This is a genomic window from Streptomyces monticola (assembly GCF_042665355.1).
GTDB classification, from domain to species: Bacteria; Actinomycetota; Actinomycetes; order Streptomycetales; family Streptomycetaceae; genus Streptomyces; species Streptomyces monticola.
Window position 1 is genome coordinate 1 of sequence record NZ_JBHTCF010000020.1, and the last position, 56524, is coordinate 56524.

Here is a 56524-nt window from a genome sequence, read left to right on the forward strand (position 1 = left end):
AATTTATCTCCCTCAAGCGAATCGGCTCTTACTGGCATCGCAAAGAGCAGGTCCGAGTGCGCGGCGCGGGCCGCTGCGGAGTCAAGGCAGGATCCAGCAGCCAGCCGCCCGTGAGATCAGACAGGAGGTCCTCGCTGGCGCGTGCGATCAGACAGCTGGAGTCGAGGTGATACCGCAGGACCTCCACGACAGTGGCGGCCCGGTCGTATGGAAGAGCAGTGTCATCCGGCGGGCCGATGGCAGTAAGCGGCTCGGTTCGTTGGTGAGGGGGCAACAGGTGTGGTGGGTTCGGTGGGAGGGTTTCTTGTAGGTGTGTGTGGTGTTGATGGGCCTGGTCTGCTGCTGCGAAGGGGCGGGGCGGCTTCGGCTGCCGGACGCGCGCAGGGGCGGTGGTGTGCATCGGGGCTGGGGGCAGGTGGCCGAGGGTGCTTGCGCTCGCGTCGGCGGGCCGGGCGCTGTGGTCCAAGCGGATCTGCGGGCGGTCGGCTGGTCGTGGGAACTCCGGCCGGTGGAGCGATTCGGCCGTTTCTTCGGGCAAGTCCTCGGCTTCTGTGGCGCGGGCATGGGTCAGCTGGGCGAGCGTGTCTGTGCCCGATCGGCGTCCGCTTGCAGCCGTGCCACTTCTTCCCGGGCGTCCAGCGGTTCCTCGCGTGAGCGACGTTTCGGGGGGGCTAGTCATGTGGGTCGAGCGGCTTATCTCTGTCGTGAACTGGGAGCCCTTGCACCTCGATCTGCCATGGAGCGACATCGAGGAGGGGTTGGGGACGACGCTCTCCGAGGATTACAAGAAGCTCTCAGAAGCATTCGGGAACGGCGAGTTCTCGGAGTTCCTGCAAGTGCTTTCCGTGGACAGCGTGGGCCATTTCGACCTGGCGCGCACCTGGCGGAATCATCTGGACGCGACTCCCCAGGAAGGCCCCGACCCCGTATTCGAGCCATATGAGATCTACCGGCCCGGCCGGCGTGGTCTTATCTCTTGGGGGTACGGCGAGAACGACCCGGCCGAATGGTCCATTGTCACGCGTGGCGCACGTTACCCATGGCACCAAGTGGACATGTGCACCTCCGAGTTCGTCTACCGCCTGCTGACAGACCGGGATTTCGAGCCGTTCTCGATTGCCCGGCTGTTTCCGGAGCCTGACTTCTACCCGATCGACCCGGTGGCGTAAGGGGGCGCGCCATGGTCTTCTCGTCGCCGGTGCGCCACGTGCGATCAGGTCTCCGCGGCGTGCTGCGCCATGTCCGCCCGCTCGCCCGTGAACTCGGCATCAACCACCAGTGAACTCCGTACAACCAGCTCCGCCCTTCGACGGTCACACCAGGTAACCGCAGCAGCCCGTCGACCGAGTGGGGGTCTTCGTGCCGCACAGCCGCCGCGTCCTGACGTACGCCATCGCAGCCGCCGCGGCGGTCATCGCCGGGGGCGTGCTCCCCTCCGGCGCCACCGCCATCGCTGCCGCGCCCCGGAGCGCCACGAGTGACTTCAACGGCGACGGTTTCGCGGATGTTGCCGTCGGTGTCCCGGAGGGGACCGTCGGCGGCCGGGCCAAAGCCGGGTATGTGAACGTCGTCTGGGGCGGTCCGAAGGGCGTCGGCGCCCACGGCAGCATCCGTGTCACCCAGGCCACGGCCGAGGTGCCCGGCACCCCGGAGGCGGGCGACCGCTTCGGTGCGTCCGTGACGCTGACCGACCTCAACGGTGACGGCATCGCGGAGCTGCTCGCCGGTGCCCCAGGCGAGGATGTCACCGACCGCGGTACGGACGCGGGCATGGTCACCGTCGTCGGCGGCGCGAAGGGCGGTCCTGGGCCGGGGGCGACGGTGCTGACCGGGCCTTCGCCGTCGGCGGCGTACGGGAAATCGGTCGCGGCGGACTACCTCACCGGCGGCGACAACCAGGCGATCGTGATCGGCGGCATGGACAAGGTCGTCGCCCGGGTCATCCACGGCGAGGACAGCATGATCACCACCGTTGTCGCCGCTCCCATGGGCGGTCGCGCCCCCGTCCTGGCCACCGGCGACTTCGACAGCGACGGCCGCGCCGACCTGGCCGTGGCGTACTGGACCGCAGGCGACCCCAACACGCAGTCCCACGTGCGTCTTTGGAAGTGGGACGCGGAGCGGTTGGAGATGGCGAACTTCTGGAACACGTCCAACGCCGGTGTCAGTGCCCTGGCCTCCGGCGACTTCGACGGCGACGGTCGCAATGACCTGGCGCTCGGCGAGTGCCGTGAGATCGCGGACGAGAACATCGACGACCCCTGCGGCCCCGAGCAGTTCGCCAAGGGCGGCGGTATCCACGTCCACTACGCAAGCGCTACGGGTGGATCGTTCGGCAGCCGCTCCCAGACCCTCAACCAGGACACGGCGGGCGTCCCCGGAGTGGCCGAGGACGGTGACCGCTTCGGCGCCGCCCTCGCCGTCGCCGACGTCAACCGTGACGGCCGCGACGACCTGATCGCCGGCGCCCCGGGTGAGGCCATCGGAAGCGAAGCGGGAGCGGGCGCCGCCTGGCTCCTGCACGGCGGCGCCCGAGGCCTGCTCGACGCGGGCGGCGCTGCCGCGTCCGTCGCCTGGAACCAGGACACAGTCGGCATCCCGGGTGTCGCCGAGGCAGGCGACACCTTCGGCGCGGCCCTCGCCACGGGCGACTACAACACCGACGGCCGACCGGATGTCACGGTCGGGTCCCCGGGCGAGAACGCCTCCCTGGGCGCGGTATGGCTCCTCCCCCGCGGCACGGCCGCCGGCTCAACGGCCTTCTCACCCCGAACACTTGACCTTCCGTATCTGTCCACGGCCCACAAGTACGGCAAGCCACTGAACAGCCACTGAGCGCCCGCCCGGTGAGCCGGCCCGGCAGCTCGGCCGCCGGGCCGATCCGCCCGGTGCTGGGCGCGGACGGCGCATTGCGCGGTGAGTCATCCGTGGTGTCGAAGAGCCGCACACCCCCGTAGGCGGCAAGCGCGACCATCAGCACCGCCAAGGCGATGCCCGCGCCGAGGGAGAGCCGCCCGGCGGGCGTGTTGTTGATGGTCAGCGGGCCGAGCGCGATCTGGCTGCGTGTCACCTTGCTGCCGGTCAGGACCACGCTGCCGGTGTGCTGCTGCGAGGACGTCTGCAGGAGCATCGCGAGCCGCCCGGCGAACTCGGCATCGCCGTCGATCTCTTCGGCGAGGGCGGCCTGCGCGGCTCTGCCGGCCTCGGGATCATCTGGTGCGCCGGCCAGCTCGTCCAAGGCTGCCCGCCCGCGGTCGGAACGGCTGAGCCGGCCTCGTACGAGATCCGACGCCGCCGTATTCGCGGCGCCCGACGCCGCGGCGGACAGAGCTTGCGCAGCCATCGCCGCCAGGTCGGGTGCATCCATGCCGGCCCCCCATGCCATCCCAGTCTCGCCATTATGGTCATGCCCGTGTCAGCACGGGCGCTTTCGGGAGTGCGGGTTTGGGCTTTCCGGAGTGCGGGTTCGGGCCTTCTTCGGGCTTTCGGGGAGTGCAGGTTCGGGGCGCCTGCCGGCTAGCTCGGACGGGCTACGGCCTCGATGTGGGCGAGGTGGGCGGCGAGGATCTCTTCGAACGCGGCGCGGCGATCCGCTCCCAGGGGGCGGACGTCGCGGGCGAAGTGGGCCAGGGCGGGGAAGCGTTCGGGGTCGGCGCCGAGTACCGCGACGCGGAACAGCTCCATGCCCTGTTCGTACTCTTCCGGGGTGATGGTGCTGACTCCGGCCTCGGAGGCGATCAGTGCGACGATGAGGACCGCGAGCCGGTGGTAGTGCGCCGGGATCTCCTCATCGGGCAGCCCCGACGCGCGCAGGGCCTGCAGCACCTCTTCCATGACCAGCCGGGAACCGGCGCCGCCTGACGCGTACCGCCCCCAGATCGCGGCGAGTTGGGGCTGCCGGCCGAACGTTTCTCTCACGCGCAGGGCCAGGGCCGTGATGCGCTGCTTCCAGTCGCCCTCGGCGCGGTAGCCGTCCATGGAGGCCACGAGGACCCGGTCGGCGACCGCACGCAGCAGCTCCGTCTTGCTGCGGAAGTGCCGGTAGAGGCTGGAGGAATCGGTCCCGAGGGTCGCGGCGAGCTTGCGCACACTGAACGACTCCGCGTCGCTCGTGCGCAGCAACTCCGCTGCGGCATCCAGGATTTCCTCGGTCGACCAACGCCTGCGACCTGCCATTTCGCCCCTCTCGTCGGGCTCATTCTAACTTATGCACTCACTGTTGCACGCACCGCGTGCATAATGAGGACATGAACGTGCCGAGCGACCCGGCAGCAGGCGGGCCGATGTGTCACGGCGCCCTGCCACCCGGCCCGGGTGACAGGTATGAAGCTCCCCCTGAGGCAACACGAAAGGACGCATTTCGTGAGCAACTCACTGGATCCCGCGGTGCTCGACGCCGCCATCGACAACGTCCACCGCGCCGGGATGCCGGGCCTGTTCGCCGAGGTGCGGGACGGCGACCAGGTCTGGCGCGGCGCCGCCGGGGTCGCCGATGTCGCCACAGGCCGCCCCGTCACCGCCGACATGCGGCACCGCGTCGGCAGCATCACCAAGACCTTCACCGCCGCAGCGGTTCTGCAGCGGGTCGAGAGCGGCCAGATCGGGCTCGACACACCGATCGGCCACTACCTTCCGAAGCTGGTTCCCGGAGAGCGCGGTGACGCGATCACGGTCCGGATGCTCATCAACCACACCAGCGGCCTCGCCGAGTACCTCCCGTACGCCTACTCCTCCCTCAAGGCGTTCCCCGCCCTCGCCGACACCGGCCCCCAGAGCCTGGACGACAACCGGTTCACGCGGTTCCACGCCGGCGAACTGATCGAGATGGGCGTCACCGCACCCGCCGTCGGCGCCCCCGGCGCCACCCCGGGCGTGTACTCCAACACCAACTACCTGCTCCTCGGCCAGCTCCTGGAACAGGTGACCGGCACCACGGCCGAGCAGTACATCACCCGGAACATCATCGAGCGCGCCGGGCTCCGGGACACCGAACTCCCCGCCGGGCCATACGTCGACGGGCCACACTCGCGGCTCTACGAGGCGTGGTTCGGCATGCGCGAACCACCGCGCGACTACAGCGTCTACGACATGTCATGGGTGAGCCCGGCGGCCTCGCTGATATCGACCGTCACGGACCTCAACAGCTTCTACCGCATGCTGCTGGCCGGGGAGATCGTCAGCCCGTCGTCGCTGGCGCAGATGCAACGCACCGGCCCGGTCATCTCCCAATGGGGAAAGACCATCGACTACGGCCTCGGCCTGTACTCGATGGAGGGGCCCGGCCAGGGCGTCTTCTGGGGGCATGGCGGCACGGTCTGGGGTGGTGGGGCGCTGGCCATGACCCGTGCCGACGGCAAGCGACAGATGGCGGTCGCGGTGAATCTGCAGAGGTGGAACAGGCTCGACTCTTCCGGTAATCCGCAACCCCATCCCATCGACGACGCGCTTGCGGATCTCTACCGCGTGGCGATGTACGGCTGACCACGCCGGACACCGCCCCGGCCCAGGCCGACGACATGTCGCAGCGGCAGCTCGCCTCACTCGGCGCAGTCCTGCGCCGCGCCCTGGCCGAGTAGGGCCTGCCCAAGCCCTGCCGGAGCCGATACCCGTACCCCACAGCCCACCGGACACCCTTCGCAGCAGAATGGATGACTCGCTATGACCGCTGCAGCACCGATCGACCTCTTCGCCGCCTTCGTTCACCTGGACCACAGTGGTCAAGTACGCGCCGAGCAACCCGTGTTCAACTCCGAACGGGACGGCTGGCAGTTGATGACCTTCCATGTGGAGACCGATGCCGACGTCCACGGCGACCACTGGGAAGTCCACCCCACCGCAGACGAACTCGTGTGCTGCCTTGCCGGCGGGATACGTCTCTGCTTCCGCCCGGAGGAGGCGGAGGAGACGGAGGAGGAGATCAGGCTGGCGGCCGGAACGGCGGCCATCGTCCCGCGTGGGCGATGGCACCGCATCGCGCTGGACGCCCCCAGCGACATCATGTCCGTCACCCTGCCGCGCGGCAGCCGCCTGGAAGGGCGGCCCGAAGCCGCTCCACGGGCGTCCGCGCCCCGCCCCCACCGCACCGGCTCGGCATCCCGAGTGACGACAAGCTGAGCCGGTGGCGCACCGGCCCCGGGCCCGGGTATGCGCCCGGTGCCCGGGGCGGGTGCGCGTGATCGGCGGCTCAGGCCTTGTCGTAGTACCAGTCGCTGCAGTCGTACGCGCCGCTGTAATTGTGCTGGCACGCCTTGTACCGCACCGGCGTGCCCTCGGCGATCTCGTAGTTGACGACCACTGGAGGCGCGTTGTAGCCCTTCGCGTTGATGACGTCGTCGTACACGACCCAGACGCCGTTCCTCTTGATGTCGAACAGGCCTACGGTGCCGACCCCGTTGGAGGCGTAGTCGTGCACGGTGAAGATCTCGCCGTAGGACTTGAACTCGACGTTGGCCTCGCAGCCCGGGTTGCAGACCCCGCCGTCGGCCGTCGCGGACGGCGCGCCGAGCAGCAGGCTCGCGCCGAGCGCCCCCGTCATGCCGAGCGTGGTGAGGATTCCCTTGACTCGCACGGTGAACTCCTTGTTCCGTACGCGGAGGTACGTGTCAGGGGCCCCTGTCGGCAGCCGTCCCCCGTTCGCAGCTTGCCACGCGGACAACGTACGGGCCCCGTCCCGCGTACACATCAGGGCTGTCCCTGAAGTGCCGGAACCGGCGTCACCGGACCCCGCACAACCCAGGTCGGCCGGGGCCTCACCTAGCCCAAGCCCTCGCCGCCCCACACCCCGAGGGCCACAGGGTTCTGACGGCATATCACGTATCTCTCCGCTGAGCGACGTTCTGGTCACCGCCCCGGCTGGGGGCAGGACGCGTACGCCGACACGGGCCCACGACGCTCCGCGGTGTTGCTGAAGCTCGTCGTCGTTTCCGGCACCGAGCCCACCTGGCCGTTGCCGGAATGCCCTTCGTCATCCAATCGAGTCGTTGGCAGCGAAACCGGCTGTTTCGGCTTCTTCGGCAGCGAACCCAGTCGTGCGGGGTGAGCACGCCGCCGACGGCTTCGGCTGGTCAAAGGGCGTGGGGCACCGGCGAGTTCGGTGAGATGGGACAGCCGGCCCCGTATGGCGCGCCGGGGTGGGCCAGGCGTGGGGCGCGCCCGCCGCGGGCCGTTGGCGACATTCGTACAAGACCGGCAGCCGCCACCGCCCGCACCATCGCCCCATGAAGGACCACGACACACAGCACGCGCAGCCGATGCATGTGGACCGCGACGGACCGCGCCACGCGCCGCCGCTGCTGCTCATCCACGGATCTGGAGCCTCGGGTGCCACCTGGGGACCGGTGCTCCCTGCCCTCGCCTCCCATCATCATGTCGTCCGGATAGACCTCCCGGGCTGCGGCCAGTCCCCGCCCGTCACGTCCTACGACGTTCCGGCGCAGGCGGGCCGGATTGCGGCGCTGCTCGACGAACTCGGGCTGCGCGCCGTCACCGCGGCCGGCCACTCCAGCGGCGGATACGTCGCCACCGCGCTCGCGGAGCAGCGCCCCGACCTGGTGGGTTCGCTGGCGATGATCAGCACCGGCCCGCACCTCGACGCGCTCCTGCCGCAGCCGGCCATCCTCCGCGCATTGCTGGCACCGCCTTTCGGGCCGCTGCTGTGGTGGCGGCGTTCGGATGCGATGATCCGCAAAGGCATCGGCGCCACGCTCGCCGGCCCTGCGCCCATCCCGCCCGGCATGGTCGCCGACCTGCGGAGCACCAGGTACCGCGCGTTCCGCAAGGCGCTGCGCGAGAACACCGCGTACCTCGCCGAGCAGTCCGTGCCCGAGCGGCTCTGCGCCCTCGGGCTCCCGGTGCTCGTGGTCTTCGGCGCTTCCGATCCCCGGTGGGATCCAGCGTCGGCGCGCCGGTACGACGTCGTGCCGGACGTGCGGGTCGAGATGCTGCCGGGCGTCGGGCACGTGCCCATGCTGGAAGCGCCTGAGCTGGTGGGCCGGCTACTGCTCGACTTCGCAGCCCTGCGCACCGGAACCCCGCCGACGGGCCCGGCCTAGACTGACGTCGTGTCGTCGCAGGACGTGCCACCCATGTGGTCGGGCGTTGACATCGCAGTGCCGGTGCCTTCGGACCGGCTGCCGGGCATCAGCATGGCCGGATTCCGCCAGCGTGTCCCCGCGCCCGTCGACATCGCGATGGTCGCGCATCCGTCCGTCACCTTGCTCATCGATCTGAGCGGCGATGACGGCCTGGTCTACGACACGCAGGGCCGGTCCGGACACGGCAGTGTCGTGATCGGCATGGCCCCCGGGGAGCTGCGGGTGACCGGCCTGGTGGGCGAGTGCCTGCAGATCCGGCTGCAGCCGGGGGTGGCAGCCGCGGTGCTCGGCTCGTCGGCCGGGGTCAGCGGGAGCGTGGAGTCCTTGGCAGCCGTCTGGGGCCGCGACGCGGGGCGCATCGAGGAGCGGCTGCGTACAGCCAGGTCGTGGGACGAGCGGTTCGCGATGGCGGCGGACGTCGTGCGTCGTCGGATCGGGGACGGGCTGCAGGTCGATCCGGAGGCCGCCCACATCTGGAGGCGGACAGTCGCCAGCGGTGGCCGGGTGCGTGTCGACGGCCTGGCGGACGAGGTCGGCTGGAGCCGCAAGCGCCTGTGGGCGCGTTTCCGGGCGCAGCTCGGCGTCACCCCCAAGCGGGCCGCCCAGCTGGTGCGGTTCGACCATGCGGCCCATCTGCTCGCGGCGGGTCTCCCTCCCGCCGATGTCGCGGCCGAGAGCGGATACGTCGACCAGCCCCATCTGCACCGCGACGTAAAGGCGTTCACGGGGCTTACGCCGACTGCCGTCGCCGCCGCGCCGTGGCTGGCGATCGACGACGTCGCGTGGCCGGACTCCTGGCGGGCGGGGAGACCCGTGAGAAGTGGCGCACCCAGTTCCGGCGAACGCTGAGCCGCCCGGGCCTTAAGCCTCGCCGCGCTCCCGACCGCCGGTAAACGAACCGAGCCCGACGGCGATCCCTGGCGCTCGGCTCGGCCGACGTCTCGCCGTCGGCCCGCCGCCGCCCCTGTCACTCCCCGCCACCACCTCCTCCGCCCCGCAGCCGCGCGCCGCTGCACACCGCCTGCCCGTGCGCCCCGAACGCCGTGGCCCGCTGCTGGTGTTCACCCCTGACGGCCAGGGCTCATCGGGCCTCTCCCCCGTCGGAGCCGAGCCTCACCCGCACGACCGGTTCCTTGCCGAGAGGCACGCGTACCGACTTCTTCCACGGCAGGGCGACCGCGCTCTCGGTTGTGGCGGTGCCCTGCGCGTTGCGTGCGAGATACGTGATGTCTGCCTTGCCCGTGCCGGTCACCTCGTAGGTGACGCCTGCGGTCGGCAGGGGCCGCTCTCCGGCGGAGTCGTCGCTGACGAAGACATAAGCGAGGGCGGTGCAGCCGAGGAGCAGGAGGGCGCCGAGAACGGCCGTGAGGGATCTCTTGGTCATGGAACGTCGACTCCTCGCCTGAATGAACATCGTGAATGCAATTGCATAGTCCGTACGGAGTGGGGCGGGCATAGCGGCGGTAAAGCCCCTCGGATATACACCACTTGAATCGCCCCGCGCCATCGCATGGATGAAGCGGACCTTTCGCCCGGTGACGGCTCGGCGATCCCTCCCAGCCTGCCTGATATGCCGTCAAGAACCCCTTATAGGAAGGCCGTTGACGCGGCAACGCCAGGCCCTCTAGAAAGCCAGCTCCACTGTCCGCGCACTGCCCTCGAATTCGGGGAGCAGTGCTCAGCGCTGCCTTCTTTCGAAGTTCGAGACGTGTGCGGAACGGCTCCGAAAAGGGCAAGGAAGTAGTTGGCGCGGTGAGAATTGGTAATCGCAGGCTGCTTGTCGGCCTCGCCGTCTCCGCGGTACTGGGCACGGCGCTGCCCCAAGCCGCCTTCGCTGCACCCGACCCCGTACCGGAACGGAAAAAGAAGGAGAGACAGACCCTTCAGGCCGGCCTTTCGGAGAGCCCCCCGAAGGACCCCCCGAAGGACCCCCCGAAGCGGCGCTACCCGCAGAACTCGCCGCGCTTGCACGTCACTTACGGTGCAGGCGGCACCGTACTCGAGGCTCCCCGGATCGTGCACAGCACGGGCCCGGAGCTGTCCTGGCCCGAAGCGAAACCAGAAGCGAAACCGGAATCGAAATCCGCAGCGAAGTCCGGCGGCAAGGCCGGGAACAAGGTGGTCGCCTACCAGGTGCACCGCTCCAGCCGGGCGGACTTCAAGCCGACGACAGCAACTCTCGTCGCCACTCTCGGCAAGGACACGACGCGCTTCAAGGACACCACCGCCGAGCCGACACCGGCCCGCAACGCCGCGGAGATCGGCCGTCACTACTCCTACCGCGTCCTGGCGCAGACCAAGGGCGGCCGGCTGCTGGGCTCGCCCGCGCTCCGCGTCGGTGTGCCCAAGTCGGGTCACACCTTGCGCGTCGTGAAGGCGGACAGCGCGGACGCGGCGCGGGTCTCCGGCGTGAGCGGTACCGCGCTGACGTTCAGAGGGAATAGATAAGGAGGTTGACCACGAAGGCAGGCTTTCTGCCGTACCGGTCCGCTAATCTGCCCAGGAGTATCGAGCCCAGGGCCTGCCCCAGAAACGCGGATGACAGGGAAGCCTCCAGAGCGAATCCGCCGAGGTGGAAATGTTGTTGCAGGGTCTTGGCCAAGGTGGCGCCCAGGAAAATTTCGTAGGCGTCGAAGAGCAGTCCGAGGCCGATGATTCCGACGACCGTGCGGTGGGTGGCCGATATGCCTTGCCCGTCAGGTCTTCCGGCGCCGGTGCCGGCGGAACGAGTCTGCGGGACGCGCGGCGGGGCCTCCGGGACGGCGAGCCGGCCTCCGGGATCGACGAGCCGTCCTCCTCCGCCTTACGCAGCGAGGGCGGCATGGAGATCGCCGGGGTTCAGGGCCAGCCATTGCTGCAGCGCGCTCTCGCCTGCGGGCAGGATGCGCAGAATGCGGGTGCTGGGCTTGCGTTCGACCCATTCCTGCTCGAGGAAGCGGGTCAGCAGGGCGGCGCCCACGGCCCCGGAGAGGTGGTGGCACTGTTCGGTCCAGTCGACGCAGTAGCGCACCAAGGGGCGTTCGGTGCGCGGGCGTTCGACACCGATGGCGGCCAGCATGCGCCAGCCCTGCGGGGTGATGGCGTACGAGAGGTCGCGGCCGCAGGCCGAGAGGCGGTCCTGTGTGGCCTGTTCGGGGTGGTGGTGGCCGTCGCCGCCGACGACCGCCCCCTTGGCGATCAGCTGACGCATGACCAGAACCCCGAGGTGGCCCGCGAGATGGTCGTAGCAGGTACGCGCTACGCGCATGGCGCGGGCCCGTGAGCCGGAGCGCAGCGAGTTCGCCTTGAAGGGCGGCGCGAGTTGGGCGAGCGATTCGATGGCGCGGGCCACGTCGGCCGAGGCGAGGCTGTAGTAGCGGTGCCGTCCCTCCTTGCGGACCTGCAGCATTCCGCCGTCCACGAGGTGGCTGAGATGAGCGCTCATCGTCGACTGCGCGACGCCCGCCTCGGAGGCGAGCATCGACATGGGCAGGGCCCGGTGGTCGAGCAGCGACAGCAGAATTCTGGCCCGTGTCCTGTCTCCTATGAGCGCGGCTGGATCAACGAAATTTGCTTCCCCTGCGAAATCTCGCACAATTCCCCTTCACAGAGCTGAGGTCAGCAATTGGCGCCTATGCCCGTAGGCCTTGATGATCTTGGTTGCAACGTTAGCCAGAGATCGTTGTAACCTGCAAGTAACATAGCTAAACTTGGTCGCCGCTTTGCGTCCGCCTGACGCCCTCCGGGCCAACGTAAATCGTTTCCCAAGGCGTCCCAAGGCCGGGGAATTTCGGTACGGAGCGAGGCCCGAACGGCCGTGGCGGCGCCGGGAAATGACGCGGCCGCGGGCCGGTGCCCGGAGCACGCTTCGCCCCTCGGCGAAGTTTTCCCGTCCTACGGTGAAGGCGTTCGACCGCGCCCCGGCCGCCGACCAGGCCGCACGGGCGCACAGCACATCTGGCTTGGAGGAAATGTCATGGGGCGCAGCGTCATCACACGGGGCAAACTGGCCGGCTACCGGTACTCGCCCGGCGTCGTCGTGTCCGATACGGCCTATCTGGCCGGTCACTTCGGCGTGGACGGTGACGGCCGGCTGGTCTCCGAGGACGTCGCGGCGCAGGGACGCCGGGCCCTGGAAAACCTCGGGGCCACCCTGGACGCCGCGGGCATGGGCCTCGGCGACGTGGTGAGCATGCGGGTCTGGCTCGTGACGTACGACGAGATGCCGCAGTTCGACGCGGTGTACGGGGAGTTCTTCCCCCAGGACCCGCCGGCCCGCACCGCCTTCATGGTCGACCGGCTCCCTCTCGGCGCCCGGGTCGAACTCGACGCGATAGCCGTCCGCGGCTCGGCGAGGGTGGACATACGACTCTCGTGACGGGCGCAGTTCCGGGCGGGGACGGCCGGGGAGCGGTGCCGGGCGACGAGCGTCCGGGAGCAGTTCCGGGCTGCGAGGGCCCGGGAGCGGTGCCGGGCCGTGACGGCCCCGGAGGGCGCTACTCGCCGGCCCAGCTCGCCTGCGTCGCCGAGCTCATCGGGGACCGCTCCCGGGCGAAGATGCTGCTCACGCTCGCCGACGGCCGGGCCCTGCCCGCCGGGCTGCTCGCCACCGCGAGCGGCATCTCCGCGTCCACGGCCAGCGCCCACCTGGCGAAGCTGGTCGCGGGCGGTCTGCTGCGGGTCGAGTCGCACGGCCGGCACCGCTACTACCGGCTCGCCTCCGCCGAGACCGCCCAGTCCCTGGAGGTCCTCGCGGCCCTGTCCCGGCGGTCCCTGCCCGCCAACCGCCGGGAGCAACGGATGCGCAACCTCGCCTGGGCCAGGACCTGTTACGACCATCTCGCGGGCAAGCTCGGTGTCGCCGTGATGCGGGCCCTGCTCGACCAGGGCGCACTCAGCGGCGGGGACGGCCGGTTCCGGCCGGAGGCGGCCCTCCACGACCGCCTTTCGGCGCCGGGCAGGGACGTGACGTACGCGCTGACCGCCGACGGGGCACGGCTGCTCGCCGAGCGGATCGGCCTGGAACCGGCCCCTGGGCGGCGCCCCTTGATCCGCTACTGCGTGGACTGGAGTGAGCAGGAGCATCACCTCGCCGGGGCCCTGGGGGCCGGGCTCCTCGACCGGTTCTTCGCGCTCGGCTGGATCCGGCGCCCGCACGGCGACCGTGCGGTGCGGCTGACACGGCGCGGTGAACACGAACTGCCCAGCGCCCTGAACGTACGCCTGCCGCGCCGTGACTGATGCCGATGGGCGGTGTCGACGCCGCGAGCGCACGGATCCCGGCCGTGCGGCGGGCGCGGGCCCCGGAATCTCGGCGTCCCGGCCCCCGGCATCCCGGCCCCCGGCATCCCGGCATCCCGGCAGGCAAGGCGGGCCGGAGCGAGACCAACAGACAAGCAAGAGAGGACAATTCATGGTCCAGGACCCATCGGCGGAGGTCTCCGCTCCGAGCGCCTCGGCCACACCGCCTGCCCCGGCCCGGGGCGGCAGCGGCGGGAAACTCCCGCTGATCGCCCTGTGCATGGGCTTCTTCATGGTCATGCTGGACGCCACGATCGTCACGGTCGCCCTGCCGCCCATCGCACAGGACTTCCATGCCGGCGGCGACCTCGCCGGCGTGCAGTGGGTCGCCGACGGCTACACCGTGATCTTCGCCGGGCTGCTGCTCTCCGCGGGTTCCATCGGCGACCGCCTGGGCAGCAAGACGGCGTTCCAGATCGGCCTGGCCCTGTTCGTGGTCAGCTCGGCGGGGTGCGGGCTCGCCCCGTCGCTGTGGTTCCTGATCGTCATGCGTCTGCTGCAGGGACTGGCCGCGGCCCTGGTGGTGCCCACCTCGCTCGCCCTGATCCACGCCTCGTACCCGGACAAGCGCGAGCGGGCGCGCGCCATCGGCGTCTGGGGCGGCATCGGCGGCATCGCCGCGGCATCGGGCCCCGTGCTCGGCGGTCTGCTGGTGGCCGGCTTCGGCTGGCGGTCGGTGTTCTACGTCAACCTGCCCTTCGGGCTCCTGGGCCTGGTCATGACGGTCCGGTATGTCATGGGGCCGCGGCGGCCCCGGTCCTCGGGCCTCGACCTGCCCGCCCAGATCCTCGGCGTGCTCGCCCTCGGCTCGATCGCGTACGCCCTCATCGAGGGCGGTCACTTGGGCTGGACCGCGCCGCCCGCGCTGGCGGCGTTCGCTCTCTTCGCGGTGTGCGCGACGGCGTTCCTGCTCGTGGAGCGCCGTACGGCGGACCCGATGCTGCCGCTCGGCCTCTTCCGCGACCGCACCTTCTCCGGCGCGACCCTGGTGGGTCTGTTCCTCAACATCGGCTTCTACGGCCAGCTGTTCGTGGTCACCTTCTACTTCCAGCAGTACCGCCACTACGCCGTGCTGTGGGCCGGGCTCGCCATCCTGCCGCAGACCGCCATGGCCGCCGTGGCGTCGACGCTCGGCGGCCGGATGACCGCACGGACCGGACCACGGCGGCCCATGGTGCTCGGCCTCGCCGTGGGGGCGGTGGGCTTCGTGGCTCTCCTGGTGGCGGGACGTGAGACGCCGTATGCCGCGTTGATCCTGCCGTTGGCGGCCATCGGGTTCGGCACCGCGTTCACCATGCCTGCCGCGGTGGCCGCCGTCGTCGAATCGGCCCCCGCCGAACACGCGGGCATCGCCTCCGGGGTACTCAACGCGTCCCGTCAGGTGGGCAGCGCCCTGGGGGTCGCCCTGCTGGGCGCCCTGGTGGCGGGGGCGGCCGACTTCCGGACCGGTATGCGCACCGGAACGCTGATCAGCGCGGCCTGCTTCGCCGCGGGTGTCGCCGTCACCCTGTGGGGCGTGGAACGGACGCGGCGGGCATGACATGACGCACGGATGCCGCACCCGGCCGTACCCGGCCGTACCGCCGCACCGCCACCCCCGGCTTCACGGCCGGGGGCGGCGGTGCGGCATGCCGGCCGGGACGGGGCCGACGCCGGTCGGAACAGGGCCGGTCCGGTGCGGGCCGGTGCGGGCCGGTGGGGTCTGACGCATTCCGGTGCAGTCCGACGCAGTCCGACGCGGTCCGGTGCGGTCCGGTGCGGTCCACGCACCGGATGACGCGGTTCAGGACCGGCCGCGTCCCAGCGCCCGGTCGACCAGAGCTCCGGCCACTCCCACGTACCCGCGCGGATCGAGGAGTTCGGCCAGGACCTCGGAGGAGAGCGCCGCGCTCACCTCGGCGTCCGCCGCGACGGCCCGGGAGAACGGAACGTCGCGCTCGGCCGCCGCGGCCGCGATACGGCCCACGCACCGCTTGGCCCGGGACTTGCCCAGGGCGGCGGTGAGACGTACGGCGAGGCGTTCGGCGACGATCTGGCCGTCCGTGGCCCCGAGGTTGCGCGCCATCCGCTGCGGCACCGGAGTGAGACCGCGGGCGAGTTCCACGGCGAGGTGGGCCGCACCCCCGGTCACCCGCAGCGCCTCGCGCAGCGGCTGCCACTCGGCCTGCCAGGCACCGCCGGGGCGTTCGTCCTGGGCCAGCATGCAGTGCGTCAACGTGGCGGTGTGGGAGGGGACTTGGAGGGCGGCCGACACCAGCAGCGACGAGAGCACCGGATTGCGCTTCTGCGGCATGGCCGACGAGGCCCCGCGGCCGTCGGCGGCGGGCTCGACGGCCTCGGCGATCTCCGTGCGGGCCAGATTCTGCACATCGAGGCCGAACTTGCCCAACACCCCTGCTGCGAGGGCGAGTTCCGATCCCAGCGACATGAAGGGGGCCCGCGCGGTGTGCCAGGGAAGGACCGGCCGGGCAAGCCCCAGCTCGTCCGCGAACAGATCGGCGAGGGACAGCGCGACGTCGGCCCGGCACCGGCCCCTCGCCCCGCCCCGGGCCATCGCCCCATCCCTGCCCGTCACCCCGTCCCGGCAGGTCACCTCATCCCGGCCCGTCACCCCGTCCCGGCAGGTCACCTCATCCCGGCCCGTCGCCCCGTCACGGTCGGCCACCCCGCCCCGGCCCGTCCCCCCGGCCCGGCGGGTCGCCCCGTCTCGGCCGGTCGCCTCCTCCCGACCGGCCATCGCGTCCCGGTCGGCCCTCTCATCGACCATGGCGAACTCGTGGTACGCCGCCAAGGTCCCTGCGGCGCCGCCCAGTTGGGCCGGGAGCCGGTTTCTGGCGTCTTCGAGGCGCCGCGCGGCGTCCTCGACGGCGCACATCCAGCCCGCGGCCTTCAGGCCGAACGTCGTCGGCACCGCGTGCTGGGTGAGGGTGCGGCCCGGCATCACGGTGTCGCGGTGCTCGGCCGCCAGACGGGCCAGGGCCGCCGCCACTGCCGACAGATCCTCCAGGACGACGTCCAGGGCACGGGCCGCCACGAGCATCGCCGCCGAGTCCATGATGTCCTGGCTCGTGCTGCCGCGGTGCACATGCTCGGCCGCGGCCGGATCGGCCGACGCCACCCGGCCGGTGAGGTCGGCGACGAGGGCCACGACGGGGTTGGCCGCCTCCCTGGCCCGCCGGGCGAGGGACACCAGGTCGAAGTCGCCGGCGTACGCCACTTTGCCGATGACATCGGCCGCCGCCCCAGGGATGAGCCCGAGCCGGGCCTGGGCCCTGGCCAGCGCCGCCTCGGTGTCCAGCATGGCCTGCAGCCACGCCTCGTCGCCGACCACGGACTCCACCGGGGCACCGGCCCGGACAGTGGACAAAAGCCCGCTGTCAGTGCAGCAGCCCGCGGGGCGGGCAGCGGGAGGGCTGTCCCGCGGGTCGCCGGACCGGCCGGACCACATGGGGCTGAGTGCGTTGTTCATGGCTGGAGTGGTCATCCTGCTTCCATCACTTCCTGCGGCCGCGCTTCCTGTACGTGCAGGGCGCTGCGCGCGATGGCGTCGGAGTCGCCGAGGATCACGGAGTTCACGCCGGGCCTCACTCCGGCGGCCGTGACCCAGTGGACGTGTTCGGTGGGGACGCCGTAGGCGAAGCGGGCCGGGTGGCGGCGGCCCCGCGCGTCCACCAGGTGGTACGGGCGGCCCGATACCTCCAGGCCGCCGGTCGCGTACCCCTGCCCATGCGGATCCGCGATGCGGTACGCGCGGCACTGTCCCTCGTCGAGCAGGGAGCACAGCAGCGGGTCACGGGCGGTGCGGATGTCCGGCTCCGGCAGCCGTGCCTCGATGAGCGCGTCCGCCGTCAGCGGCTGCGTACCGGTGAGGTCGGAGCCGATCCGGAAGCCGCCGGTCGCGCCGTCCGCGTCGGCGGTCATGCCCGGTCCGACGACGCACAGCACCCCGGCGTCGATGAGGGCGGCCATCTCCTGGACGCGGCGCAGCGGGGGGCCGATGGAGAGGAACGCGTTCAGGGGCGTGTACCACTGGTCGAGGTCCGCGCGGTAGGAACTGCCGCTGATTCCGCCGTGGTCGACGATGAGCCGTATCTCGTTGCGCAGGTCGCGCAGCACGTCGATGGCGGCCTTGAGGGGGTCGGTGACATTGCCCCGGGCCGCGCGGCGGGCGTCCTGGCGCAGATGCCCGGACAGCCAGGCGCTGTAGTCGGCGACGCCGTCGAAGTGCCGTCGCTCGTGCGGTTCGGTGACGCGCCGCCAGTCCCAGCGATCCTCGGCGGCCAGGCCGAAGTCCGCCAGGAGCGCCGCCTCCGCCTGGGCGTCGCGTGCCACGCGCGGATAGTGGCGCAGGAACTTCCGTACGGCGCAGGGGCATTGGCGCCCGGCCAGCACAGCGGCGTAGTACGCGCCTTCCACTTCCTTGCTGACCAGGGGCCAGACGTCCCGCTTGAAGTTCACCTCGGTGCCTGCGCGGGCACGGCCCCGCAGTTCCTCGATCACGCCCTCGGTGAGGAACAGGGGCTCGTGCCGTTCGGCCACGCCCTTCTGGTTCTCGCCGCGCGCGTGGTACGGGATGCCGCGCCGTGAACCCGCGATCAGCCGCGGTTCACGCCCCGAAGGCCGGTACACCAGGTGGCCGTCCGGATCCTCCGTGAAGGAGCCGCCGCGCCCGGTCGTCAACAGGGCCATGTAGTCGAAGAAGTTGAGCCCGAGCCCGCGCAGCGCCACGGGACGGCCGGGCCGCAGCCGCGAAAGGTCCACGTCGGCGGGGTTGGCCGGTGGCACATAGACGCTGCCGCTGTGCCGTGCGTGCCGGGCGAGCGCCCGGACCTCGGCTCCCGGCTCGGCGTCCAGGTGCCCTTGCGCCAGCACGACCGCGCCGGCGACGAGAGTGCTGCCGTCGTCGAGCACGACGTCCTGACGGCCGTCCGCGCGATCCCGCAGCCGCCGGGCCGAGGCCCGGTGGACCACGAGGCGGACGTGGTCGGGCGCGGTCCGGCGCACCCGGTCGAAGGCCCAGGTGAGGTAGTGGCCGTAACAGGCCCGGGACGGGTAGGAGTTGGGGCCGAGCGCCCGCACCTGCGCCCGTATCGCGGCCGGGTAGTCGGTCAGCGTGTCCATCAGTGCCGAGAACTTGGCCCACTCGTACAGGCTGGGCCCTTCCACGACCGGCCCGGCGCACTCCACGGACGCGTCCGCGAAGATGCTGATCTGTGCCGCCACGGTGTTCATGAGGAGCTCGCCGGGCTGGTCCGTACGCCACACCCGGCCGGGGCCCGGCGGATACGGGTCGATCACGTGAATCGTCAGCCGTGACACGGCGCCGTCCACGGCGGCGTTGGCGCAGAGCCGCTCCACGACGGAGAGCCCGCGGGGGCCCGCGCCGATCACGGCGACGGAGGCCGTTCCGGGGGCACCGGGTTCGTGGGGGTCGGCAGGGGGATGGGGCGGTGAGAACACCAAAGTCTCCAGAAGTGCGGGTACGGGTGCGCCGGGCGCCGGACGGGAGCGCCGAGCGGGAGCGCTGGGCGCCGTGCGGGAGCGTGCCGGTCGGGGAGAGTCGGTCGGGGAGAGCCGGCACGCACCCGGCACGGTCGGCCTGTCAGCGGTGGGCCAGGAGCTCCGCGAGGAGCGCGGAGCGCAGGGGCACGCCCTTGGCGACGCCGTCGAGGTAGTGCACGTTCGCCAACTCGTCCACGTCACCGGGGAGTTCGGGGCCGCGCGGCCCGGTGTGCGTCACCGGGACGCCCGCGCCGACACCGGTCAGCAGCTCACGGCTGAAGACGAAGCGCTCGTCGAGGCGGTCACGGCGCTGATGGCTGCGCACGGCGCTCTGGTGGAAATCGGAGAGCTCGAAGGGCACGATGCACGCCGCGTCCACCGAGGAGAGGAGTTCTCCGGCCGACTCCACGGTGCGCCAGGCGAGCCCGCCGGACTCCATGGCGGCCACGACGTCCGCCGGGAAACGGGCGCCGTCAGGGGTCAGAAAGACCAGGCCCGCGGCCTTGAAGGAACGCAACGCGTACACCAGGGACCGGGCGACACGGCAGGTCGGGTCGCCGACGTAGCCGAGCGTCGCGCCCCGGAGACCGGCGCCGAGCGCGGAGCGGATCACCCACAGGTCGAGCATGACCTGGGTCGGGTGTTCCTGGTCGCCCGTGCCGGCGCTGATCAGCGGCACCGGCGAGACCGCCGCGGCCCGCCGGGCCGCGTCGTCATCGGTGTGCCGCAGCACCAGGGCATCGGTGTATCCGCCGATGACCCGCACGGTGTCCTCCAGGGACTCGGCGTAGAAGTCGCCGGCCCGGGTGGTGGTGACGTCGCTGAAGCCCACGCTCGCTCCGCCGATCCGGTGCGCGGCGGTTTCGAAGCTGATCCGGCTGCGGGTGCTGTTCTGGTAGAATAGCGTGCCGAGCAGCATCCCCGGCGCGGTCCGCGCCACCGTGTCGCGGGGCTGCGTGAGCATCCACTGCGCACGGTCGTAGAGCGCTTCGAGGTCCTGCTCGCTCCAGTCGCTCAACGTCGTTGCGTGGCGGGGCCGTTGACCGTACGGCGCGGTCCGCGAGGCCGGCGCCGTCGGCGTGGCGGTCGACACGGTGGTCATGGCGGCTACCACCAGACGCCCTCGACCGTCTTGGCGACCCATTTCTGCGTGTCGAGCATCGCGTACCCGGGGGTGACCGGCAGCGGCACGGCGCCGGGGAGCTGGTCGAGCCCGGTGATGGCCTGGCCGATACGGGAGGCCAGCATGCCCTGGGCGAGCGGCGGGGTACCCGCGAAGATCGGGCACTCGAGGTTCTTGATGAACCACTCGTCGAGGACCTCGCGCCCCGGGTAGTCCGGCATCTCGGGGATGAACCGGCTGATCAGCTGCCGGGCGTTCGCCTCGGTCATGGGCTCACCGGCGGGTACGCCGAAGTAGTCCTCGGCGGTCATGGAGTCCCGGGTCCACTTGAAGAAGAACGTACGGTGTCCGAACACCGGCGTGAGCATCATGAACTTGCACTGCTCGGAACGGCGGAACGCCTGGTGCAGCGTGTACCGGGCGTTGATCTCGTACAGCTCGATCTTGTCGAGTACGTAGTCGCAGTCCTCGAAGAACTCGTCGACCGTCTCCTCGGTGATGCCCTCGGGGAACACCTCGATGTTGACGTCGCGCGTGGTGTTGTAGACGAGTTCGGCCACGACTTCGGCCTTGTTGCGGCCCACGGTGTCGACGGAGGCGCCGAACTGCCGGTTGATGTTGGAGTATTCGAAGGTGTCGGGGTCGGCCACCTTGAGGTTCTGGACGCCCATGCGCACCAGCCGCTCAGCGGTGGCGCCGCCTATGCCGCCGACGCCGGCCACTCCGATCTTCGCGTTCTTCAGCTTAAGTTGACGCTCACGCTGCTCCTCGGGGGTGTTGCCGAGCCAGCCGAGATTGCGCTTGACGCGCTCCCAGTAGTAGTCGTCGCCGGTCTCGGTCGCCGTGTATCGCGTGCGGTCCGCCATGTCGTGCATCAGCCCTTCGTGTACTGCTGCGTGTTTCGGATGTGCGTACTGCTGCTGTGCGTACTGCTGCTTCGTGTCCTGCTGACTCGGGCGCTGCTGAGGCGCTGCTCATGTGCTGCTCGTGCACCGCTCGTGCCGTCGTGGTCAGTTCGCGGCCCGGATGCGGGTGACGAAGGCGTCGCCGACCTTCTCGTCGTCGCGCTCGAATCGGGTGGCGAGGCCTTCCTCGCGGCACCCCTGCTCCACGTAGTCGATGACTCGTGCCCCCTCGGCGCTGTGCGCCGACACGGGCCGGGGACTGTTGTCCGGTCCGAGCACGCACGGCACGAAACCGGCGCGAACTCCGGTCTCGTCGAAGTCGAGCACCGCGAATCCCGTGAGCCGCCCGTCCGGGTGGAACGGGAGCAGGGGATAACCCGCTCGCGGCCCGATGTGGTGGTCGCCGAACCTGCGGGCGCTCTCCCGCCGGGTGCGGGCGTCGCCCCGTCCCAGGTAGGCGGCTTGGTTGAGCCGCTCCTCCATGTCCGGCAGGTCGAAGGCGAAGTGCCCGAGGCCGTAGAAGACGGGCTTGCCCCGATAGATCTCGACACCGCGCAGCAGATGGTGGTGGTGGCCGAGCACGGCGTCGGCGCCCGCGTCGATCGCAAGCCGCGCGGTGGCGACTTCGTGGTCGGTGAGGACGAAGGGGCGGGTGAAGTCACCCCAGTGGAAACTGGCCAGGACGATGTCGGCGTACTGCCGTGCCGCCCCGATGTCCTCGCGCAGGGCGGCGAGGTCCTGTTCGTCGGGGATGGTTCTGACCCTGGGGAGCAGCCCCGGGTTCCATTCGTTCTGCTCCCACGGTGAGTAGTGCGTATGGGCGCGCAGCGGGGCCAGTCCTGGCACCCCGGCGCGTGCCTCGTATCCGCACGGGAAGACGGATGCGTAGGCGACCAGTGCGACCCGCTTGCCGTTCACCTCGACGACCGCGGGCCTGCGGGCCGCCGCGATGTTCTCCCCGGCCCCCGCGACAGCGATCCCGCCGCGCCGCAGCAGGTCGCGCGTCTCGATGAGCGCTCCGGTCCCGCCGTCCAGGCTGTGGTTGTTGGCGAGGGACATCAGATTGAATCCGCCCGCGACGACGCCGTCGGCGTTGCCCGGGTCGGCGATCACCGGAACGCCCGCACTCGGCGCGCGCTCCCGGGTGCGGCTGTAAACCCCTTCCAGATTCCCGAATTTCACGTCGCAGGCCCGGAAGGATTCCCGGACGTGCTCGAATGCCGACGTCGGTTCGGGGCGATGCAGAAAGACATCTCCCACGGCGGCCACACGGATTGCGTCCCGCGTGGATTCTGTGTGCTGCTTTGCGGACATCATTCCTTCCACCAGGAATCCGAGAACAGTGCCGCGCTGCTTTCGCAGCGGCAGTGATCACGCTAGATGCCCGCGACTTCGTCGCAGGACGAAGTGTGTTCCGCCTCGGGACGGCACCCGCAGGCAGGCCGTGGAGCACGACGTTGGGCTCGCTGGAAAGGGCGGCTTCGCTGATCGAGTACGCCGCGCTAGGACAACTGCCGCAGGGACGGCGCTCGTTGCGAAGCGGCTCCCGCACACCACGCGAGGCCGAGCTCTCGCTCGACGTCCACCACCCACGACGGCACAGTCCACATCGAGCCACTGGCGACCACAGTCACACCACGGGCACATCACGCACACACCCTGGGCACCGCCACAGCACACCACCACCACCTGCCCCGGAGGGTGCCAGTCGCGTCCCAAGAGCAGCGGTTACCCCTCTGGATCAGGCCGTTCCGACAGTGTCGGCACAACCAAACGGCCGCTCGTTGGTCTGACACCTGCGCACGCCGCTCACGCGCCTGCCCAACGTTGACATTTCCTGAAATTTCATGCCTTCATTACCGCACCTTCACCAATGTGTGCGCGGGTACCGCGCCGGGTGAAGTCGACGTCGGCCCTCAGGGGCCCGCGTGGATGCGTCCACTGGGGAGTTGGGCGCAGTGAGTCATGGGGGCAGTAAGTGAAGATCGCGTTTCTGATCAACAACGCGTACGGGATCGGCGGCACCATCCGCTCGACCGCCAACCTGTCCGGCGCACTGGCCGTCAGGCACGACGTCGAAGTCGTCAGCGTCCATCGCAGCCTCGACCAGCCGGCGCTGGCTCTCGACCCGCGAGTGAAGCTCACCTCGCTGGTCGACAAGCGCAAGGACAGCCCGGGTTACGAAGGCGATCACGAGCTGACGCGGCAGCCGAACACGATGTTCCACTACGGGGCCGCGGCACACGCCTACTCGGCCCTGGAGGACGAGCGGATCGGTGCGTTCCTGCGGGACACGAGCGCCCACGTGGTGATCGGCACCCGCCCCGACCTCAACGGCTTCCTGGCCCGCGACGGGCAGCAGCGCTATCTGCGCATCGGCCAGGAGCATCTGAGCCTCGACGCGCACAACGAGCAGATGCGCGGCTGGCAGAACGAAGCCATCGCGGGTCTCGACGCGTTCGTCACCGTGTCCGAGGCGGATGCCGAGCAGTACCGGCGAGCCCTGCCCGACGTGCGGGCCTCGATCCAGTGCATACCCAATGGCGTACCCGCGCCCGATGTCGAACCGTCCGCACTGGACGCCAAGACCATCGCCGCCGCCGGCCGGCTCATCCCGGTCAAGCGCTACGACCGGCTCCTCGAAGCCTTCGCCAAAGTGGCCGCCCGCCATCCGTCCTGGACCCTGCGCCTGTACGGCCGCGGTCCTCAGCGAGCGGAATTGCGCCGCCGTATCGACGAACTCGGCCTGTACAACCAGGCGTTCCTCATGGGCCCGGTCTCCCCCATCGAGACCGAGTGGGCCAAGGGAGCCGTCGCCGTCTCCTCCGACATGGAGTCCTTCGGCATGACCATCGTCGAGGCCATGCACTGCGGCGTCCCGGTCGTCGCCACCGACTGCCCGCACGGGCCCGGCGAGATCATCAGCCACGGCACGGACGGACTGCTCGTTCCGCTCTCCGGCGGCGCCGACGCCTACGCCGACGCGCTGAACCAGCTGATCGAAGACGCCGAACTGCGGCGTCGTATGGGAGACGCGGCGCGCGAGAAGGCGGCGGCCTACGTCCCTCGGACCATCGCCCGCCGCTACGAGGAGCTCATCCACGACCTGTCCCGCGAGCGGTATCTGGACGGAGTGGCCGCCGCCCAGGCGCCGACCCGGCCCTCGTTGCTCAAGCGGGTACGCCGTACGCTGCGGAACGCCTTTCCCGTCGGAGCAGTCGCTGTGCCCGCCCGCCCCGCCGTCTCCGTGCCCGCCTCCGAAACGGCCGCGCCGGCACGCCCCAAGAAGTGGCCCGTGGCCCACACCCGGGTCGCCGTCGACGGCGGGCTGAGCATCATGCTCGACGCGGCGACCCTGCCCGCCGGTGCACTCGACCTCGTTCTGCGGCTGCGTCGCGACCCTCAGGAGCGGGAGGTCCGGGTCCCGGTCCCGCGTCTCGACAGCTCCCCGAGCCTGCACATCGGCGTCACGCTCAAGCGCGACGAACATCTGCCGGCCGAGGGCCGCTGGGACTGCTACGTCGTCCCCCAGCGCACCGGCAGACGCCACCGCCTGACCGCACGCCTCGTCGAGCAGGCCCGCCTGCTGACCCTGCCACCGGCCGTCGGCAGCGACGGCGTCTCCGCCTGGATCCCCTACACCACCGCCGACGGGTTCCTGGCCGTACGCACCTGGCAGCGGCCGGCACACGCCGAGATCGACACGGTTCTCGTCGGTGAACACTCCACGACGGTGACCGCCACCCTGCTCGGCCTGGCCGAGCTCACGCCCGAGGCAACCGTGAGGGCCGCATCACGCACCGCGGCGACGCACGACTTCGCCGTACCGGTGAGCCAACTGTCCGACGACCGCTTCCAGTTCGCCCTCCCCCACGACCAGGCACTGAAGCAGCACACCCAGAAAAACGACTTCTGGGATCTGCTGCTCCTGCCCGCAACTGACGCGGCTCCCATACCGATCGGCCGGATCACCGGCGACATCGTGGAGCGCAAGAAGACCGACCCGTGGCCGGTGCTCGCCCTCGACCACCCGTCCCGCGGCGGCACCCGCCTCAAGCCGTACTTCACGGTCAACAACGACCTCGCCCTCAACGCCCGCGACGGCGGTTCAACTCAGTGAACGACACGCCAGAGAGAGAACAGGCGGCATCGGGGCACGAATCCGCGCTCTACGCCTATCTCGTCAACGGCTTTCGGAACGTATCCGACACACTTGACGAGAAGTACTCCACGCTGCGAGTGGATCCTCTCTTGGCCGAGCTCGCCGCCCGCGTGGCGTCGGATCCGGAGTCGGACGACGTAAGACAGGCCTTGCTGTACGCCCTCAATTCCAGAGAGGTGTCCGGGGCCGGAGAGACCGTCCAGTACTTCGGTCACCGATTCAAGCTGAACTGGCTGCGAGCAGAGGTCGATAAGCGGTACCGCGACGCCACCGCGAAAGTGGACCTCAGGCGGGCTCGTTACTACGAGCTGATGCTGGAAGCGTTTTCGGATGGCTGGGAGGACAGGGACTTCTTCCCGAGTCTCGACCACCCGTAGCGCTGCGCACGGAGAGAGCCCTCGCCCCGGCGGCTTTACTCACAGCCCGCGGCCTCCGAACGTGGACCTCGTGAGCACCCGTACCGCACAGAAGGTCCTCGCGCTCGCCGGTGGGGCCGGTGCCGGGAAGACCGCCCTGGCGCGGCGTCTGCAGGGCGGCATTCCCCGGTGCGCGGTCATCCACCTCGACGACTGCCTCCATACCGGGCCCGGCCGCGCGCCGACGGTTCCGGCGTTCCACGGCGAGGGTGAAGTCGTCGACTTCAGCGACCCGTTGGCCATCGACCTCGCGCTCGTACGGTCCGCACTGCGGTCCCGGGCCGAGGCCCCGCTGCTCGTCGTCGAGGGCACGTTCGCGCTGGCGCTGCCGCTGCTGCGCCGACTCGCCACCTGGAGTGTGTACGTGGATGCCCCGGCCGATGTCCGGCTCGCCCGCAAGATGCTCCGCAAGCTCGGCGAAGGCGCCGACCTCCGCCCTTCCCTGCACGGTTATCTCGAGCGTGGCCGCCGGGCCCACGACGTACACGTCGCGCCCGGCCGGGAACTCGCCGACCTCGTCGTCGACGGTGTCAGCGAGCTTGATGAACAGGTACGGCGTGTACGTGTTCTCATGGGTCGCCGTACCAAGGGACATGGGAGATGACTTGCGCATGACGCAGACCGGCAGCACCGACCTGACCGTGGTGGGTGCGGGTCCGGCCGGGGTCGCCGCGACGCTGATGGCTGTCAGTGTCGGTATGTCCGTACGCCTCGTCGAACAGGGCGTGCCGGGCGGCAAGTTGCATCACATCGGCGCGCTCGACAACGTACCCGGCGACTGGCACAGCGGCCCTGATCTCGCGGCCGCCCTCAGTTCGGACCTGGACCGCGCCCGCGCCACTCAGCTGCTGTACCGCACCACAGGTCGCGCCACCGCGGTCGCCGGGTACGACGGCCATGCCGAAGTCACCCTCGCCGACGGCACCGTGCACCGGTCCGAGGCCGTCGTCGTCGCCACGGGCGTGACCACCCTCTCTGCCGCCGCCGCGCCCTGGATCGAAGCCCCCGACGGCTTCTCGCCGTCCCCGCTGTGGCGCACCGACCCCGCGGCCCTGCGCGGGCCGACCTGGATTCTCGGTGCCGACCGGCCACTTGGCACCTGGCTGCGCGCCCACCCGCACGTCGAGCACACCTTGAACGTGGCGTGCCCGCCCGGGGACGACTACAAGTCCGTTGAGGTGGAGGGTGATCCGCGTGTGCACCTGGTGCGGTGCGCGGCCCTCGCCGTCGCCCCCGCCCCGTCCGGCGGCGCGGGCCTTCAGCTGACCGTGCGAGGCCGCGACGGCCGGGAGTCGCTGCACGTCGCCGGCACGGTGCTGCACAACCTCGGCAGTCGGCCCGCCACCCTCGACGGCCTCGCCCAGGGCCCGGACGGATACTGCCCGCCGGAGCTGCAGCACCCGCGGATCCTGACGGCCGGCGATCTGCGCTCGGCTCGGTTCCAGCGGGTCGTCACGGCCCAAGGGTCGGGTGCGCAGGCGGCGTTGGCCCGCTACTACGACATCGCTCTGACCGGCGACTGAGTACACCGAGCACCAATGACCGGCGCCGCTACGGCCGGTCCGCGTCGGTGCGGACGTGCGCGCGTACCCCTTGCAGGCCGAACAGGATGAGCAGTTCGACCGCGCCGCCGTCGGCGCTGCCCAGCCAGTGCGGCTGGGACGTGTCGAACTCGGCTGCCTCGCCGGGCGGCAGCGTCAGGTTGCGCTCGCCGAGCACCAGGCGCAGATGACCGTTGAGGACGTAGAGCCATTCGAAGCCCTCATGGGTCTGCGGGGTCGGTTCGAGTGGTCTCGGCCGGGCGGGGACGATCATTTTGAACGCGTGGATGCCGCCCGGCCGCCGGGACAGGGGTACGAAGGTCATGCCGAACCGTTGGAGCGGCTTGAGGTGGATGCGCGGGTCGCCGGTGCGCGGGGCGCCGACGAGGTCGTCCAGCGGAACGTCGTAGATACGGGCCAGCGGCAGGAGCAGTTCCAGGCTCGGCCGGCGCTGTCCGCTCTCGAGCCGGGACAGAGTGCTCTCCGAGACGCCGGCCGTCGCCGCGACGGCGGCCAGGGTGATGCCGCGGTCACGGCGCAGCGCGCGAAGGCGCGGGCCCACCGCGTCGAGCACGTCGTCGTCCGTCTGGTGATCCATGGGGGCCATGGGGTCCATGGGGTCACCTTGCCATTACCGCAAGATTCCGTGCCGAGTCGCACCGCACCTTCAAGACTGAGCGCACTGAGCGCACCGAGTCCACTGAGTGCACAGCACACCGGCGCAAGGAGTCTGATGGCCATGGACACCACCGATGCGGTCGCGTTCTGGGACGGCGTCTAACGCGGCCCGGTCGGCAACCGACTGCCCGCAGCCCAATGCCCGCCTCACCTCACCTCACCTCACCTCACCGAGACGGTGAGGCCCGCCCCCCCCCTCCCCTCGATGCAAGGAGACTCCTGTGCCCGGCACCACGCGCCGCAACCGACGCCGCGACACCCCGCCGCCCCGTACCGCGAACAGCGAGAGCGAGGTCCTGCGTGGATTCCTCGACTACCTCCGGACGTCGATCGCCGCCAAGGTCGAGGACGCTCCCGAACCGCAGGTGCGCACGGCCGCGGTGCCCACCGGCACGAATCTGCTCGGTCTGCTCGGCCATCTGACGTTCGTCGAGCGCTCGTTGTTCCTCGGGGACGACGTCACCGACTGGAAAGCGACCTTCCGGGCCGCACCGACGGACAGCGTGGCCGATGTCGTGGCGCGCTACCGCGACGCGGTCGAGCGCGCGAACGAGGTGCTCGACGGGTGCGCCGACCTCGGCGCACCGGTTCCCCGGCCGCAGCCGGGCCGCTCCGCCCCCAGCGTGCGCTGGGCACTGACCCACATGATCGAGGAGACCGGGCGGCACGCGGGCCACGCGGACATCATCCGCGAACTGATCGACGGTGCCACCGGCCGCTGATGCAACGTCAGTTCACCATCCGGTGACCGCGGCTACCGCGCGCATCGAGCTGGAGCCGGCAGCCGGCTCAGGTGCCGTCATCCGCTGGTCCGGCGAGGACGCCCGGTGAGGGCCTGCGCCGCACGGGCCCACGGCTCGGCGCCCCTGCCGGAGCATCCGGCAAAGGACGGGTCAAACCCGCACGTAAAACGTGCTACTTTCGTGTTGACGCAAGTATGGGTTCCGGACGGAACCCGGCGTCTGCCGTGCCCTGCGCAAGAGGAGGTGGTCTTGGGATGAGTCCCGACCAGAGTCCTTGTCGCGCGTCTTTCCGCGGCTGACCGGGTCTCCCCGCCAGCCTTCACGGGCGGTCCCCGTACACAGACCCGCATCCGTTCCGCGTCGCACATCCCGTAGGTGTGCAACACGGTCATGCCGTGGGTCCGCCGCGCCTTGCTCGCACGATTCTCTTTCCCTTTCCCTTTCCCTCCCCTTTCCGACCGCTGCCCGGGGGCTGCCTTGTGCTGCCCGGGTGCGGCCGTTCCCCCGCGCTGCCCCCCGTTCCCCCTCCCCCCCCACGCACAGAGCTACAGAGGCTTGCCATGAACCGTAAAGACATAGCCGAGCGCGTCCGGTCCCTGCTCGACCGGCCCGACCCCTCCTCCTTCGACGCACTGGTCCGCTCGGCGCCCGCGGCCGACGTGGCCGAGGCACTGCGAGACGGTACGTCGGAGCAGGTCGCCCGCCTTCTCGCCACCGCGCCGGCCCAGTTCCAGGCCCGGCTGTTCGTCGCGCTGCCGGACCCCGACCAGGACCGGGTCCTGGCCACGATGACCCCCGCCACCGCCGGTGCGCTGATCCGCGCCCTGCCGTCGGACGAGCGGGCCGATCTGTACAACCGGCTCGACGCGGACGGCCGGCGTCGCGTCATGCCCTCCTTGGCGCAGGCCGAGCGGGACGACATGCTCCGCCTCGCGCGTTACCGCGAGGGCACCGCGGGCGCGGCGGCCACGTCCCAGTTCGCCACGGTCGGCGCGGAGGACACCGTGGAGGAGGCGCTGCGGACGCTGCGCGGCGCCGGGCCCGACGCGGAGACCATCTACGTGGTCTACGTACTCGACGAGAAGGACCGCCTGCAGGGCACGGTGTCCCTGCGGGATCTGGTCCTGGCACAAGCGCACACCCCGGTGGCGAAGCTGCTGCGCCCGGACCCGATCACCGTGCGGACGGAGGACCCGGACGAGAAGGCAGCCGCGTACATCCGCCGCTACGACCTCCTCGCCGTTCCCGTGATCAACGGGGACGACCGGATGATCGGCATCGTCACCGTCGACGACGCCATGGACATCGACCACGAGCAGGACGCTACACAGCTCGCCCGCTACGGCGGCACCACCTCGCTCGGCGGTCCCGACCTGGACCTGCGCGAGTCACCGTTCCGCCGGATCTTCGGCGTGCGGCTGTTCTGGCTGGCCATCCTGACGCTGTTCGGCCTGGTCACCAGCACGTTCGTCGCCAATCAGGAGGAGATGCTCAGCGAGATCGTGATCCTCGCGGCGTTCATCGCTCCCATCGTCGACATGGGCGGCAACACCGGCAGCCAGGCGGCGACCCTTGTCATCCGCTCCATGGCGCTCGGGCAGCTGCGGCTGCGCTGGAAGGACGTCGGGTTCGTGGTCCGGCGGGAGATCGCGGTCGCACTGGCACTCGGCGGCTGTATCGCCTTGCTGGAAGTCGTCCTCGCCTACTTCGCCAAGGGCGGTCTGGAGCCGGGCGTACTGGCCACCGTCGGCCTGAGCATGCTCGTGTGCACCGCGCTCGGCGGCATCATCGGCGCCACGCTGCCCTTCGCCGCCCGCCGTATCGGCACCGACCCCGCCACCCTGAGCTCCCCGCTGATCACCTCGATCATGGATCTCCTGGGCGTGTTCGTCTACTTCGGTCTCGCCTACGTCTTCCTCGGCCATCTCCTGGTGTGACCGGAGCCGGTACGACGGATTACGGTGGCCGCGCCGGGCAGTCCCGGACACATGGGCAGTCCCGGCAGCAGTTCCTGACGGCAGTCCCTGACGGCAGTCCCTGACAGACGAGAAGGGCAGTCGGTATGACCTCGGTACCGTTCGTGAAGATCTGCGGCCTGCGGCCTGCGGACGGCCGAGGACGTGGACACCGCCGTACGCCATGGCGCGGACGCGGTCGGGTTCGTCTTCGCCGACAGTCCTCGCCAGGTGAGCGCCGAGACGGCCCGCGATCTCGTCCGCCGTGTCCCGGACCACGTCGTCACGGTGGGCGTCTTCCGCAACCAGGACGTGACGGCCGTACGCGACTGCGCCCGTACGGCCGGTCTGGGAGCCATCCAGCTCCACGGCGACGAGGGGCCCGAGCAGTACGCCGCCCTGCGGTCCGAGACCCGCACACTCATCCGATCCCTGGCCTTCCCCGCCCAACAGCCGCTACGGCACGGCGAGTTCGGCGAGGATCTGGTCCTCGTCGACGCACCGGTGCCCGGGTCGGGCCGGGCCTGGGACTGGGACACGGCCGGGTTCGCCCCGCCCTCCGGCCGCTGGCTCCTGGCCGGAGGGCTGACGCCCGACAACGTCGCGGAGGCGGTACGGGTCCTCACCCCCTGGGGCGTGGACGTGTCGAGTGGCGTGGAGAGCCGTCGTGGTGTCAAGTCCCCTGCTTTGATCGAGGCGTTCATCAAAGCGGCGGCTGCGCTGGGCCGAGTCCTTGCTGGACCAGCACGACCCGCTCGGCTCCCTCGCCCTCCTGAAGCCGCTGCTCGATGAGCACGCGGACGACCTGAACGTCCGTCGGACCGCGGCCCGCGGCTACTTCCACTCCGCCCAACTGGGCCGCGCCCGACGCGTGTTGGAAGAGTTGGTGAGCGAGGTACCGGACGACTCCCATGCTCGGCTCATGCTCGGCCGCACCCTCCAGCGCCTGGGAGAGGAAGAGCAGGCCGCTCTGCATCTGAAGGTGGCGGCCGCCATGACGCCGGAACTTGCCTGACCTGCGCGTTGACCGGCCCGATGCCGACGTGGGTGCACGAGCCCGGCGTAGGGCGGGTGTCGCGGCGTCCGTGCTACGCGGCCTGTCTGCGGGCGCCCCACCACAGGACGGGCAGGGAGGTGAGGCTGCGTCTGCTGCTCGACACCCACCAGGCCATTTCCTCCGGCGGGACGGCGAGCTGGAGGTGCGGCACCCGGTCGAGCAGAGCGGTGAGCGCCACGCTGATCTCTGTGCGGGCCAGGTGGGCGCCGAGGCAGAAGTGGGCGCCGCGGCCGAAGGACAGATGTCCGCTCGCGGGGCGTTCGGTGCCGAACCTGTGCGCGTCGGGATACACCGTGTCGTCCCGGTTGGCCAGCGGCAGGGCGACGCTGACCTGGTCACCCGCCCTCATGGACGCACCGGCGAACTCGACGTCGGCGGTGGCGGTGCGGGTCATGCTGAGATTGACCGCCGGGCTGTAGCGCAGGGACTCCTCCACGACACAGTTCAGGAGTGTCCTGTCCGCCCGCAGCCGCCGGCTCAGTCCGGGGCTCGACAGCACGCAGTGCACGGCGTTGGCGATTTGCGCGGCGGCCAGGGCGTGCCCGTCGAAGAACAAGGAGGCGGCCAGGCCTGTCAGGTCGTCCTCGGTACCCAGCTGCCCCTCCTCGTGGGCAGTGATGAGCGCGCCCAGGAGTCCCCGCGGTGGTTCGTGCCGGTCGTGCAGCATGTCGGCGACCGCGTTGTACAGCCGCAGTTCACCACGGTGGATGTCGTCGGGTCCCGCGCCCGGCGGTCCGAGCCGTTCGTTGGCGAGTTGGAATATCACGTCGCGGCGGGCCGGCGGCACGCCGAGCAGCTCGCTCTGCGCCCGGAAGGTGAGCGGGGTGCAGAAATCGCGCAGCAGGTCGGCGCCGTCGGATGCCGCGGTCAGCTGGTCGAGCAGTTCCTCGGCCAGTCGCTCGATTTCCGGGCGGAGTTCGGCTACCCGGCGGGCGGAGAAGGCCTTGCTCACCAGGTGGCGGATCCGGGTGTGCCGCGGCGGGTCCATGTCGGTGACGGACATTCTGGTCGCGGGGCCCCGCGGGTGGCGCTGTTCGGCAGAGCGGGCGCGGCTGAAGTGAGGGTTGCGCAGGAGCTCACGGCCCGCTTCGTATCCGGTCACCAGCCAGTGCCGTACGCCGTCGGCTTCATCGAGGAGTCGCACCGGCGGTCCCGGCGTGATCGGTAGCTCGCCCACCAGATGTCGCGGGCAGCCGCCTGCGACGAACTCCGTACCGCCGCGTCCGTGGGTGATGCCGGCCATGTGGGTGTCCTCCGTTTCATCGGTGTGTGGCGTGGGCTTCATCGATGGGCGGCGTGGGCCTCATCGACGGGGGCGTGGGCCTCATCGGTTTGTGGCGTGGCAGGAACGGTGACGGCGAGCACGGAGACCGCGAGTGCGATCACGGCCAGTCCGGCGAGGGCTGTGCGCAGGTCGAGGCTGCCTGCGACCTGACCGACCAGGGCGGGCCCGAGCATGAGGCCGATCGACGCCAGCGAGGTGACGGAGCCCACGGCGGCGCCGCGGATGTGCGGTGCGACGCGGCGCCCGATGATCGCGTAACTGGTGGGCGGGGCCACCGAGACGGCCGCGCCAACGAGGGCCGTCGCGAGCAACGCGGAGACGGGGCGGTCGGCGGCCGACAGCAGGAGCGCCCCGGATGCCGCGAGGGCGCCGGAGGCCATCAGCACGCTCCGGTCGCTGACATGGCCGGAGAGCCAGTGTCCGCCGAGCCGGCCGAAGGCCATGGCGCCGGCGAAGATGCCCGGCGCCGCCGTGGAAAGGCCGATGGGGGCGTGCAGGCTCTCGTCCAGGAAGACCGCGGACCAGTGCTGGACACTGCTCTCCACGACCATGGCCAGTGCGGCGAGGACGCAGAGGGTCAGACCTGTCCGGTCGAGTGCGTGGCGGCTGATGCGCTGTCTGCGGGGCCGGACGAGCCTGGTGGGGATGAGGGCGAGGAGGTCGCCTCGCCTGGCCAACAGGGCCGTGATCACGGCGGTGTCGAGGAGCGGCACGATGACTTCGGCGGGGAGCCCCGCCGTGCGCAGGGCGCCGGTGAGGAGGCTGGCACTCAGCAGGCCCACGGGGAACAGGGCGTGCGCGCGGTTCATGATCCGCTGTCCCGAGGCGGCCTCGGTGGCGGACGCCATGGCTACGACGGCGACGTTGCACGCTCCGGATCCGCAGCTGAACAGGGTGACGGCGACGAAGAGTCCGGGTACCGAGCCGACGAAGGGAGGCACCATCGCGGCCAGCGCGAACACCGCGACGAACGCCGGAACCGAGCGGGGGCCCCAGCGGTCCACCAGGCGGCCCGTGACGTACATCGCGGGCAGGGCCGCCAGCGCGCCGATGAACAGGGCTGCGCTGTAGTGCCCTTCCCCGATTCCCGTGGACCGTCGCAGCTGCGGCAGCAGCGCCAGATACGGGCCCCACAATGCTCCGTACACCGCGAAGAGGCAGAAGACGGCACGACAGGTGCGCTGGTGCAGCGGCGCACCGGGGGACGTCTCTTCGGCTCGCAGGCTGGTCGGGCCGCCGCGATGACCGGTCCGACTGGTTGTTCCGGTCATCGCGGCGGCCCGGGACAGATACACCCACCGCGGGCACCCGCGTGCCGTTGTCCGCCGGCTTCCCCCGTAAGAACGAGGCGCTGACCGATCCGGCTCTTCATCGTTCCCCCCTCTGTCGGGCGACCTCAACGGCCCGGAAGCAACCCCCGCGCCGGGTCGGCAGGCAGGACACAACTCCCTTATGGCGATGACTTGTTGAAAGAAGCGGCAGCGTCAGGCACAGTGCGGGCACAGGCCCGCAGGCATTGCGCATCGCGAGGCGAGGGACGTCCGTGAGGGCGAGTGGACGGTCGCTGCATTCCGGACGTGCGACCGTGCCCGCAGCGCGTCGGCCCACGCATGGGGCCACGAGCGGCCCGCCGCCGTGTGTGTCCGGTACCAGGTCTTCACTCCGTCGAGCGGGCCCTGCCCGCCCACCGTCGCGCACCCCCTTCTCCCCGTTCAGTGACGGAAAGCTATCGGAGCGCGGAGCCGAACCCCGGCTTCCGGCGTCACCCCGCCGCGATTACGGCAACTGGGACATGGGGGTTTAAAACGGCAGCTGAAGCTGAACCAGCATGCCGTCCGCCTTCACTCACCTCATGCCCCGTTCTCCGTAGGGCCGTTGAGGTGGCCGCGGGCGGCTTCCGTGAAGTCCTCGACGGTGGCTTCCAGCGTCGCGTGGGCGTGGGCGGAACGCTGCGGGTCCGGGGCCTCCTCCTGCCTCCAGGGCCAGAGGCCGGCATTCGCGAGAGTCGCGTGGAGGGCTTCGGTATCGGCCTTGACCTGCCGTGCCGCTCGGGTGAGGGTCGGATGCGGCCCTTCGAGGATCACGACATCGGCGGCCCGCAACACCGGCACCTGGTCGTTCGCCCTGCGGATCCGCGTTTCGAGCGCTTCGGTCCGCGAGTCGACGAGGCCGCTGTCCTTCACCTCGACCATCGCGCCGGTCCTGTCGTCCCGTGTCACATGCTCCGACTGCTCCGCGTACTCATCCAGCTCCTCGGCCAGGGCGAGTATGGGCTTCGTGGCCCTGAGGTACGCGTGGGCTTTTGAGACCAGGTTGGCGTAGGCCTCCCGCTGCGTCTTGCGGCGCTCCGCTTCCAGCGCGGTCGTGCGGGCCAGTTCCGCGGCCTCGAGGGTGGCGCGGTACGCGAAGTCCGCGGTCTCGGCGGCGGTGTTCTGCGCGGTGCGCGCGGCGGCCCGGCCCACGGTGTATGTCAGGGCGCCGACGGCCAGGGTGACGGGTCCGTTGATGAGCGCCGCGATGACTACAGGTTCCATGCGGTGATCGTGGCGGACCGGGGGTGAGCGCCGGGCCAAGTCCGGTAATCCGGCCGCTGGTTGTCGGACGGGCTCGTGCCTCTGGCTTCTGGGGCACCGGTGGCGTTGGACGGTCCCTGAGGGCCACGCGTTGTCTGCCCTGGGGTTGAATTCGGCCTCAACCCGTGGTTGGCGGGCGGGTGTTGTGCACCGCGGCGGGGCTCACTCTCGTCATGGGGGGGCATCGACCGGGGCGAGCGCGTACGAGCGGGCCGCCTATCCCACCCAGTCCGCGGGCAATCGCGGCACCGATGCGCTGGCCCTGCAGCACTTGGTCACTGCGGGCGGCCAGTCCACCACGGCCGACGGCGTGTTCGGCTCCACCACCGGCCAAGCCGTCAAGCGCTGCCAGCAGGCGCACGGCCTGGCCGCCGACGGCATCGTGGGTCCAGCGACCTGGGCGGCGCTGGCCAAGACGGTGAAGGAAGGCTCCTCGGGGCCCGCGGTCCGCGCGCTGCAGAGCGCGCTCAATGCCAAGACGGGTGCCGGGCTCGCCGTGGACGGCGTGTTCGGGCCGGCGGTACGCACCGCGGTGCAGCGCTTCCAGACCAAGGCAGGCCTGACGGCGGACGGCATCGTCGGCCCGCAGACCTGGAAGAACCTGCTGTGGCACTACGAGAAGCCGGACTTCGCCGCCAACAACCTGTGCGACCAGAATCCGGACGGCAACACCTCCGCGAACCGGGGCACCTCCGCAGCCGTCGCGCAGGTGGAGACGGCGGCGAAGGCCTTCGGCACGACCGGGCGTTGATCCGCTACACGTTCAGCGGCAGGACCGGCGAGGTCTGCCTGGGCCCGAACAATTCGCTCTCGTTCGGCGCCCACACCACCGTGACCCACATCAAGATCGAGGACGCTCGCGCCTGCTGATGAGCACGGGCATCTGCACGGGCAGCACCTGAAGGAGAGGAAAGACGCTGTGCTGAAGAGAAGAAGGATCGCCACCCTGGTCGCGGGGGCCGCCGCGGCCGGCCTGGCCTCGCTGACCGCCGCCCCGGCGGCCACGGACTCCAGGGACGGCCGTCCGTGACGAGGGGCGCCCGCACAAGGGCGCTGCCGCACCCGCGCAGGAGGAGGAGCCACCGGGCGGGGGCGCGGGTGGGCGAGGGCTGAAAGGAATGCAGGAACGCGTCCTTCTGCACGGCGGCGCATTCCATGCAGGCCCCCGCCGACCCACGGGATACGAGGTGGTGTTCACGTTGTCCCGCCCCTACCGCGCCGACACGGACGAGCACGGCGGACGGGTAGTCGGCCGCTGAAGCGTTCGCGTGTGGGGTGACGCACAAGTGGCGCCCCGGACAAAGCGCTACAAGATCACGTAGACAGGTGGACGAGCAGTACGCGAGCGGTACGCGAAAGCGACGATCGCGCATCGCGCACTGAGCAGCCAGTGAGCATTGAACAGCTGAGGAGCACCCCCATGACCGCCCCGTCCGCGCCGTCCACCCCACCCGCCCTCTCAGCCGCGCTGCAAGGGCTCGATGCGATCCACGAGGATCTCGCCGGTTTCTACCGGGACCTGCACCGGCACCCCGAGCTGTCCTTCGAGGAGGAGCGCACCGCGGGCCGGATCGCGGAGCGTGCGGCCGCGTACGGGTACACGGTCACCAGCGGTGTCGGCCGTACCGGCGTCGTGGCCGTGCTGGAGAACGGTGACGGGCCGACCGTGCTGTTGCGTGCCGACATCGACGCGCTCCCCGTGAAGGAGCAGACGGAGCTGCCGTACGCGTCCGCCACCGACGGTGTGATGCATGCCTGCGGTCATGACATGCACGTCACTTGTCTGCTGGGTGCGCTCAAGCTGCTCGCGGACGCGCGGGCCGACTGGCACGGGAAGGTGATCGGTGTCTTCCAGCCCGCGGAGGAGGTCGGCGGGGGCGCGCAGGCGATGGTGGACGACGGGCTCTTCGACCGGTTCGGCAGGCCCGATGTGGTTCTCGGCCAGCATGTCGCCCCGCTGCCCGCCGGTCTGATCGGCTGTCACAAGGGGCCGGCGTTCGCCGCGACGGACGCGTTGCTGGTGCGGATGTTCGGCAAGGGCGGCCATGGCTCACGGCCCGAGGCGACGGTGGACCCGGTGGTGATGGCCGCGTCGACGGTGATGCGGCTGCAGACCGTGGTGTCCCGGGAGGTCGCCGGTGGTGAGACGGCCGTCGTCACCGTGGGTGCGCTCAACGCGGGCACCAAGGACAACATCATCCCGGACGAGGCGGAGCTGCGGATCAACATCCGTACGTACACCCCGGAGGTCCGGACGAGGGTGCTGGCCGCTGTCGAGCGGATCGTGCGGGGCGAGGCGGTGGTCGCGGGCGCGCACCGCGAGCCGGAGTTCTCCGTGATCGACTCGTTCCCGGTCGTGGTGAACGACGGTGCCGCGGTGGACCGTACGATGGCCGCGATCGGCGGCGCGCTGGGCGCCGGGAAGGTGCTCGACCCGGGGCCTGTCACCGGCAGCGAGGACGTCGGCATTCTCGCCACGGCCGCTCAAGTGCCGCTGTGCTACTGGCTGTTCGGCGGCGCCGACCCGGCGGCGGTGGCGGCCGCGCAGGCGGCGGGGACCTTCGAGAAGGACATCCCCTCCAACCACTCCCCGCACTTCGCCCCGCAGGTCGGCCCGACGCTCACCACGGGCGTGACGGCTCTGACGGCCGCGGCCCTGGAGTGGCTCGGCGCGGCGCGGGACGGTGCCGGAGGCTGACCGGCCAGTTCTGTCGCCATGGTCCGCACGCCAGCCGCCATGGTCCGCACGCCGGCGAAAGTCGCCGCACGTCAGCGAAAGTTGTCCGGCCGCCGGGATTCTTCGGGTCCAACGGCCCCCGGGCGCGGCCGCTTTCGCGTGCCAGGATTTATGGTGCGCGTCTGGCCAGCTGGGGAGCCGAAACGGCCAGGTGTGGAAGCCCCCGCCCCCGGTCCGTTCCGCCGGGGGCGCAGGGCCCTCCCCCGCACTCTCTACGATGAACTTATGTCTGAAATAGCCGTAATTGCCGTCGTCGGTGGCATTCTCTGGGCCGTCGCCCTCCTGCTGGCTCTCTGGGCCCTGTGGCGGACGCGGACCGTTGTCTCCTGGGCCATCACCGAGTTCGCCCACGACAGCGGACCGCGTGGTCTCTTCGTCGTCACGCTGGCCAACTGCGGCACCGGCACGGCGCATCGGGTCAGGGTGCGGGGCAGCGGTGAGGACGAGATGGTCGGGACCGTCGCGCGTGTGCCGCCCGGCGGGGTCGTCCACGTACATCTGCGCGTCGTCGCACCGCTCTACGCCGGCGGGGCGGACGAACTCCCCGAGCACATCGATGTGTCCTGGACGCAGGCCGCCTTGCGCGGGCGGCGGCGCCGGGAGCGGGTGAGCCTGGACCGCCAGGACCTGCCGCACACCCTGGACGAGCTGCTCAGCCGGGGCTTCGTGGACGGCGTCAACCACTACGACATATGACGGGCGCGGGCCTTCCCCGTCCATGGAACAGAGGGAAGGCCCGCGCTGCGGCACCGGCTGCGGGGGTCAGATCCGTACGCCCTTGCCCGCCAGATACGCCACCGGATTGACATCGCTGCCGTACGAGGGCGATGTCCGCACCTCGAAGTGCAGGTGCGGGCCCGTCGAACGGCCGGTGCTGCCGGAGCGCGCGATCTGCTGGCCGCCGCTCACGTACTGGCCCGCGCGGACCTGGGCGCCGCTGAGGTGCGCGTACTGGGTGTAGCGGCCGTCGGCGTGCCGGATGACCACCTCGTTTCCGTACGCGCCGTTGTATCCGGTGGCGACGACGGTGCCGGGGCCCGCCGCGCGCACCGCTGTACCGGTCGGCACGGCGATGTCCACGCCGGTGTGGCGACCGCTCGACCAGGAGCCCGCCCGGCCGTACCCGGCGCTCACCGAGCCGCCGCCGACCGGGCGCACCCAGCCCGAACTGTTCGCGGCCGGCTTCTTCGCCGGGGCGGCGGAGGCGGCCGACGCGGTGGACTTGGCCGACGACCCGGCCCCGGGGCCCGCGTGGCGCACGTACTTGTCGTGGTGGCTCGTCCAGCGCCAGCGCCCGTCCAGCTGGTACCAGTACACCTGCCCGTCCCAGCCGCCCCTGCCCCGGAACACCGGCTCTCCCGCGGGGGCTTTGCCCGACGCCCGGGCGGCGGGAGCGGCGGGAGCGGCGGGAGCGGCGGGGGCAGCGGGAGCGGCGCTGTCGCCCGAGCGGCGCTGGTACTTGTCGTAGTGACTCGTCCAGTACCAGTGGCCGTTCTGCTGGTACCAGTACTTGGAGCCGTCCCAGCCTGCGGACGCCGGTGCGGGCTCGAGGGCGCTCGCCGACGGAGCTCCGCCCAGGAGCACCGCGGCGCCCGCCGACGCGGCTATCGCCGTGCAGGCCATCCGCCGCTTGCCGCCTGTGCGCACGCCAGCGGGGCGCGTGCTGCCGCCGGCCGCGCAGGCCACGCACGTGCAGTCGTCCGGGAACTCCTCGAAGAAGGTCAGTCGGGCCATCTGGTGGGTCCTCACTTGTGGTGGCGGGGGAGCTGCGGGACGACCACGGGCGAGGCGCGGCGACGCGAGGCGACGCGCGGCGCGGCGACGCGTCGGGCCAGGCCCGGCCCGGCCGGGTCGAAGCTCAACCGGCCCACGGGCAGCCCCAATTGTCGATCTTGAACCTAGCTCCCGGGGGCGGCCACCTCGGGCCTCATGGCCGTGCACTCCGGTGCGCACCACCGCAGCGAAGGCTTACGTGACCGGGCGGGGTCTCAACTGCCCGCCAGCGCCGCCTCCTTGACGAGCCGCGCATAGCGTGCGCCGCCCGTCGACTTGGGGTGGTAGCCGTCGTCCCACAGTTCGTCCTCGTATGGAGCGATCGTGCTGTGCCAGTCGGCGAGGGAGACGTGGGTGTGGCGGTCCGCGTAGGACTTGAGAGTCGAGTTGACCTGGCTCTCCCAGCGCCGTGGGACGTGTACGCCGATGAGGACGAGCCTGCGGTCCCGGCCGACGGTTTCGCGCAGTTCGTCGAGCACGGCGGTGTCCACCGGGCCGTTCGTGCCGAGGCCGACGACGACCACGCGGCGCAGCTTGTCCTGCGCGGCCAGGGCGCGCAGCACGGCGGGGCCGTCGGTCATCTGGCGGCCCTCCTTCGTTTCGAGGAGTACGCCGGGCAGTTGTTCCACCAGGGCCGGGGCCGCGGCCGCCATGACCGAGTCGCCGACCGCGACGACGTCCGAGCCCCTGACCGTCGGGGGCGGGGCGGGCTTGTTCTTGGTGGCGTCGGCGTCCTCCTGGCCGTGGCCGACCTGGCGTTGGGAGCCGGCGATGAGAGCGGGCGCCTCGATCACTCCCTGGGCGGCGGTCGTCACCGTCGCGGCGAACGCCGTCAGTGTGATCGTGGCGAGGAACGGGCGGGACTGCCAGCGCTTCTTGGGGCCGATGACACGGTCTAGGGCGCCCTTCCAGCCGTAGCGCAGCAGGGGGCGTTCCACGCGGGCCCAGGACAGCGCGGCCAGGGCCAGGGTGAGCGCCAACTGGACGAGCAGTGCCCAGCCGCGGGTGGCCGCACGCGGCCAGAGGTGCGCCGCGATGACGAACACCGGGACGTGCCAGAGGTAGATCGCGTAGCTGCGTTCGCCGATCCAGCGCAGCGGGCGGAGCGCGAGCAGCTCGGACATCGCGGTGCGCCCGGCGGCCGCCAGGACGAGCAGCAGTGCCAGGAGGGACGCGGCGAACAGGCCGCCCTGGTAGACGCGGGCCGAGTCGCCGTTGTAGCGAAGCGCCATGTACGTCAGGCCCGTGACAGCAAGGAGCCCGAGGATGTCGTACAGGAGCAGCGCCGTACGCGAAGTGAGGGCGCGGACGCGGTCGACGGGCAGTACGGCGGCGAGTGCGGCGCCGGTCAGCAGGCCGAAGGCGTGGGTGTCCGTGCCGTAGTAGGCGCGGGCGGAGTTCTGCCCGGGGGTGAAGAGGGCGGCCATCGCGACGGCCGACAGCACCGCGAGAAGCAGACAACCGACCGCCAGGGCACGTCTGTTGGGGATACGGCGCAGCAGTAGGAGCAGCAGAAGCGGCGCGAGCAGATAGAACTGCCCCTCCACGCCCAGGGTCCACAGGTGCACGAAGGCCGAGGTGACGCCGCCGTGCGCGAAGTAGTCGCCCTCCGAGGCGATCTGCCACCAGTTCTCCGCGTACAGCAGTCCGGAGATGACGTCACCGCGCAGCCCCTGCGAGAAGGGCGGCCCGAGTAGGGTGAGCGCGGCCGCCGTGACCAGGACCGTCACGGTGAGGGCCGGTACGAGGCGGCGGCTGCGGCGCAGCCAGAAGCGGCGCGGGGAGAGGGAGCCGGTGCGGTCCCACTCGGCGAGCAGTCCGGAGACGATCAGATAGCCGCTGAGGACGAAGAAGACGTCCACGCCGATGAAGCCGCCGGGCACCGCGTCGGGCACCGCGTGGTAGGCGACGACCATCGCCACGGCGATGGCCCGCAGCCCCTCCATCGCGCCGATGCGCCCGTCCGGGACCGCCGGGGGCGGCGTCGGGGCGGGGTTCCGCACCGACGAGCCCCACTCCGGGGCTCGTCGGGGGAAGGAACCCCAGTCGGGCCTTCGGGTAGCGAGCTTCACCGCACCTCCGTCGCATTGCGCTGCACTGGGCCGCACTGCGCTGGACTGCACTGCGCGGCGCGTCATCGGCGCCGGCGCGGGTTGCCGGACGCGGTCATTCAGTCGAGCACGATGACGGCCCGCCCAAGTCGGCGCTCTGTAAGCGAAAGTGACACCGCGTCGGGCCGTCGGATGCGCTGCTCCCGGGCCCTTCGGGACGTTCGGCCCGTGCCCGCGTGCGCGCGGTGCGAAAGAGTCGATGAGGTAGCCGCCCCCCTGTGTGCTGGGCCCTCCGGTACGGGCCCGCCGCGTGGGGTCCCTCTGCCCCGAAAGGAGCGCTCGCCTGTGTCGGCGATCGAAACCACGCTGTCGAACCGGCGCCCGCCGCGTCCCGACAGCCGCCTGACGGAGCGTTCGGCCAGCCGCCTTCCGGCGTGGCTGATCGCCCTGCTCACCGCCGGGCTCGCGGGCGGCGCGGGCGGTGTGGTCCACGTGTACGGCGCCGCCTCCTTCGAGGCGCGGGTGGCGCTCGGGGCGGGCGCGGTGGTGCTGCTCCTCATCGGCTTCGGACTGACCGTGATTCCCGGCGGCCGCGCCTGTGTGCTCAGCGGCCTCGGCCGCTACCGGGGCACGGTGCGGCGCAGCGGCCTGGTGTGGGTAGCGCCGCTGGCCAGGCGCCGGCTCGTGGATGTCCGGGTTCGGCACTGGCGCAGCGCCCCCATGAAGGCGAGCGACTGTGACGGCGTACCGCTGCAGCTGGAACTGCTCGTCATCTGGCAAGTACGGGACACCGCGAAGGCGTTGTACGTCGTCGACGACCACCAGGCGTATCTGCGGGACCTGGTGCAGGCGGCCGTGATGGAGACGGTGCCCGCCGTGCGGCCGGACGGAGAGGGCTCGCTGAATCTGTTCACGAACGCCCCCACGGTCAGCGACGCGCTGACCCGGTCCGTGGCGGCCGGTGCCAAGGCGGCGGGCCTGGAGGTGTACGGCGTGCAGCTGCTCTCGGTCGACTACGACCCGCAGTTCGCGGCCGCGTTGCGGGCCCGGCAGGTCGCGGAGATCGACTCGGCGACGCGGTCGATCGTCCTCGACGAGGTCGTGGACTCCGCGACGGAGGCCATCGACCGGCTTGCCGATCGCGCCGCCGTCCAGCTGGACGAGCGTCAACGCTCCGCGCTACTGCGGGACTTGACGGTGGCCTTCTATCACTCGCGGCAGAAGGGCCAGGCCGATGCGTCGGCAGTCTGAGCAGGCCGCCGGGTCGGGCGGGGGCAGGGACACGGCTGGGCCCGGCGTGGGCGTGCGGCTCACCCGCAAGGGGCGGCTCCTGGTGAGCCTCACGTCGGTGTGCGCCCTGGCAGCGGCGGCGGGCGGCTCCGCCTGGGTCGCCCAGCGGGCGAAGGAGGGCGGCAGGACGTCATCCGCGGGCGCGCAGGTACCCGGCACCGCGGCACCCGCGGACACGGCACCCGCGGGCGGCCGGCCCGGCGAACCCGCCGGTTCCCTGCGGGAGTCGGCGGGCCTCGGCCCCCGCACCGCGGCCGCCGTGCCCGCCGCCTCCCGGCAGGTCCTCGTCGTCACCGGCAAGGACAAGGACTCCCCCGACGCACAGGCGGTCCTGTACGAGCGGCGCGAAGGCCGCTGGCAGGCGCGGGAGCGCTGGCCCGCCCGCAACGGCACCCGCGGCTGGACCCCGGACCACCGCTCGGGCGATCTGCGCTCGCCGGTCGGGGTGTACGAACTCTCGGACTCGGGCGGGCGGTTGGCGCGGCCGGAGGGTACGAAGCTGCCGTACCACCGCGACGATCTGTTCGTGGCGTCGGGCCGCAGCGACGGCGGCAACTCGCTCGACGGCACCTTCGACTACGTCGTGGCCGTCGACTACAACCGGGCCGTCGGCGTCTCGCCCCTGGACCGCTCCCGGCCGCAGGGCGAGGCGAAGGGCGGCGGGATATGGCTGCACGTCGACCACGGCGACGGCACCCAGGGCTGTGTGACGCTGCGGCGCGACCACATCAGGAAGCTTCTGGCTGCCCTGGATCCGCAGGACCGGCCGGTCGTCGTCATGGGGGACGCCCGGAGCCTGGCGTCGTAGGCCTCGGTCATGTCGCCGATCACCAGGGTCTTTTCAAATCACCTGCGGCACCTTTCATTTGAAGCGAATACGCGCCGCATTCTGAAACTATCAGTAAGACATCGAGAAGACATCAGGGCTGCCCCTTAGACAGATGAGGCAAGAAGTGACCGTACGAACGACGGATGGCGCGGAGTGAACCGGCGCCTTTAACCTCCGGCGGTGACACGTCAATTAGTGGCACCGATTTCGGAGGCACACATGCTCGCCAAGAGATTCCGATTACTTCTCGTCTCTCTCATCTCGCTTCTCCTGGCCGGTTCGGCCCTGCTCGCGTCCGGAATGCCCGCGAACGCCGCAACCGCCCCGCCGCCGCGCGGCGACAGCGTCGACGAACCGCTGTACCTGATTCACGGATTCGACAACAGCGTCGTCCCCCGCAAACTCGGCAACGGCTGGACCTGCGAGGGCTACGTGGACAACGACGGCAACTGGCGCCGCGGTTACTGGGACGAGGCTCAGGGCGCCCTGCGCTCCTGGGGCTGGACCGGCGAAATCAGGACCTACGGGTACTACTCGAGCAACGAAAACTGTGATCTCGAATACGTGGAGCGCAATCCCGAGATGCCTCCGGGAGGGGACCGGGACACCCCGTTGACGGAACTCGCCCGTTTCCTCGCCCACGACATCTATGCGAAGTACTCCAGCCAGGGCAAGTCGGTGGACGTCCTGGCCCACTCGATGGGCGGGCTCATCATCCAGTCCGCCCTCACCGAGGTCAGCAAGGGCAACCCGGACTTCCCCCCGTACCTCTATGTCGAGGACGTCGTCACACTCTCTTCCCCGCACGGCGGCACGAACTGGGGGTACGTCTGCAACAACTACTTCATCCGGTTCGGGCAGTGCGACGAAATGAAGCCGAACTCCGACTTCCTCGCCAACCAGATCAAGAATCCCCAGTCCGCACAGCAGACGGACTGGACGACCGTCGGCTCCGAACGCGACCCGGTGGTCAGGTCCGGTTCCGCGACGTCCATGCCGGTCGACCACAAGGTCGTCTACAAGCCCGAGGCCGCCATCAACCACATCTCCATCTTCACGGAGACGTCGGGTTCGTTCCCGATGCGCTTCCTCAACACCCCCGATACGCAGTGGCAGCACGCCAATGGGGCCGCTCCCATACGCGTCGCGAGCAATGCCCTCTACTGGCACCGGGCCTGGTAGGCAACACCCGTGGTCTCCATGGGCAAAGACCGGCCGGGCCCACTTTCCAGGGCGGACCCGGCCGGTCACCCCCGTCCCCGCGACGCTCAGCCGAACAGCCGCTGCCAGGTCTTCGGACCCGGGTAGCCGTCCGCGCCCGAGCCGCTCCAGCCCTGCGCCCGCTGGAATTCCTGCACGTTCCGCCGGTCGGCCTCGGACCACTTCGGGCCGGGTCCCACCGCGTAGTGGCGGCCGAAGCCCTTGCTCACCAACGCCTTGCCCAGGGCGGCGACATGGGCGTTGCTCGCGCCGGGCCGGAAGTGCTGTGTGCCGGGGAAGGCGGTGCCGGAGCCGCCGCCCGAGCCGCCTCCGGACCCGCCGCCCTGGTCACCGCCGCCCACGTTCTTGCCCACGCCGTCGACGAGGTACTGCCAGGTCTTCGGGCCCGGCATGCCGTCCGCGCCGGAGCCCGACCAGCCCTGGGCGCGCTGGAAGGCGGCCGTGGCCTTGCGGTCGGCCTCGCCCCAGCGGGGGCCGGGGCCGACGGAGTAGTAGCCGCCCGCGCCGCGGGCCACCAGCATCGTGCCGAGCTTGGTGACATGGGCGTTGTTGGCGCCGGGGCCGAAGCTGCCCGTACCGGGGAAGGCGGTGCCGGAGCCGCCACCGGAGCCCCCGCCCTGGTCGCCGCCGCCGGACCCGCCGCCCTGGTCGCCGCCACCGTTGTCGGCGACGTTCTTGTAGCGGTACGCCACGTACTTCGAGGAGTTGTTCCAATAGGCGTACGGGGTGGTGCGCTTGAGGGCGGTGGGTCGGGTCTGCTCGTAGGCGATGTACCTGGTCTTCGAGGCGTCGGCCCAGCCGCCGAAGATGGTCACGTGCGAGCCGTTCACCGGGTTGGCGCTGTTGTGGTACAGCAGCATGTCGCCCGGCTTGAGGTCGTTCTTGCCGATCCGCACCCCGAACTGCGCCAGGCTGCCGGTCCATTGGTTGCTGCCGAGGCCCCAGGCCATCGAGACGTAGCCGGAGCAGTCGGTGCGGTAGCCGCCGCGGTAGGACGACTGGGAGTACGGCACCCGCTGGTCGACCCAGGTCTGGGCACGGGCCAGGATCTGTGCGCGGGTCAGGGACTGTGTGCCCATCGAGCGCTGGACGCCGGCGCCTTGGCCCTGGAGGGGGCCGACCTTACCCTGCTCGTGGCCGGTGGGCAGGGAGAGCTGGGCCGACTGGGATGCGGAGGCGCTCGGGGTGGTGCCGGGACGCGGGCCCGGGGCCGTCTCCGCCGCCACGGCCGCCCCCGCGGTACCGGCCACCGAAGCCCCCGCGAGCACCGCGGTCGCGGCGCGTGCACACCACACGGCTCCCGGCGCCGAGGCCAACTCGCGCTTTTTCAGGGCCAGTTCGGAGCGGCAGCCGCGGCAGGCGCAGTCGGCGGCCGGGGGTTGTTCATAGAAGACGGGGGCGGGTTTCATCGCGTTCCTCTCGGACGTCGCTGCACAGACTTCCCCACCATGATCATTTGACGGGTTGTCAGCGAGAGGCGGCCGCCGCGACGACGAAGGCTTACAGAGACGACGAAGGCTTACAGAACGGTCCGCCGAGCCCGGGCCCGCTCGGCCCCAGCCTGCACCCCTCCGGCCTGCTCTCCCCCGGCCTGCTCCACCGCGGCCAGGACCTTGTTGGCGAGCACCGCCATGTGCGTACGGTTGGAGAGTTCCAGCTTCTGCAGGGCGCGCGAGACATACGCCTTGACGGTGCCTTCGGCGACACCGAGTTCGCGGCCGATCTCCCGGTTCGACCTGCCCTTGGCGACGCCGAGGACCGTGCGGCGCTCCTGCGCGGACAGCAAGTGCAGGCGCTGCTTGAAGAGTTCGGCCTCGCTGTCGTTCCCGGCGACCATCCGGTCGAGGAGCTGCTTGATGAGGGCCGGCGCGAGAGCGTTGCCCTGGGCGGCCACGTTGCGCACGGCGTGCAGCAGGTCGGCGGAGCTGGACATCTTGAGCATGAAGCCGTCGGCCCCGCACTCCCAGGCCTTCAGGAGGCTGCCCTCGTCACCGAAGGTGGTGAGGATGAGGACCCGTGGCCGCGGATGGACGCCTTCGAGGTGGCGCAGCGCGGTGATGCCGCCCATGACCGGCATGTTGAGGTCGAGCACCAGCACATCGGGGACCAACTGGCGTACGGCGGTGAGGGCTTCCGTGCCGTTGTTCGCGACGCCCACGACCTCGATGTCACCCGCCGACTCGAGTACGGTCCGCAGCCCGTCCCTGATGATCTCTTCGTCGTCGGCCAGCACCACGCGTATCACGTTCGGACCTTTCCGCCGTTTCTGGACTTAGATCCGTCATCACACCATATGGGGTTTAAGTTCCCAACAGCGCCCCCCTCCTGATGAGTCGGTGCGGCCGATGCGGCCAGTGCAGCCGGGTTCAGTCGTCGGCGAGCCAGTCCGTGAGTTTCCGTTCGAGGTCCGTGCCGCCGCCCTCGCACCCGGCGGGGACCATGTCCAGGGTCTGGCGCAGGAAGACGTCGAGGTCGTACCGGGAGAGGGAGAAGAATCCCGAACGGGAGCCGTTGCGCAGGCACAGGACCACGCGATCATGGCGGCCGTCGAGCGCGGGCCAGACCACCACGTCCCCGTGTCCTGACACGCTGTTCAGCCCGTCGATCAGCAGATCGCGCCCCACTGTCCAGATCAGGGACATGTCGTACGCGAAGAGCTCGAACTCGACGGCGTAGGGGGCGGCGGCCCGGTAGTCCAGGCGTACGGAGAGGGGCACGTTCCGCCCCTCCCCGTCCTCCAGGGCGCCCTCGACGACGTGCACGATCTCCAGTTCCATGGTGTCGAACGTAGCCGCCGGGGGCTGTGCCCTTGGGAGTTGGCGGCTACGACGATGACTGCCCGTGGCGACGACGATCGCTTACAGCGGCGCGGCGGCGGCCGGCGCCGGGGCCGGCTCGGGCAGCCGCAGCCGCAGGCGGTAGCCGCCCGCCGCGGTCGGTCCGCAGCTCAGGTCGCCGCCGGCGTCGGTGGCGGCCGCCCGCATCCCGCGCAGCCCGAGGCCGCCGCTGTCCCACAGCTGCCGGGGCTGCCGGGCGGGGCCGTTGGCCACCTGGAGTTCGAGCATGCCGTCACGGTGCGCGAGGGAGATCGTCACGCGTGCCCCCGCGGCGTGCTTGGCCGCGTTGGTGAGGCCCTCGCCCACCACCTTGCGCAGCACGGCGACCTCACTCGCCGTCAGTTCGCGGCCCGGCTCCTCGATCTCCGTCTCGACCTCCATGCCCGCGAAGCGCATGTTGCGGGCGAGGGACTCCACGAACCGGGGGAAGTCGAGCCTGCTCACCCCGGACTCCCGGCCCGCCGGGCCCTGGAGCATGTCGAGCATGGAGCGGACGTCGGACATGGTGCCGCGCGCCGTGTCCTCGATGGCCTCGGCGCGCTGCGCGAGCTCACTGCCCGGCTCCGCCTTCAGACGCAGGGCCGCGGCCTGCAGAGTGAGGACGGTGAGCCGGTGGCCCAGCTCGTCGTGGGTGTGCTGCGCGATCCGGGTGCGCTCTTCGAGGAGCGCGAACTCGACGGCCCGGCCCACGGTCGACCGCGCCTGCGAGGCCCGTTCCCGCAGTGCCGCCATCGCCGTGCGGTGGCGTCGTACGACGAGGCCGAGGACGAACGGAACGACGATCGCCCCGCTCGCCCGGTAGCCCGGCGGCCGGTCGAGGTCCGGCAGCAGCGCCTGGTCCACGGTGATGTAGCCGAGCACCAGGACGGTGGCCCACAGCCAGGGGCTCCGCCTGCCGTAGACGGCCAGTGCGTACGAGGCGAAGATCAGCGGCGCTCGGTCACCGGAGCCCGCGGACTCCGCCAGGGCGAGGACGGTGACGAGTTCCGGCAGGCGCCGGCGCAGCAGCAGCGCGGCGGCGGCCGCCCAGCCGAGGGCGGCGTTGGCGGCGAGTCCGGAGACGAGGCCCTGGGGGTGCAGGTCGTACGCGGCGCCCGTCGACAGCACGCCGCACGTCAGGGCCACCAGCAGATCCGAGCGCCGGCCGTCCGCGGCCGTGGCCGGCTCGTCGAAGACCCGGGTGGCCAGGCGGTCGACGCGCTGCCGCACCCGTGCGCACCACGGCGCGGAGAGCTTGCGTATGCGCTCCAACGCCCTTGGCGTGGGCGTCAGTTCGGGGTTCATGGAGGTCATGAGGCGTTCATGGTGACGGGCGCTCCAGTCCGCATAACCAGTCAAAGGGCCGACTGCGGAACAGGTATAGCGCATTATTTACGATTTAGTCATTCTGCCTTTTGGCGACAAACTGGACCACGTACGTACGGCGGCGCCCCGGGCGGTGACGGCAGAACAGTGCCGATGGAGAGATCCTCGGTGATGGTGGCGGTACTGGTGATCGAGGACGATCCGACGATCCGGCGTTCTCTCCAGCTCGCCCTGGAGCGGTACGGCCATGCCGTGTCGGTGGCGGCCGACGGCCTCAGCGGCTTGGAGCTGTTCCGCGAGGAGCGGCCTGATCTGCTGCTTCTGGACGTGATGCTGCCGCACCTCGACGGCATCGGCCTGAGCCGCCGGGTCCGCGAGGAGAGCCAGGTCCCGATCCTGATGATGTCCGCCCGCGGGGACTCCCTGGATGTGGTGTCGGGCCTGGAGGCGGGGGCGGACGACTATGTCGTCAAGCCCGTCGACACCGCCGTCCTGGTGGCCCGGATCCGTACCCTGCTGCGCCGTGGCTCGCTGCCGGTCGCGCCCCGTCGGCCGACCGGGACCGCCGCCCCGGGCCCGCTGGCCTTCGGGGATCTGACCGTCGACCCGCGGGGCCTGGAGGTGTGCCGCGCCGGTGTACCGGTGCCGCTGACGCCGACCGAGCTGCGGCTGCTGCTCGAGTTCGCGGCCGGCCCCGGCATCGTCCTCGACCGGCGGAAGCTGCTGCGCGATGTGTGGGACTACGGCTGGGAAGGCGACACCCGCGTCGCTGACCTGTGCGTCCAGCGGCTGCGCAAGAAGATCGGCGCCGAGCGGATCGAGACGGTCCGTGGCTTCGGCTACAAGCTGCGGCGCTGACGTGCGGAAGTCACCGGGCCCCCGGGACCCCGACCGGCGACGGCCGCTGTGGTCGCTGCGGTGGAAGGTCGCCCTCCTTGTCGCGGTGGCGTGCTGCGCCGTGGCGGCGCTGGTCGGCCAGCTGGTGCCCCGGGCGACCTGGGAGCGCTCGCTCTCCCTGGGTCGCGACCGCGCGCTCGCGGCTCTCCATGAGGCCCCCGCCGACGACACCCGGCCCGGTGCGGAACTCACCCCCCTGGAGGCGCTGCCCGAGGACGTACGCGAGGAGGTGCGCGCGGGCCGGCAGGCCACCTGGTACGACGGCGACCTGCCGGAGAGGCAGTGGATGCGGGCGCCGCGCAGCACGGTGGCCACGCCGCAGGGCCCCGTCGCGGTGTACGTCGCCCATCTCGCGTCGGTACGTGTCCGCCCCGACTCCGGTTTCACCACGGCCCGCCGTGAGGCGGCACGGCTCCTGGCCGAGGCGCTCGCCGCCGAGCCGCTGGACAGGACGGTCCTGGCCGGCGACCTCAACGGCAGCACCGCCGACGGTGCCCTGTCCCCGCTGACTTCAGGAATGCGTTCGGCCCAGGACGCGGTGGGCGCGGGTTTCGGCTTCAGCTGGCCCGCGGTTCCCCATGGTCCGTATCGACCACATCCTGTACCGGGGCGTGACCCCGGTGGCGTCGTGGACCCTGCCGGCGACGGGCAGCGATCATCTGCCGGTCGCGGCGGCCTTCGCACTGGACAGCGGCCCGCGTGACGGGAGCTCGCGGGACGGGAGTACGCCGGACCGGTCCAGGTGAGAGCGCACCTGGTCGGACAGCAGCCGCAGCGCGTCCGCCGATGCGGTGTCGCCGGGTGTGTAGACCTCAAGGCGGTGGTCGGGGCTCTCGGGCTGCAGCCACACCTGGTAGTCGACGTCGACGCTCCCGGCCGTCGGATGCTGCAGGCGCATGGTGCCCACCGTGCAGTCCGCGACCTCGCCCTTCGCCCACAGGGTGGCGAAGTCCCGGCTGCGCATGGCGAGTTCACCGATCAGCTCGGCCAGCCTGGCGTCGGTGGGATACCGGCCGGCGGTGAGCCGCAGATACGCGACATGGACACGGGCGAGCTCGTCCCAGTTCCGGTGCAGGTCGCGGGAGAGCGGGTCGAGGAAGAACATCCGGGGCACGGACGGCCGCCGCGCGGGATCGCCGGGCGCCTCGAAGTCGACATGCTCCGCCACGAGGGCATGCCCGGTCCGGTTCCAGGCCAGCACGTCCCCGCGGCGCCCGAGCACGACGGCGGGCGTGCTCTCCCCCAGGAACTCCAGGAGCGAGAGCACCCGTTGATGCGGCTTCTCCGGGCGCGGCCTGACCAGGCGCGGCGTGGTCGGCTGCCGGGCGAGATTGTGCAGGTGGGCCGTCTCCGCCGGATCGAGCCGCAGCACCTGGGCGAGCGCGTCGAGCACCTGCTGCGATGCGGTACCGGCCTGCCCCTGCTCGAGCCGCGTGTAGTACCCGGCGCTCACCCCGGCGAGCTGAGCCAACTCCTCACGGCGAAGGCCCGGCACCCGCCGGGTCGTGCCGTACGTACGCAGTCCGACGTCGTCAGGCGTCACCCGGTCACGGCGGGTCTTGAGGTAGGCCCCGAGGCTCTCCAGTTCCATGACTTGGAGCGTAGGTGCCACGGGCCGGTCCTGGGTGACCCTGTGAGGTGTACCCATGAGGCGGGGATGGCTGTGGGGCGGGTGGCGGCGCACCGTCGGTGGCATGCGTACAACTTCTTCTTCTCGCCCCACCGGTGTGCGGGCCTGGCTCGGTCTGCTCGTGGTGCTCGGTCCGGTGCTGCTGGTGGCGATGGACGGCTCGGTGCTGTTCCTGGCGATGGCCAAGGTCTCCGAGGCGCTGTCACCGAGCGCCGGTCAGGCGTTGTGGATTCTGGACGTCTACGGATTCGCCGTCGGGTCGCTGCTCATCACGTTCGGGAACATCGGAGACCGCTACGGACGGCTGAAGCTGCTGATGACCGGCGCGGCGGTGTTCGGCGCGGCATCGGCGGGAGCGGCCCTCGCCCCCGGGCCCGAACTCCTCATTGTCTTCCGGGCGTTGATGGGGGTGGCCGGTGCCACGCTGCTGCCGTCGGCGCTCGCGGTGCTCGGCGGACTGTTCCCCGACCCGCGCCGGCGGGCGCAGGCGATCGGCATCTTCGCCGCCACCTTCGCCGCCGGATTCGCGATCGGACCGGTCGTCGGCGGATATCTGCTGAGCAGCTTCTGGTGGGGATCGGTCTTCCTGATCAATATCCCCGTCGTCGTCCTGTTCCTGGTCCTGGCCCCCGGCCTGCTGCGCGAGGTGCGGGCCACGCGGAGCGGCCGTATCGACGTCCTGAGCGTGCTGCTCTCCGCCGCGGGCATCCTGCTGACCGTCCACGGGATCAAGCACGCCGCCGCGGAGGGCCTGGCCGCGGTCCCGGCGGCCACGGGGGCCGTCGGTGTCGCCGCCCTGGTGTGGTTCGTGCGGCGCCAACTGCGCCTCGAACAACCGCTGATCGACTTCCGTCTCTTCCGTGACCGGGTGTTCACCATCGCGGCCGTCACCGGGCTGCTGCCGCTGGCCGCTTGGTCGGCCGTGGCGTATCTGGGCGGCATCTATCTGCAGTCGGTGCTCGGCCTGACCGTCATGGAGGCGGCTCTCGTCGCGCTCCCGGGCGCCGCTGTGCTCACCGTCACGTGCGTGGCCACACCGGCTCTGGTCGCCCGTATCAACACCCGTGCGGCGCTTGTCACTTGCCACTTCTTCATCGCCGCCGGTCTGCTCCTGCTGCTCGCCACCGGTGTCTCCGGCGGCATCGGCTGGTACGTGGCCTCCACCGTGGTGGCCGGGATCGGCTACGGCATCTCCTTCAGCGTCGTCGCGGACACCGCCGTCGCGGCGGTTCCCGCGGAGCGCGCCGGGTCCGCGGCGGCGATCGCCGAGACCGGCAACGAGATCGGCAACGCCCTCGGCATCGCGCTCCTCGGCTCACTGGCCGCCCTGATCTTCCGGCTCCAGGGCCCCGGCCTCGGCGGCACCCTCAACGAGACGCTGCAGATCCCCGGCCTCACGGCCGCCGTGACCGGCGACGCGAAGTCGGCCTTCGTCGCCGGACTGCACGCCGCCGCCGTCATCGCCGCCGCCCTCCACGCCGCGCTCGGCGCCTTCACGCTGCACCACCTGACAAGGACCTCAAGGACCTCCGCGCCCGCCGAATCCACTCCCGGAACCGGAGACAACTTTCCGGACCGGCCCCTCGCAGGGGTGGCCGATGATGCAACGAGCCACTGAACTGCACAACGGTGGGTAGCATCCGCCAGCAACACCCCCGTACGAGGAAAGTGAGTTGGCCGTGGCCCAAGCATCGGACGACACCCCCATCCAGGCCCAGCACGCGGATTGGGTCGCCACCCGTCTCGCCGGCAACCAGGATGAGCAGAAGGGCATCACCGCGCAGATCGTCGAGCTGGAGGCACAGTTGAAGCGCCTCCAGGAGGACGAGGCCTTCCTGACCAAGTTGCAGGCACAGGTGCCGGCTGTGGCCCCGGCCGCATCGTCGGAGCCCGCGGCCGGTACAACGCCCGCTTCCAGCAGCACAGTTGCCGAGGACGCGGCCGAGGCCGCTGTGCCCACGCCCGTCCCGCAGCAGCGGAAGGAGAAGGCCGCCGCCAAGAGCGCGCAGGGTCGTCCGGCGAAGAAGACCGCGGCCACGAGCACGACGAAGAAGAAGACAACCAAGGCGGACACGCAGGCGGGCACGAAGGAGGCAGGCGCGAAGGCGGGCACCAAGACCGCCGCGCGTACGCCCGCGACGAAGACCGCGGCCAAGAAGGCCCCCGCGAAGGCCCCTGCCAAGGTGGCCGCCAAGGCCCCTGCCAAGACCTCGGCCAAGACGGCCGCTCCGAAGAGGAGCACCGGGCGGAAGACCGGAGTGCTGCCGCTGCGTGACCTCATCGTCGACATCCTGGCCAAGCGTCCGGGTGAGTCGTTCGCGGTCAACGAGGTCTGCGACACGCTGAACAAGACGCACCCCGACCGGGCGACCTCAGAGAAGGTCGTACGCGTCAACCTGGACACGCTCGCCATCAACAAGGTCATCGGGAAGGACCGCAAGGACAAGACGGTCCGCTTCTCCTACCTCGAGCCCGGCACGGCAGAGGCCAAGGCCTCGTCGTCCGCCCCGCAGGGCAAGAACGAGGACGTGACGGCGTCGGCCTAGCCACCCGGAGGTCCGGCGGCCGGTGAGCCGCCAGATGTGACGGGCGCCGCACCCCGACGAGCCCTTGTGTGGACAGGACTGTTTCGGGCGGGGCCGAAGCACCTGTACCCCAGGTCTCCCCATGCCCTTCTCTGTTGGTTGTCCGCAAGCAACCAATCGGGGAGAGAGACATGACGAGCAAGATCCGCATGAGTCTGGTGGGGGCCGCCGCGCTGGGGACGGCCGCATTCGCGATTCCGGCGGGAGCCGCGCAGGCTTCCGCCGGTGCCCCGCAGGCTCCGGAGCGTACGGCTGTGTCGGCGATGACCAACGCCGGGCAGGCCGACGCGAACGCGGTGCGTTGCAGCGGCGTCCGGAAGATCACTGTCAATGGGGGGAACCTGAGGTACCGCGAGTGCGACAACGGCAGGCAGCGGCTGGTGCACGGCGTGCTGAACGACACCAAGAACAACGGCCGGTGCGTCTACGCCAAGATCCGCTTCGTGCCCAGCGGTTACACCAAGCACTACAAGGACTGCGGCGGCGCGACGACCAAGTTCAACACCGGCTGGCGTACCGCACGGGACGCCAAGGTGACCCTGAGCTGACCGGGCTGACCGAGCTGCCCTGACCGGCTGAAGTGGCGTGCCCCGTCCGGCGTGATGCCGGGCGGGGCACGTCGTCGTGGGTGAGTCGTCTTGCGTGAGGGGGGACGGCGGCTGAGCCGGGCGCCTCGGCTCAGCCCACCAGCTGTCCCGTGAGCAGATGGTTCCCGAGCGGGGTGAGCGTGTGGTGCATACAGTGCCGCTCCCTGGTGCTGGCGACGAGTCCGGCGCGGCGCAGTACGGCGGCGTGCTCGCTCGCCGATGACAGGGACACTCCTGCGCAGCGCGCCAACTCAGTGGTGGTGCAGGGTTCTTGGAGTGCCTGCAGCACGGCTGCCCGGGTGTGGCCGAGCAGGGGGGCGAGGCGCGGGGCCGGGGATTCGGGGGCCTCGGGGCGGGGCGGCCGGGCGGGGTAGACGAGGACCGGCCACAGGGTCTCGTCGAGGAGGGCGACCGGCGTACGGCGGCAGAAGTAGGACGGCACGAGCAGCAGTCCGCGGCCGTCCAGGTGCACATCCCGCTCGACGGGGTAATCCGCGCACAGAACCGGTGACTGCCAGCGCAGCACGGGCGCGAAGGTGCGCAGCATCTCTTCGGTGCCGAGGCGGCACTGGGCTCCGGTGCGGTGCCGCCGGTCGCTCTCGACGTGGGCGGCGATGTCCCGCCAGGCCGGCTGCAGGACGGAGGCGTGGTAGTCGCGCAGGGCCCGGCCGAGGCGGTGCAGGATGCCCGTCTCGCCGTCGGCCAGTTGCCCGGCCCAGCGGGGCAGCGGGTTGCCGTCCGACAACAGGACCAGTTCGGCGCGCAGTTGGCGTCGCGGTGTGGCGAGTACGGCGTCGATGCCGCAGTCGAGGCCGCCCGACGCGGCGGCCGGAGTGAGGAAGTCGGGGAAGTAGCCGCGCGGCGGCATCAGCGGCGACAGCATCCGCAGCGCCCCCGCGCCGCGCGCGCACCGGCGGCGGCGCCAGGCGTCGAGTACCGGTTCCCTTCGTTTCTCGTGCAGTTGGTGCAGGCTGAGGACGGTTTCCCATAAGGGGTCCGGTTCCTCGGCGATCCTGGTGCGGGCCAGGTCTCCGGCACTGAAATGGATACGCAGCACGGCTTCCCCCGATAGTCCGCTACGGCGTTCTGTGAGGGCGTACGGATGCTCCGGGCACTCTGACGAGCCGGAGCAGCGCTGCCCTATGCTGGGACCATAGGGGCGAGAACGGCCGTTCTCAAGCCGACACGAGGGCGCGACGGGTACTGAAGTCACTTTCAGGACGGGTGGGTTGAGTGGGACGGGCAGTCGATGCTTGATGACATGCATGCCCATGTGATCGCGGTCGCGGACGACTTGTTCTTCACCCATGGCGTCCAGGCCGTGACGATGCAGCGCATCCGGGACGAGGCGGGGGTGCCGCTGAAACGCCTCTACCAGATGTTCCCGTCCAAGAACGAGCTCCTCGCGGCCTGCCTCCACCGTCGTGATCAGGTGGCGCGTACCGCGATCGGGGAGCTTCTCGACACGA

General features: G+C 70.9%; 53 protein-coding genes and 1 pseudogene (1 of these 54 cut by a window edge). 31 read left to right on the forward strand and 23 right to left on the reverse strand.

Going from position 1 to position 56524, the window contains the following annotated elements; translation table 11 throughout:
- Positions 1-677 precede the first annotated feature (677 nt).
- Entirely contained in the window at positions 678-1169 is a 492-nt protein-coding gene (locus tag ACFQVC_RS33950; RefSeq protein ID WP_381837908.1) for a hypothetical protein, read from the forward strand.
- A 190-nt stretch (positions 1170-1359) separates the two neighbouring features.
- Entirely contained in the window at positions 1360-2835 is a 1476-nt protein-coding gene (locus ACFQVC_RS33955) for an FG-GAP-like repeat-containing protein (protein WP_381837910.1), read from the forward strand.
- Between the two features lie 681 nt (positions 2836-3516).
- Here ACFQVC_RS33955 and ACFQVC_RS33960 read toward each other — a convergent pair.
- A complete protein-coding gene (locus ACFQVC_RS33960; RefSeq protein WP_381837912.1) occupies positions 3517-4176 on the reverse strand; it encodes a TetR/AcrR family transcriptional regulator in 660 nt (219 codons plus the stop codon).
- Positions 4177-4362: 186 nt separating this feature from the next.
- Here ACFQVC_RS33960 and ACFQVC_RS33965 point away from each other — a divergent pair, with 186 nt between their 5' ends.
- Both ACFQVC_RS33965 and ACFQVC_RS33970 read left to right on the forward strand, forming a co-directional pair.
- Positions 4363-5481: a serine hydrolase domain-containing protein gene (locus tag ACFQVC_RS33965; protein ID WP_381837913.1), complete on the forward strand. Its 1119-nt coding sequence runs from the start codon at positions 4363-4365 to the stop codon at positions 5479-5481.
- A gap of 177 nt (positions 5482-5658) precedes the next feature.
- Positions 5659-6114, forward strand: a complete 456-nt coding sequence (locus ACFQVC_RS33970; RefSeq protein WP_381837915.1) for a cupin domain-containing protein — start codon at positions 5659-5661, stop codon at positions 6112-6114.
- A gap of 70 nt (positions 6115-6184) precedes the next feature.
- On the opposite strand, the gene ACFQVC_RS33975 is transcribed toward ACFQVC_RS33970, so the two are convergent.
- Positions 6185-6568, reverse strand: coding sequence for a hypothetical protein (locus tag ACFQVC_RS33975; RefSeq protein WP_381837917.1), 384 nt, complete (start codon positions 6566-6568; stop codon positions 6185-6187).
- Between the two features lie 649 nt (positions 6569-7217).
- Here ACFQVC_RS33975 and ACFQVC_RS33980 point away from each other — a divergent pair.
- Together ACFQVC_RS33980 and ACFQVC_RS33985 are read left to right on the forward strand one after the other, a co-directional pair.
- Positions 7218-8051 (forward strand): alpha/beta fold hydrolase, encoded by an 834-nt coding sequence (locus tag ACFQVC_RS33980; RefSeq protein ID WP_381837919.1) that lies wholly within the window; start codon positions 7218-7220, stop codon positions 8049-8051.
- Between the two features lie 33 nt (positions 8052-8084).
- The gene (locus ACFQVC_RS33985; RefSeq protein WP_381838182.1) at positions 8085-8942 is read left to right on the forward strand and encodes an AraC family transcriptional regulator; all 858 of its coding nucleotides are present in this window, start codon (positions 8085-8087) and stop codon (positions 8940-8942) included.
- A 232-nt stretch (positions 8943-9174) separates the two neighbouring features.
- On the opposite strand, the gene ACFQVC_RS33990 is transcribed toward ACFQVC_RS33985, so the two are convergent.
- The gene (locus tag ACFQVC_RS33990) at positions 9175-9477 is read right to left on the reverse strand and encodes a hypothetical protein (RefSeq protein ID WP_381837921.1); all 303 of its coding nucleotides are present in this window, start codon (positions 9475-9477) and stop codon (positions 9175-9177) included.
- Between the two features lie 632 nt (positions 9478-10109).
- Between ACFQVC_RS33990 and ACFQVC_RS33995 the strand changes: the two genes are divergently transcribed.
- Positions 10110-10541, forward strand: a complete 432-nt coding sequence (locus ACFQVC_RS33995; protein WP_381837923.1) for a hypothetical protein — start codon at positions 10110-10112, stop codon at positions 10539-10541.
- Here the strand turns inward: ACFQVC_RS33995 and ACFQVC_RS34000 are convergent.
- Both ACFQVC_RS34000 and ACFQVC_RS34005 read right to left on the reverse strand, forming a co-directional pair.
- The gene (locus ACFQVC_RS34000; protein ID WP_381837925.1) at positions 10525-10695 is read right to left on the reverse strand and encodes an MFS transporter; all 171 of its coding nucleotides are present in this window, start codon (positions 10693-10695) and stop codon (positions 10525-10527) included. The two genes, ACFQVC_RS33995 and ACFQVC_RS34000, sit on opposite strands and share 17 nt — an antisense overlap.
- Positions 10696-10896: 201 nt before the next feature.
- The gene (locus ACFQVC_RS34005; protein ID WP_381837927.1) at positions 10897-11667 is read right to left on the reverse strand and encodes an ArsR/SmtB family transcription factor; all 771 of its coding nucleotides are present in this window, start codon (positions 11665-11667) and stop codon (positions 10897-10899) included.
- A gap of 381 nt (positions 11668-12048) precedes the next feature.
- Between ACFQVC_RS34005 and ACFQVC_RS34010 the strand changes: the two genes are divergently transcribed.
- The 3 genes from ACFQVC_RS34010 (at position 12049) to ACFQVC_RS34020 (ending at position 14913) form a co-directional block, all read left to right on the forward strand.
- Positions 12049-12450: a RidA family protein gene (locus tag ACFQVC_RS34010; protein ID WP_381837929.1), complete on the forward strand. Its 402-nt coding sequence runs from the start codon at positions 12049-12051 to the stop codon at positions 12448-12450.
- The gene (locus ACFQVC_RS34015) at positions 12447-13313 is read left to right on the forward strand and encodes an ArsR/SmtB family transcription factor (RefSeq protein ID WP_381837931.1); all 867 of its coding nucleotides are present in this window, start codon (positions 12447-12449) and stop codon (positions 13311-13313) included. Before ACFQVC_RS34010 ends, ACFQVC_RS34015 begins: the two co-directional genes overlap by 4 nt.
- 172 nt (positions 13314-13485) lie before the next feature.
- Positions 13486-14913, forward strand: coding sequence for an MFS transporter (locus ACFQVC_RS34020; protein ID WP_381837933.1), 1428 nt, complete (start codon positions 13486-13488; stop codon positions 14911-14913).
- Between the two features lie 243 nt (positions 14914-15156).
- Here the strand turns inward: ACFQVC_RS34020 and ACFQVC_RS34025 are convergent, their stop codons facing one another.
- From ACFQVC_RS34025 to ACFQVC_RS34045, 5 genes are all read right to left on the reverse strand, one after another.
- Positions 15157-16821 carry a lyase family protein gene (locus ACFQVC_RS34025; protein ID WP_381838184.1) on the reverse strand — a complete coding sequence of 555 codons (1665 nt, stop codon included), beginning with the start codon at positions 16819-16821 and terminating at the stop codon, positions 15157-15159.
- Positions 16822-16853: 32 nt separating this feature from the next.
- Positions 16854-18833, reverse strand: a complete 1980-nt coding sequence (locus ACFQVC_RS34030; RefSeq protein ID WP_381837935.1) for an FAD/NAD(P)-binding protein — start codon at positions 18831-18833, stop codon at positions 16854-16856.
- A gap of 142 nt (positions 18834-18975) precedes the next feature.
- Positions 18976-20019, reverse strand: coding sequence for a hypothetical protein (locus ACFQVC_RS34035; RefSeq protein ID WP_381837937.1), 1044 nt, complete (start codon positions 20017-20019; stop codon positions 18976-18978).
- On the reverse strand, positions 19983-20873 hold the full coding sequence (locus ACFQVC_RS34040; RefSeq protein ID WP_381837938.1) for a ThiF family adenylyltransferase: 891 nt from the start codon (positions 20871-20873) through the stop codon (positions 19983-19985). Before ACFQVC_RS34040 ends, ACFQVC_RS34035 begins: the two co-directional genes overlap by 37 nt.
- A 135-nt stretch (positions 20874-21008) precedes the next feature.
- The gene (locus ACFQVC_RS34045; protein WP_381837940.1) at positions 21009-22220 is read right to left on the reverse strand and encodes a CapA family protein; all 1212 of its coding nucleotides are present in this window, start codon (positions 22218-22220) and stop codon (positions 21009-21011) included.
- 661 nt (positions 22221-22881) lie between these two features.
- On the opposite strand from ACFQVC_RS34045, the gene ACFQVC_RS34050 reads away from it, so the two are divergent.
- The 4 genes from ACFQVC_RS34050 (at position 22882) to ACFQVC_RS34065 (ending at position 27004) form a co-directional block, all read left to right on the forward strand.
- Positions 22882-25023: a glycosyltransferase family 4 protein gene (locus ACFQVC_RS34050; protein WP_381837942.1), complete on the forward strand. Its 2142-nt coding sequence runs from the start codon at positions 22882-22884 to the stop codon at positions 25021-25023.
- Positions 25020-25442, forward strand: coding sequence for a hypothetical protein (locus ACFQVC_RS34055; RefSeq protein WP_381837944.1), 423 nt, complete (start codon positions 25020-25022; stop codon positions 25440-25442). Before ACFQVC_RS34050 ends, ACFQVC_RS34055 begins: the two co-directional genes overlap by 4 nt.
- 70 nt (positions 25443-25512) lie before the next feature.
- Positions 25513-26085 (forward strand): hypothetical protein, encoded by a 573-nt coding sequence (locus tag ACFQVC_RS34060; RefSeq protein ID WP_381837946.1) that lies wholly within the window; start codon positions 25513-25515, stop codon positions 26083-26085.
- 7 nt (positions 26086-26092) lie between these two features.
- Positions 26093-27004, forward strand: coding sequence for an NAD(P)/FAD-dependent oxidoreductase (locus ACFQVC_RS34065; protein ID WP_381837948.1), 912 nt, complete (start codon positions 26093-26095; stop codon positions 27002-27004).
- Positions 27005-27032: 28 nt separating this feature from the next.
- Here ACFQVC_RS34065 and ACFQVC_RS34070 read toward each other — a convergent pair whose 3' ends face one another.
- Positions 27033-27620, reverse strand: a complete 588-nt coding sequence (locus ACFQVC_RS34070) for a helix-turn-helix domain-containing protein (protein ID WP_381838186.1) — start codon at positions 27618-27620, stop codon at positions 27033-27035.
- 301 nt (positions 27621-27921) lie between these two features.
- Between ACFQVC_RS34070 and ACFQVC_RS34075 the strand changes: the two genes are divergently transcribed.
- The 4 genes from ACFQVC_RS34075 (at position 27922) to ACFQVC_RS34090 (ending at position 31413) form a co-directional block, all read left to right on the forward strand.
- Positions 27922-28422 (forward strand): DinB family protein, encoded by a 501-nt coding sequence (locus tag ACFQVC_RS34075; protein WP_381837950.1) that lies wholly within the window; start codon positions 27922-27924, stop codon positions 28420-28422.
- Between the two features lie 581 nt (positions 28423-29003).
- Positions 29004-30380 carry a magnesium transporter gene (gene mgtE / locus ACFQVC_RS34080; protein ID WP_381837952.1) on the forward strand — a complete coding sequence of 459 codons (1377 nt, stop codon included), beginning with the start codon at positions 29004-29006 and terminating at the stop codon, positions 30378-30380.
- A gap of 165 nt (positions 30381-30545) precedes the next feature.
- On the forward strand, positions 30546-31190 hold the full coding sequence (locus tag ACFQVC_RS34085) for a phosphoribosylanthranilate isomerase (protein WP_381838188.1): 645 nt from the start codon (positions 30546-30548) through the stop codon (positions 31188-31190).
- Positions 31132-31413, forward strand: coding sequence for a tetratricopeptide repeat protein (locus tag ACFQVC_RS34090; protein ID WP_381837953.1), 282 nt, complete (start codon positions 31132-31134; stop codon positions 31411-31413). The genes ACFQVC_RS34085 and ACFQVC_RS34090 overlap by 59 nt, the downstream gene beginning before the upstream one ends.
- Before the next feature lie 73 nt (positions 31414-31486).
- Here the strand turns inward: ACFQVC_RS34090 and ACFQVC_RS34095 are convergent, their stop codons facing one another.
- The 3 genes from ACFQVC_RS34095 to ACFQVC_RS34105 form a co-directional block, all read right to left on the reverse strand.
- Positions 31487-32698: a cytochrome P450 gene (locus ACFQVC_RS34095; RefSeq protein WP_381837955.1), complete on the reverse strand. Its 1212-nt coding sequence runs from the start codon at positions 32696-32698 to the stop codon at positions 31487-31489.
- A gap of 38 nt (positions 32699-32736) precedes the next feature.
- A complete protein-coding gene (locus tag ACFQVC_RS34100) occupies positions 32737-34011 on the reverse strand; it encodes an MFS transporter (protein WP_381837957.1) in 1275 nt (424 codons plus the stop codon).
- A gap of 579 nt (positions 34012-34590) precedes the next feature.
- Positions 34591-35274: a hypothetical protein gene (locus tag ACFQVC_RS34105; RefSeq protein ID WP_381837959.1), complete on the reverse strand. Its 684-nt coding sequence runs from the start codon at positions 35272-35274 to the stop codon at positions 34591-34593.
- Positions 35275-35584: 310 nt separating this feature from the next.
- Here ACFQVC_RS34105 and ACFQVC_RS34110 point away from each other — a divergent pair, with 310 nt between their 5' ends.
- The 4 genes from ACFQVC_RS34110 (at position 35585) to ACFQVC_RS34125 (ending at position 38746) form a co-directional block, all read left to right on the forward strand.
- Positions 35585-36064 (forward strand): peptidoglycan-binding domain-containing protein, encoded by a 480-nt coding sequence (locus ACFQVC_RS34110; RefSeq protein WP_381837961.1) that lies wholly within the window; start codon positions 35585-35587, stop codon positions 36062-36064.
- On the forward strand, positions 36061-36183 hold the full coding sequence (locus ACFQVC_RS34115) for a hypothetical protein (RefSeq protein WP_381837963.1): 123 nt from the start codon (positions 36061-36063) through the stop codon (positions 36181-36183). The genes ACFQVC_RS34110 and ACFQVC_RS34115 overlap by 4 nt, the downstream gene beginning before the upstream one ends.
- 550 nt (positions 36184-36733) lie before the next feature.
- Positions 36734-38011 carry an amidohydrolase gene (locus ACFQVC_RS34120; protein WP_381837965.1) on the forward strand — a complete coding sequence of 426 codons (1278 nt, stop codon included), beginning with the start codon at positions 36734-36736 and terminating at the stop codon, positions 38009-38011.
- A 264-nt stretch (positions 38012-38275) separates the two neighbouring features.
- Positions 38276-38746 carry a hypothetical protein gene (locus tag ACFQVC_RS34125; RefSeq protein ID WP_381837967.1) on the forward strand — a complete coding sequence of 157 codons (471 nt, stop codon included), beginning with the start codon at positions 38276-38278 and terminating at the stop codon, positions 38744-38746.
- Between the two features lie 66 nt (positions 38747-38812).
- Here the strand turns inward: ACFQVC_RS34125 and ACFQVC_RS34130 are convergent, their stop codons facing one another.
- The 3 genes from ACFQVC_RS34130 to ACFQVC_RS34140 all read right to left on the reverse strand — a co-directional run bounded on the left by ACFQVC_RS34130 (position 38813) and on the right by ACFQVC_RS34140 (position 41895).
- Positions 38813-39784, reverse strand: a complete 972-nt coding sequence (locus ACFQVC_RS34130; RefSeq protein WP_381837969.1) for a M23 family metallopeptidase — start codon at positions 39782-39784, stop codon at positions 38813-38815.
- Between the two features lie 11 nt (positions 39785-39795).
- Entirely contained in the window at positions 39796-39933 is a 138-nt protein-coding gene (locus ACFQVC_RS34135) for a hypothetical protein (RefSeq protein WP_381837971.1), read from the reverse strand.
- Positions 39934-40038: 105 nt separating this feature from the next.
- A complete protein-coding gene (locus ACFQVC_RS34140; protein WP_381837972.1) occupies positions 40039-41895 on the reverse strand; it encodes an acyltransferase family protein in 1857 nt (618 codons plus the stop codon).
- A gap of 324 nt (positions 41896-42219) precedes the next feature.
- On the opposite strand from ACFQVC_RS34140, the gene ACFQVC_RS34145 reads away from it, so the two are divergent.
- From ACFQVC_RS34145 to ACFQVC_RS34155, 3 genes are all read left to right on the forward strand, one after another.
- Complete coding sequence (locus ACFQVC_RS34145; protein ID WP_381837974.1) at positions 42220-43125, forward strand: SPFH domain-containing protein; 906 nt, start codon at positions 42220-42222, stop codon at positions 43123-43125.
- A complete protein-coding gene (locus ACFQVC_RS34150; RefSeq protein WP_381837976.1) occupies positions 43109-43972 on the forward strand; it encodes a L,D-transpeptidase family protein in 864 nt (287 codons plus the stop codon). Before ACFQVC_RS34145 ends, ACFQVC_RS34150 begins: the two co-directional genes overlap by 17 nt.
- Before the next feature lie 240 nt (positions 43973-44212).
- A complete protein-coding gene (locus ACFQVC_RS34155) occupies positions 44213-45175 on the forward strand; it encodes an esterase/lipase family protein (RefSeq protein WP_381837978.1) in 963 nt (320 codons plus the stop codon).
- A gap of 86 nt (positions 45176-45261) precedes the next feature.
- Here the strand turns inward: ACFQVC_RS34155 and ACFQVC_RS34160 are convergent, their stop codons facing one another.
- From ACFQVC_RS34160 to ACFQVC_RS34175, 4 genes are all read right to left on the reverse strand, one after another.
- Positions 45262-46623 (reverse strand): peptidoglycan-binding protein, encoded by a 1362-nt coding sequence (locus tag ACFQVC_RS34160; RefSeq protein ID WP_381837980.1) that lies wholly within the window; start codon positions 46621-46623, stop codon positions 45262-45264.
- A 110-nt stretch (positions 46624-46733) separates the two neighbouring features.
- Positions 46734-47459: a response regulator transcription factor gene (locus tag ACFQVC_RS34165; RefSeq protein WP_381837982.1), complete on the reverse strand. Its 726-nt coding sequence runs from the start codon at positions 47457-47459 to the stop codon at positions 46734-46736.
- A 121-nt stretch (positions 47460-47580) separates the two neighbouring features.
- Positions 47581-47991: an SsgA family sporulation/cell division regulator gene (locus ACFQVC_RS34170; protein ID WP_381837984.1), complete on the reverse strand. Its 411-nt coding sequence runs from the start codon at positions 47989-47991 to the stop codon at positions 47581-47583.
- Between the two features lie 81 nt (positions 47992-48072).
- Positions 48073-49344: a sensor histidine kinase gene (locus tag ACFQVC_RS34175; RefSeq protein WP_381837985.1), complete on the reverse strand. Its 1272-nt coding sequence runs from the start codon at positions 49342-49344 to the stop codon at positions 48073-48075.
- Positions 49345-49509: 165 nt separating this feature from the next.
- On the opposite strand from ACFQVC_RS34175, the gene cseB reads away from it, so the two are divergent.
- Both cseB and ACFQVC_RS34185 read left to right on the forward strand, forming a co-directional pair.
- The gene (gene cseB, locus ACFQVC_RS34180; protein WP_381837987.1) at positions 49510-50214 is read left to right on the forward strand and encodes a two-component system response regulator CseB; all 705 of its coding nucleotides are present in this window, start codon (positions 49510-49512) and stop codon (positions 50212-50214) included.
- A gap of 328 nt (positions 50215-50542) precedes the next feature.
- A pseudogene (locus tag ACFQVC_RS34185) lies at positions 50543-50999 on the forward strand (endonuclease/exonuclease/phosphatase family protein); the annotation flags it as partial.
- Here ACFQVC_RS34185 and ACFQVC_RS34190 read toward each other — a convergent pair.
- Positions 50909-51844, reverse strand: coding sequence for a helix-turn-helix transcriptional regulator (locus ACFQVC_RS34190; protein ID WP_381837989.1), 936 nt, complete (start codon positions 51842-51844; stop codon positions 50909-50911). The pseudogene ACFQVC_RS34185 and the gene ACFQVC_RS34190 overlap by 91 nt on opposite strands.
- A gap of 103 nt (positions 51845-51947) precedes the next feature.
- On the opposite strand from ACFQVC_RS34190, the gene ACFQVC_RS34195 reads away from it, so the two are divergent.
- The 3 genes from ACFQVC_RS34195 to ACFQVC_RS34205 all read left to right on the forward strand — a co-directional run bounded on the left by ACFQVC_RS34195 (position 51948) and on the right by ACFQVC_RS34205 (position 55016).
- Entirely contained in the window at positions 51948-53501 is a 1554-nt protein-coding gene (locus ACFQVC_RS34195; RefSeq protein ID WP_381837991.1) for an MFS transporter, read from the forward strand.
- 61 nt (positions 53502-53562) lie between these two features.
- Positions 53563-54429, forward strand: a complete 867-nt coding sequence (locus tag ACFQVC_RS34200; protein ID WP_381837993.1) for a hypothetical protein — start codon at positions 53563-53565, stop codon at positions 54427-54429.
- Positions 54430-54599: 170 nt separating this feature from the next.
- On the forward strand, positions 54600-55016 hold the full coding sequence (locus ACFQVC_RS34205) for a hypothetical protein (protein ID WP_381837995.1): 417 nt from the start codon (positions 54600-54602) through the stop codon (positions 55014-55016).
- 130 nt (positions 55017-55146) lie between these two features.
- On the opposite strand, the gene ACFQVC_RS34210 is transcribed toward ACFQVC_RS34205, so the two are convergent.
- The gene (locus ACFQVC_RS34210) at positions 55147-56112 is read right to left on the reverse strand and encodes an ArsR/SmtB family transcription factor (protein ID WP_381837997.1); all 966 of its coding nucleotides are present in this window, start codon (positions 56110-56112) and stop codon (positions 55147-55149) included.
- Between the two features lie 204 nt (positions 56113-56316).
- Between ACFQVC_RS34210 and ACFQVC_RS34215 the strand changes: the two genes are divergently transcribed.
- Positions 56317-56524, forward strand: partial view of a TetR/AcrR family transcriptional regulator gene (locus tag ACFQVC_RS34215; protein WP_381837999.1) — the 5' end (the start) only. 428 nt of this gene lie beyond the right edge of the window; the window shows 208 of its 636 coding nt (coding positions 1-208); it begins with the start codon at positions 56317-56319; the stop codon falls past the right edge of the window.

Bases quoted from the DNA above. Each gene is read 5' to 3' on its own strand.
- ACFQVC_RS33950 (WP_381837908.1), top strand. From the start codon at position 678: ATGTGGGTCGAGCGGCTTATCTCTGTCGTGAACTGGGAGCCCTTGCAC.
- ACFQVC_RS33960 (WP_381837912.1), bottom strand. From the start codon at position 4,176: ATGGCAGGTCGCAGGCGTTGGTCGACCGAGGAAATCCTGGATGCCGCA.
- ACFQVC_RS33970 (WP_381837915.1), top strand. From the start codon at position 5,659: ATGACCGCTGCAGCACCGATCGACCTCTTCGCCGCCTTCGTTCACCTG.
- ACFQVC_RS33980 (WP_381837919.1), top strand. From the start codon at position 7,218: ATGAAGGACCACGACACACAGCACGCGCAGCCGATGCATGTGGACCGC.
- ACFQVC_RS33985 (WP_381838182.1), top strand. From the start codon at position 8,085: ATGTGGTCGGGCGTTGACATCGCAGTGCCGGTGCCTTCGGACCGGCTG.
- ACFQVC_RS33990 (WP_381837921.1), bottom strand. From the start codon at position 9,477: ATGACCAAGAGATCCCTCACGGCCGTTCTCGGCGCCCTCCTGCTCCTC.
- ACFQVC_RS34010 (WP_381837929.1), top strand. From the start codon at position 12,049: ATGGGGCGCAGCGTCATCACACGGGGCAAACTGGCCGGCTACCGGTAC.
- ACFQVC_RS34020 (WP_381837933.1), top strand. From the start codon at position 13,486: ATGGTCCAGGACCCATCGGCGGAGGTCTCCGCTCCGAGCGCCTCGGCC.
- ACFQVC_RS34025 (WP_381838184.1), bottom strand. From the start codon at position 16,821: ATGTGGTCCGGCCGGTCCGGCGACCCGCGGGACAGCCCTCCCGCTGCC.
- ACFQVC_RS34035 (WP_381837937.1), bottom strand. From the start codon at position 20,019: ATGGGTCGCCAAGACGGTCGAGGGCGTCTGGTGGTAGCCGCCATGACC.
- ACFQVC_RS34040 (WP_381837938.1), bottom strand. From the start codon at position 20,873: ATGCACGACATGGCGGACCGCACGCGATACACGGCGACCGAGACCGGC.
- ACFQVC_RS34045 (WP_381837940.1), bottom strand. From the start codon at position 22,220: ATGATGTCCGCAAAGCAGCACACAGAATCCACGCGGGACGCAATCCGT.
- ACFQVC_RS34065 (WP_381837948.1), top strand. From the start codon at position 26,093: ATGACGCAGACCGGCAGCACCGACCTGACCGTGGTGGGTGCGGGTCCG.
- ACFQVC_RS34070 (WP_381838186.1), bottom strand. From the start codon at position 27,620: ATGGATCACCAGACGGACGACGACGTGCTCGACGCGGTGGGCCCGCGC.
- mgtE (WP_381837952.1), top strand. From the start codon at position 29,004: ATGAACCGTAAAGACATAGCCGAGCGCGTCCGGTCCCTGCTCGACCGG.
- ACFQVC_RS34095 (WP_381837955.1), bottom strand. From the start codon at position 32,698: ATGGCCGGCATCACCCACGGACGCGGCGGTACGGAGTTCGTCGCAGGC.
- ACFQVC_RS34100 (WP_381837957.1), bottom strand. From the start codon at position 34,011: ATGACCGGAACAACCAGTCGGACCGGTCATCGCGGCGGCCCGACCAGC.
- ACFQVC_RS34105 (WP_381837959.1), bottom strand. From the start codon at position 35,274: ATGGAACCTGTAGTCATCGCGGCGCTCATCAACGGACCCGTCACCCTG.
- ACFQVC_RS34120 (WP_381837965.1), top strand. From the start codon at position 36,734: ATGACCGCCCCGTCCGCGCCGTCCACCCCACCCGCCCTCTCAGCCGCG.
- ACFQVC_RS34125 (WP_381837967.1), top strand. From the start codon at position 38,276: ATGTCTGAAATAGCCGTAATTGCCGTCGTCGGTGGCATTCTCTGGGCC.
- ACFQVC_RS34130 (WP_381837969.1), bottom strand. From the start codon at position 39,784: ATGGCCCGACTGACCTTCTTCGAGGAGTTCCCGGACGACTGCACGTGC.
- ACFQVC_RS34150 (WP_381837976.1), top strand. From the start codon at position 43,109: ATGCGTCGGCAGTCTGAGCAGGCCGCCGGGTCGGGCGGGGGCAGGGAC.
- ACFQVC_RS34155 (WP_381837978.1), top strand. From the start codon at position 44,213: ATGCTCGCCAAGAGATTCCGATTACTTCTCGTCTCTCTCATCTCGCTT.
- ACFQVC_RS34160 (WP_381837980.1), bottom strand. From the start codon at position 46,623: ATGAAACCCGCCCCCGTCTTCTATGAACAACCCCCGGCCGCCGACTGC.
- ACFQVC_RS34170 (WP_381837984.1), bottom strand. From the start codon at position 47,991: ATGGAACTGGAGATCGTGCACGTCGTCGAGGGCGCCCTGGAGGACGGG.
- ACFQVC_RS34175 (WP_381837985.1), bottom strand. From the start codon at position 49,344: ATGACCTCCATGAACCCCGAACTGACGCCCACGCCAAGGGCGTTGGAG.
- cseB (WP_381837987.1), top strand. From the start codon at position 49,510: ATGGAGAGATCCTCGGTGATGGTGGCGGTACTGGTGATCGAGGACGAT.
- ACFQVC_RS34190 (WP_381837989.1), bottom strand. From the start codon at position 51,844: ATGGAACTGGAGAGCCTCGGGGCCTACCTCAAGACCCGCCGTGACCGG.
- ACFQVC_RS34195 (WP_381837991.1), top strand. From the start codon at position 51,948: ATGCGTACAACTTCTTCTTCTCGCCCCACCGGTGTGCGGGCCTGGCTC.
- ACFQVC_RS34205 (WP_381837995.1), top strand. From the start codon at position 54,600: ATGACGAGCAAGATCCGCATGAGTCTGGTGGGGGCCGCCGCGCTGGGG.